This is a genomic window from Mesorhizobium sp. WSM4848, from assembly GCF_055811375.1.
In genome coordinates this window covers 1-57671 of the sequence record NZ_JBVVPX010000027.1, presented here as the reverse complement: position 1 = coordinate 57671, position 57671 = coordinate 1, and the positions used below count along the sequence as shown (strand labels likewise).

50 protein-coding genes and 6 pseudogenes (1 of these 56 running past the window's edge) are annotated in these 57671 nt (G+C 59.3%); 37 read left to right on the top strand and 19 right to left on the bottom strand.

From position 1 onward, the window contains the following. Positions 1 to 1023, bottom strand: partial view of a hypothetical protein gene (locus AC0L16_RS22660; protein ID WP_473623369.1) — the 5' portion only. It extends 393 nt beyond the left edge of the window; the window shows 1023 of its 1416 coding nt (coding positions 1-1023); it begins with the start codon at positions 1021 to 1023; the stop codon falls past the left edge of the window. Between the two features lie 389 nt (positions 1024 to 1412). Here AC0L16_RS22660 and AC0L16_RS22655 point away from each other — a divergent pair, with 389 nt between their 5' ends. The 3 genes from AC0L16_RS22655 (at position 1413) to AC0L16_RS22645 (ending at position 4977) form a co-directional block, all read left to right on the top strand. Continuing rightward, positions 1413 to 2927 carry a DUF2235 domain-containing protein gene (locus tag AC0L16_RS22655; RefSeq protein ID WP_473623368.1) on the top strand — a complete coding sequence of 505 codons (1515 nt, stop codon included), beginning with the start codon at positions 1413 to 1415 and terminating at the stop codon, positions 2925 to 2927. Between the two features lie 314 nt (positions 2928 to 3241). Next, positions 3242 to 4030 (top strand): competence protein CoiA, encoded by a 789-nt coding sequence (locus tag AC0L16_RS22650; protein WP_473623366.1) that lies wholly within the window; start codon positions 3242 to 3244, stop codon positions 4028 to 4030. A 443-nt stretch (positions 4031 to 4473) separates the two neighbouring features. Next, entirely contained in the window at positions 4474 to 4977 is a 504-nt protein-coding gene (locus AC0L16_RS22645) for a hypothetical protein (protein WP_473623365.1), read from the top strand. A gap of 344 nt (positions 4978 to 5321) precedes the next feature. Here AC0L16_RS22645 and AC0L16_RS22640 read toward each other — a convergent pair whose 3' ends face one another. Further along, the gene (locus AC0L16_RS22640) at positions 5322 to 5597 is read right to left on the bottom strand and encodes a hypothetical protein (RefSeq protein WP_473623363.1); all 276 of its coding nucleotides are present in this window, start codon (positions 5595 to 5597) and stop codon (positions 5322 to 5324) included. A 313-nt stretch (positions 5598 to 5910) separates the two neighbouring features. Here AC0L16_RS22640 and AC0L16_RS22635 point away from each other — a divergent pair, with 313 nt between their 5' ends. Next, a complete protein-coding gene (locus AC0L16_RS22635; protein ID WP_473623362.1) occupies positions 5911 to 6156 on the top strand; it encodes a DUF2285 domain-containing protein in 246 nt (81 codons plus the stop codon). A gap of 109 nt (positions 6157 to 6265) precedes the next feature. Here the strand turns inward: AC0L16_RS22635 and AC0L16_RS22630 are convergent. After that, a pseudogene (locus AC0L16_RS22630) lies at positions 6266 to 6728 on the bottom strand (Ros/MucR family transcriptional regulator). Between the two features lie 326 nt (positions 6729 to 7054). On the opposite strand from AC0L16_RS22630, the pseudogene AC0L16_RS22625 reads away from it, so the two are divergent. The 17 genes and pseudogenes from AC0L16_RS22625 to phnN form a co-directional block, all read left to right on the top strand. Next, a pseudogene (locus AC0L16_RS22625) lies at positions 7055 to 7403 on the top strand (MFS transporter); the annotation flags it as partial. Between the two features lie 980 nt (positions 7404 to 8383). Next, positions 8384 to 9295, top strand: coding sequence for an ABC transporter permease (locus AC0L16_RS22620; protein WP_473496412.1), 912 nt, complete (start codon positions 8384 to 8386; stop codon positions 9293 to 9295). A 2-nt stretch (positions 9296 to 9297) separates the two neighbouring features. After that, positions 9298 to 10203 carry an ABC transporter permease gene (locus AC0L16_RS22615; protein WP_473496413.1) on the top strand — a complete coding sequence of 302 codons (906 nt, stop codon included), beginning with the start codon at positions 9298 to 9300 and terminating at the stop codon, positions 10201 to 10203. 62 nt (positions 10204 to 10265) lie between these two features. After that, entirely contained in the window at positions 10266 to 11777 is a 1512-nt protein-coding gene (locus tag AC0L16_RS22610; protein WP_473623361.1) for an ABC transporter substrate-binding protein, read from the top strand. A gap of 37 nt (positions 11778 to 11814) precedes the next feature. After that, on the top strand, positions 11815 to 12831 hold the full coding sequence (locus AC0L16_RS22605) for an ABC transporter ATP-binding protein (protein ID WP_473623360.1): 1017 nt from the start codon (positions 11815 to 11817) through the stop codon (positions 12829 to 12831). Between the two features lie 110 nt (positions 12832 to 12941). Next, positions 12942 to 13877 carry an ABC transporter ATP-binding protein gene (locus tag AC0L16_RS22600; RefSeq protein WP_473496446.1) on the top strand — a complete coding sequence of 312 codons (936 nt, stop codon included), beginning with the start codon at positions 12942 to 12944 and terminating at the stop codon, positions 13875 to 13877. 7 nt (positions 13878 to 13884) lie between these two features. Beyond that, the gene (locus AC0L16_RS22595; RefSeq protein ID WP_473496416.1) at positions 13885 to 15114 is read left to right on the top strand and encodes an alkaline phosphatase family protein; all 1230 of its coding nucleotides are present in this window, start codon (positions 13885 to 13887) and stop codon (positions 15112 to 15114) included. 60 nt (positions 15115 to 15174) lie between these two features. Beyond that, the gene (gene phnF, locus AC0L16_RS22590) at positions 15175 to 15876 is read left to right on the top strand and encodes a phosphonate metabolism transcriptional regulator PhnF (protein ID WP_473496417.1); all 702 of its coding nucleotides are present in this window, start codon (positions 15175 to 15177) and stop codon (positions 15874 to 15876) included. Positions 15877 to 16080: 204 nt separating this feature from the next. Then, complete coding sequence (gene phnG, locus AC0L16_RS22585; protein WP_473496418.1) at positions 16081 to 16542, top strand: phosphonate C-P lyase system protein PhnG; 462 nt, start codon at positions 16081 to 16083, stop codon at positions 16540 to 16542. Then, positions 16539 to 17144, top strand: a complete 606-nt coding sequence (gene phnH, locus AC0L16_RS22580; RefSeq protein WP_473623358.1) for a phosphonate C-P lyase system protein PhnH — start codon at positions 16539 to 16541, stop codon at positions 17142 to 17144. Before phnG ends, phnH begins: the two co-directional genes overlap by 4 nt. Continuing rightward, a complete protein-coding gene (locus AC0L16_RS22575; protein WP_473623357.1) occupies positions 17145 to 18251 on the top strand; it encodes a carbon-phosphorus lyase complex subunit in 1107 nt (368 codons plus the stop codon). After that, entirely contained in the window at positions 18248 to 19195 is a 948-nt protein-coding gene (locus AC0L16_RS22570) for an alpha-D-ribose 1-methylphosphonate 5-phosphate C-P-lyase PhnJ (RefSeq protein ID WP_473496421.1), read from the top strand. The genes AC0L16_RS22575 and AC0L16_RS22570 overlap by 4 nt, the downstream gene beginning before the upstream one ends. Further along, positions 19192 to 19989 (top strand): phosphonate C-P lyase system protein PhnK, encoded by a 798-nt coding sequence (gene phnK / locus AC0L16_RS22565; RefSeq protein WP_473623356.1) that lies wholly within the window; start codon positions 19192 to 19194, stop codon positions 19987 to 19989. Before AC0L16_RS22570 ends, phnK begins: the two co-directional genes overlap by 4 nt. Then, the gene (gene phnM, locus AC0L16_RS22560) at positions 19990 to 21192 is read left to right on the top strand and encodes a phosphonate metabolism protein PhnM (protein ID WP_473623354.1); all 1203 of its coding nucleotides are present in this window, start codon (positions 19990 to 19992) and stop codon (positions 21190 to 21192) included. 53 nt (positions 21193 to 21245) lie between these two features. After that, positions 21246 to 21950, top strand: coding sequence for a phosphonate C-P lyase system protein PhnL (gene phnL / locus AC0L16_RS22555; RefSeq protein ID WP_473496424.1), 705 nt, complete (start codon positions 21246 to 21248; stop codon positions 21948 to 21950). 100 nt (positions 21951 to 22050) lie between these two features. Further along, complete coding sequence (locus AC0L16_RS22550) at positions 22051 to 22695, top strand: DUF1045 domain-containing protein (protein WP_473496447.1); 645 nt, start codon at positions 22051 to 22053, stop codon at positions 22693 to 22695. Then, a pseudogene (gene phnN, locus AC0L16_RS22545) lies at positions 22692 to 23263 on the top strand (phosphonate metabolism protein/1,5-bisphosphokinase (PRPP-forming) PhnN). Before AC0L16_RS22550 ends, phnN begins: the two are co-directional and overlap by 4 nt. A 426-nt stretch (positions 23264 to 23689) precedes the next feature. Here phnN and AC0L16_RS22540 read toward each other — a convergent pair. The 5 genes from AC0L16_RS22540 to AC0L16_RS22520 form a co-directional block, all read right to left on the bottom strand. After that, on the bottom strand, positions 23690 to 24124 hold the full coding sequence (locus AC0L16_RS22540) for a GNAT family N-acetyltransferase (RefSeq protein ID WP_473496425.1): 435 nt from the start codon (positions 24122 to 24124) through the stop codon (positions 23690 to 23692). Then, complete coding sequence (locus AC0L16_RS22535; protein WP_473496426.1) at positions 24121 to 24321, bottom strand: hypothetical protein; 201 nt, start codon at positions 24319 to 24321, stop codon at positions 24121 to 24123. Before AC0L16_RS22535 ends, AC0L16_RS22540 begins: the two co-directional genes overlap by 4 nt. A gap of 684 nt (positions 24322 to 25005) precedes the next feature. After that, the gene (asnB, locus tag AC0L16_RS22530; protein ID WP_473623353.1) at positions 25006 to 26886 is read right to left on the bottom strand and encodes an asparagine synthase (glutamine-hydrolyzing); all 1881 of its coding nucleotides are present in this window, start codon (positions 26884 to 26886) and stop codon (positions 25006 to 25008) included. Between the two features lie 193 nt (positions 26887 to 27079). Beyond that, on the bottom strand, positions 27080 to 27988 hold the full coding sequence (locus AC0L16_RS22525) for a class I SAM-dependent methyltransferase (protein ID WP_473496428.1): 909 nt from the start codon (positions 27986 to 27988) through the stop codon (positions 27080 to 27082). A gap of 21 nt (positions 27989 to 28009) precedes the next feature. After that, the gene (locus AC0L16_RS22520) at positions 28010 to 28621 is read right to left on the bottom strand and encodes a CDP-alcohol phosphatidyltransferase family protein (RefSeq protein WP_473623351.1); all 612 of its coding nucleotides are present in this window, start codon (positions 28619 to 28621) and stop codon (positions 28010 to 28012) included. 401 nt (positions 28622 to 29022) lie between these two features. Between AC0L16_RS22520 and AC0L16_RS22515 the strand changes: the two genes are divergently transcribed. Then, positions 29023 to 29175, top strand: coding sequence for a DUF6959 family protein (locus tag AC0L16_RS22515; RefSeq protein WP_473496448.1), 153 nt, complete (start codon positions 29023 to 29025; stop codon positions 29173 to 29175). An 81-nt stretch (positions 29176 to 29256) separates the two neighbouring features. On the opposite strand, the gene AC0L16_RS22510 is transcribed toward AC0L16_RS22515, so the two are convergent. From AC0L16_RS22510 to aepX, 4 genes are all read right to left on the bottom strand, one after another. After that, positions 29257 to 30045, bottom strand: coding sequence for a class I SAM-dependent DNA methyltransferase (locus AC0L16_RS22510; RefSeq protein WP_473496430.1), 789 nt, complete (start codon positions 30043 to 30045; stop codon positions 29257 to 29259). Between the two features lie 552 nt (positions 30046 to 30597). Further along, on the bottom strand, positions 30598 to 31416 hold the full coding sequence (locus AC0L16_RS22505; RefSeq protein WP_473496431.1) for a phosphocholine cytidylyltransferase family protein: 819 nt from the start codon (positions 31414 to 31416) through the stop codon (positions 30598 to 30600). A 29-nt stretch (positions 31417 to 31445) separates the two neighbouring features. Then, positions 31446 to 32654 carry a pyridoxal phosphate-dependent aminotransferase gene (locus AC0L16_RS22500; protein ID WP_473496432.1) on the bottom strand — a complete coding sequence of 403 codons (1209 nt, stop codon included), beginning with the start codon at positions 32652 to 32654 and terminating at the stop codon, positions 31446 to 31448. A gap of 16 nt (positions 32655 to 32670) precedes the next feature. Continuing rightward, positions 32671 to 33633 (bottom strand): phosphoenolpyruvate mutase, encoded by a 963-nt coding sequence (gene aepX / locus AC0L16_RS22495; protein WP_473623350.1) that lies wholly within the window; start codon positions 33631 to 33633, stop codon positions 32671 to 32673. A 1101-nt stretch (positions 33634 to 34734) separates the two neighbouring features. Between aepX and msuE the strand changes: the two genes are divergently transcribed. From msuE to AC0L16_RS22445, 10 genes are all read left to right on the top strand, one after another. Further along, positions 34735 to 35304, top strand: coding sequence for an FMN reductase (gene msuE, locus AC0L16_RS22490; RefSeq protein WP_473623349.1), 570 nt, complete (start codon positions 34735 to 34737; stop codon positions 35302 to 35304). 24 nt (positions 35305 to 35328) lie between these two features. Then, the gene (sfnG, locus tag AC0L16_RS22485) at positions 35329 to 36429 is read left to right on the top strand and encodes a dimethylsulfone monooxygenase SfnG (protein WP_473623347.1); all 1101 of its coding nucleotides are present in this window, start codon (positions 35329 to 35331) and stop codon (positions 36427 to 36429) included. A 54-nt stretch (positions 36430 to 36483) separates the two neighbouring features. Beyond that, positions 36484 to 37380, top strand: a complete 897-nt coding sequence (locus AC0L16_RS22480) for an ABC transporter ATP-binding protein (RefSeq protein WP_473623346.1) — start codon at positions 36484 to 36486, stop codon at positions 37378 to 37380. Continuing rightward, a complete protein-coding gene (locus AC0L16_RS22475) occupies positions 37377 to 38273 on the top strand; it encodes a branched-chain amino acid ABC transporter permease (protein ID WP_473623345.1) in 897 nt (298 codons plus the stop codon). Before AC0L16_RS22480 ends, AC0L16_RS22475 begins: the two co-directional genes overlap by 4 nt. A 3-nt stretch (positions 38274 to 38276) precedes the next feature. Then, the gene (locus AC0L16_RS22470) at positions 38277 to 39314 is read left to right on the top strand and encodes a branched-chain amino acid ABC transporter permease (protein WP_473623343.1); all 1038 of its coding nucleotides are present in this window, start codon (positions 38277 to 38279) and stop codon (positions 39312 to 39314) included. 49 nt (positions 39315 to 39363) lie between these two features. Beyond that, positions 39364 to 40695, top strand: a complete 1332-nt coding sequence (locus AC0L16_RS22465; RefSeq protein ID WP_473623341.1) for an ABC transporter substrate-binding protein — start codon at positions 39364 to 39366, stop codon at positions 40693 to 40695. Between the two features lie 69 nt (positions 40696 to 40764). Next, positions 40765 to 41556, top strand: coding sequence for an ABC transporter ATP-binding protein (locus tag AC0L16_RS22460; RefSeq protein WP_473623339.1), 792 nt, complete (start codon positions 40765 to 40767; stop codon positions 41554 to 41556). After that, positions 41553 to 42800: an SfnB family sulfur acquisition oxidoreductase gene (locus AC0L16_RS22455; protein ID WP_473623337.1), complete on the top strand. Its 1248-nt coding sequence runs from the start codon at positions 41553 to 41555 to the stop codon at positions 42798 to 42800. The genes AC0L16_RS22460 and AC0L16_RS22455 overlap by 4 nt, the downstream gene beginning before the upstream one ends. Before the next feature lie 33 nt (positions 42801 to 42833). Then, positions 42834 to 44009: an FMNH2-dependent alkanesulfonate monooxygenase gene (ssuD, locus tag AC0L16_RS22450; protein ID WP_473623335.1), complete on the top strand. Its 1176-nt coding sequence runs from the start codon at positions 42834 to 42836 to the stop codon at positions 44007 to 44009. Continuing rightward, positions 44006 to 45436, top strand: a complete 1431-nt coding sequence (locus tag AC0L16_RS22445) for an FAD/NAD(P)-binding protein (protein ID WP_473623333.1) — start codon at positions 44006 to 44008, stop codon at positions 45434 to 45436. The genes ssuD and AC0L16_RS22445 overlap by 4 nt, the downstream gene beginning before the upstream one ends. A gap of 610 nt (positions 45437 to 46046) precedes the next feature. On the opposite strand, the gene AC0L16_RS22440 is transcribed toward AC0L16_RS22445, so the two are convergent. Further along, positions 46047 to 47105 (bottom strand): class I SAM-dependent methyltransferase, encoded by a 1059-nt coding sequence (locus AC0L16_RS22440; protein WP_473498285.1) that lies wholly within the window; start codon positions 47103 to 47105, stop codon positions 46047 to 46049. 1597 nt (positions 47106 to 48702) lie between these two features. On the opposite strand from AC0L16_RS22440, the gene AC0L16_RS22435 reads away from it, so the two are divergent. Continuing rightward, complete coding sequence (locus AC0L16_RS22435; protein WP_473498287.1) at positions 48703 to 48894, top strand: hypothetical protein; 192 nt, start codon at positions 48703 to 48705, stop codon at positions 48892 to 48894. Positions 48895 to 49693: 799 nt separating this feature from the next. Here the strand turns inward: AC0L16_RS22435 and AC0L16_RS22430 are convergent. Together AC0L16_RS22430 and AC0L16_RS22425 are read right to left on the bottom strand one after the other, a co-directional pair. Further along, positions 49694 to 49858 carry a hypothetical protein gene (locus AC0L16_RS22430; protein ID WP_473498289.1) on the bottom strand — a complete coding sequence of 55 codons (165 nt, stop codon included), beginning with the start codon at positions 49856 to 49858 and terminating at the stop codon, positions 49694 to 49696. A gap of 33 nt (positions 49859 to 49891) precedes the next feature. Further along, complete coding sequence (locus AC0L16_RS22425; RefSeq protein ID WP_473489900.1) at positions 49892 to 50032, bottom strand: hypothetical protein; 141 nt, start codon at positions 50030 to 50032, stop codon at positions 49892 to 49894. Positions 50033 to 50595: 563 nt separating this feature from the next. Here AC0L16_RS22425 and AC0L16_RS22420 point away from each other — a divergent pair. Next, positions 50596 to 51075, top strand: a complete 480-nt coding sequence (locus AC0L16_RS22420) for a methyltransferase family protein (protein WP_473623415.1) — start codon at positions 50596 to 50598, stop codon at positions 51073 to 51075. A 45-nt stretch (positions 51076 to 51120) separates the two neighbouring features. On the opposite strand, the pseudogene AC0L16_RS22415 reads toward AC0L16_RS22420, so the two are convergent. Continuing rightward, a pseudogene (locus AC0L16_RS22415) lies at positions 51121 to 51312 on the bottom strand (EamA family transporter); the annotation flags it as partial. Between the two features lie 279 nt (positions 51313 to 51591). Continuing rightward, entirely contained in the window at positions 51592 to 53610 is a 2019-nt protein-coding gene (locus tag AC0L16_RS22410; RefSeq protein WP_473623331.1) for an LTA synthase family protein, read from the bottom strand. Between the two features lie 539 nt (positions 53611 to 54149). On the opposite strand from AC0L16_RS22410, the gene AC0L16_RS22405 reads away from it, so the two are divergent. The 3 genes and pseudogenes from AC0L16_RS22405 to AC0L16_RS22395 form a co-directional block, all read left to right on the top strand. Then, complete coding sequence (locus AC0L16_RS22405) at positions 54150 to 54398, top strand: DUF982 domain-containing protein (protein ID WP_127209495.1); 249 nt, start codon at positions 54150 to 54152, stop codon at positions 54396 to 54398. A 538-nt stretch (positions 54399 to 54936) separates the two neighbouring features. Further along, the gene (locus AC0L16_RS22400) at positions 54937 to 56022 is read left to right on the top strand and encodes an HPP family protein (RefSeq protein ID WP_473623329.1); all 1086 of its coding nucleotides are present in this window, start codon (positions 54937 to 54939) and stop codon (positions 56020 to 56022) included. 182 nt (positions 56023 to 56204) lie between these two features. Then, positions 56205 to 56303: pseudogene (locus tag AC0L16_RS22395) on the top strand (dimethylarginine dimethylaminohydrolase); the annotation flags it as partial. A 468-nt stretch (positions 56304 to 56771) separates the two neighbouring features. On the opposite strand, the gene AC0L16_RS22390 reads toward AC0L16_RS22395, so the two are convergent. Then, positions 56772 to 56993 (bottom strand): hypothetical protein, encoded by a 222-nt coding sequence (locus AC0L16_RS22390; protein WP_245485680.1) that lies wholly within the window; start codon positions 56991 to 56993, stop codon positions 56772 to 56774. Between the two features lie 381 nt (positions 56994 to 57374). Beyond that, positions 57375 to 57671: pseudogene (locus tag AC0L16_RS22385) on the bottom strand (alanine dehydrogenase); the annotation flags it as partial.

Genomic DNA, 57671 nt, shown 5'->3' with positions numbered 1-57671 from the left:
ATCGCCGCTACCCGAGCCAGGGCTTTGGCAGTATGGTCCGGAATAGAGCGACATCGACAGGCCGTTGTGACCGCGTCCGAAGTGCTCGCCGTAGAGATGGAGGAGCTCCTTGGTTTTCTGAGGCGAGCAAAGAAAATTCATCAGCTTCGCTGCGAGCTTTTCCTGGTTGCCGCCTCTGATCCTCAGTGCCTTTGTGACCACTCGCTGGAAGCGGGAACGAACGGCCTTGTCGACCGGATGCACATAGGGGAGCAGGATCCAGTCGCCGACCTGCCAATGTGCATATTCGTGATAGCGCCATTCTAGCCGTATGGATGAGCCCGCTCCCGCAAAAACGGCGCCTTCGCTGGCTTCCCGCCTCACTTCGTTCGCGGCTGTCAGACCTTCCGGGACTTGTCCTCTTGGCTTACGCAGGCGATGGGCAAGCCGGACGCCGGGGTTTTTCCTTTCCGGCAATGCCATCGGCTCCCGACGGTCGTCACCGCCGCCGTCGTCGATCGGACCATCGGGCTCCAACGGCGCACCCGGCCGCGGGGCATCACCATCATCAGCCTCGAGAAAGATGACGTACCTCGCACCGCGGTTCAGCCACCAGCCCGCCGGATTGGCGAAATACTCGCGCGCCGATGTTGAAACGGCGCCGGACTCCGTGTCCGCCAGAATGAAGATCAGACGCTCGATGACGTCGAGATACGGCACGACGACGGTCTCTGCTGGCGCGATGGCTTGCAAGCGTTCAATGCCATTGATGTGATCCGAGTGGAGGTGGGATACGAAGAGAATGTCCGTGCGTCCCTCCCAACTCAGGCGGTGCGCGTTCAATGCGCTCTTGAACGCATTGCCGTGCTCGGACCCGCAATCATAAACGTAGTGGAAGCTGTTGATCTCCGTGCAGCCGACCGGCTCTGCCCCAGTTCTTGGTGGCTCGAAGATCTGGATGCGTCCCGTGTGGAACCCACCATGTCCCACGGCATGTTGCACGCGACTCACGCAAGCTTGCAGCACGATGAAATTACCCCCCAAATAATTCCCTCACGAGGCTTATAGCAGCATTCCTCGCCATTTCTTCGCTAGCGATGCGAATAATGGCGCGAGTCCGGTCCAATCTGCATAGATTCTTCATGGTGAAAAGTCGCACATATAGGGGAAAATTGGGCAGAGTTCGCTCATGGGTTGAGTGCCAGGTACGGAGCAGTGTCGTGCGCTTGCCAGGCAGTGCTGGTAGCCGGCGCTCCCAGCGGCGAATCTCATCAGAATCGGGATCAAAACTGGGAATAAGGGGTACTGGCGAGGATCCAGGATGCGCACCGGGTCCCCGCTATGACTTCTACCAAGAATATTGTGGAACGAGCCGAGGCTCCGGAAGCACCGCGGGACGGGCGGATGTATTATCGTTGATAGAGGAGCGGCTCATGATAAAAAACATTGTCATATTTTCTGACGGCACCGGTCAGGAGGGCGGCATCCGGGTCGAGCAGCGCTTGAGCAACATCTACAAGATGTATCGCATTTGCAGGGTCAGCCCAGAAACAACCATCGATCCTCGCGAGCAGGTTGCGTTCTATGATCCTGGACTCGGAACCGAGACAACAGCGACGGGCTTCACCAGCGTAGTGCGCTGGGTGCAAAAGACGTTGGCTTCTGTGTCCGGCCGCGGGATAACCACCAACATCGTCGATTGCTACGAATTTCTGATCAATCACTACGAACCTGGCGACAGGATTTTCTTGTTAGGCTTCAGCAGGGGAGCCTACACGGTACGGAGCGTGGCGAACCTGCTGATGCTTTGCGGGATTCCCAGCCGCGATGGGGATCAACCATTACGCCGCTTCAGGAAGGCCGTCCGTGATATCGCGAGCAGTGCAGTTCACAACGTACTGGAGCACGGGGCAGGGCACCCGCGCGCCAAGTTTGAGGACGAAAGGCTGGAGCTCGCACGCAGGTTTCGTGCTCGATACGGCACCGATCATGAATCCGGTGAAACCCACCGCTCAAACGTGTCGCCATACTTTATCGGCGTGTTTGACACCGTAGCGGCTCTTGGCGTCAAAGGTCCGATGGCGATCGGCATCAAGATATTCTTGGCTGCCGGCGCTGCTCTGCTCGCAGCGGCACTCGCGTTTGTGCCTGCGCTTGTGGTGGCCGGAGTTCTTTCCCTTTTCGGCTTCGCATTCTGGTGCTCGGTGCTGGCATTGGTCGGGCTGGCAGCGGTCGCTGGCGGTGTTCTGATTACTTGGCAACAGCGCAGATCGATCAGAAAAGTCATCCGCGACTTCCCGAAGCCCGGCGACAAATCCTCTCATCTTGCCGAGTGGAAGGGGGAACATTTCGACCGCCTGCTCAGCCGATTTGTTGCATATGCGCGCTCCGCGAACGCCATCGATGAAACGAGAGAAGACTTCGCTCGCGTGGGTTGGGGCCCAACAAGGGAGATGCCGGAAGAGCGGAACGGCGTCCCTACGTTCAAACAGTTGTGGTTCGCCGGCAATCACTCCGATATTGGCGGTAGTTACCCGGAAAGTGAATCGCGACTCGCGGACATTGCCTTGCAATGGATGATCGAAGAGGCGCTGGAAGTGCCCGGCGGTCTTAAGAGCGGACCAGTGATTGTCGACGGCAAACGTCTGCCGCAGACTTCAGAGAACGGGACGCCCCTCCACCTCTTCCCGAGAGCCGACGGCCTACAGCATTGCGAGGTCGCGGGCATGCAGGATGCCCTGGAGGCTCGCATTCCCCGCTGGCTGCGCCGGTTCACCAGCGGCCTTGGATGGAAGACCAAGATCAGGGAAATCAATCCCGAGGCTCCCGTCCATCCTACCGGAGAAGAGCGATTCCAACTCATGCAAGTTCCGCAATGCGCTGGGTCCGGACCCTACCGCCCTGAGGCCTTGCGGAATCATGAGAAGTTTCGCGCCTACTATGAATAAAATATCCGAGGTGCATGGGAAATATTTCGCGTGCACGCCCACTGCGATAGCCACTTCTCGCGTCTAAACGCTGTTGCAGCGCGTCGATCTTGACTGGACGGGACCACGAGATATCTTCTCTGCGCTTCGAGAAAAAGCGACGCCGGGCACCTCGCTTAGCCGCACGATAACCGACGACCGGTCCGGCATGACACGTCGAAGGTAAAAAGAAACAGCACCAGCTCAAGCTGGCCGCGCTGCCCACATAGCTTCTCAACAAAAGACCGGCCACCGTCTGCGATGGCGTTCGGCCCTGAACACAGGTGGAGAAGACGATGCGGTTTGCATTGGTGAACAGCGTGCGCTCCGAAGCCTCGACAGGGACAATTGGTTACTGCCCTGGATGCTCGGAGCCGATGATTGCGAAGTGTGGGCCGCGAAAGGTCTGGCATTGGGCGCATCGCGGCAGGAGAACCTGCGATGCATGGTCGGAACCTGAGACCGTATGGCATCGTATGTGGAAGAGCCATTTTGCTTCGAGCTGGCAGGAAGCGGTTCAACGTGACGACGCAGGCGAGAAACACATCGCGGATGTGAGGACAGAGAGTGGCCTGGTTATCGAATTCCAGCACTCACATCTCCCTGAAAAGGAACGATCAGCGCGCGAGGCCTTTTATCAAAATATGGTTTGGGTTGTGGATGGAACGCGCCTGAAAAGAGATCATCCACGATTTCTCAGTGGACGGACGCTTCTTAGGCCGACGTGGTTGAAGGGCGTTTTGTTACTCAGAGTCTACAGGAGTGCTTCCCGGCTGGGTGGCTTAACTGCGCAATGCCGGTCTTTTTCGATTTTGAGACTATCGAACAGTCCGGCACAAAGCTCGCTACGCTTTGGTGCTTGCTGCCTGAGCGGGCCGAAGGACAGGCTGTCATCGCGGCAGTTTCGCGGACCGCCTTTCTTCGGGCAGCTCGGGAGCCGAACGATGGTGGAAACGATTGCTGCCGGCTTGAGGCGTGAACGACTGGTCGCTGAACTCAACGCCAGAGGGCGGTTCTACGGACTTCCTCTAGACCAGAATGGAAGGTCTCAACGCTTCCGCCACCGTCGGCGACCAAGGTATTAAACCGCAACTTTCGCCCGGTCGTTGGTCAAGATCGCGTAGGAGGGAGTGTACCGCGGCTGTTTTAGTTCCGTTCGCCATGCGTTCGTCCATGTCCAAAGTCGCATAAAAGGGCAGTGCGGAACTCAATGGCGACCTGTGCCGGGGTCGCTTCATCACAACGTCTGACCCTTTCACGACTCTTCTTTCACGGTCGCCCAACGGCAGACCGCGACTCTAGGCAGGTCTTGGCGCTACGCTCGGGGAATAGCAGCTTTGCGCAGCATTCCGGCCCTTTATCCAGGTTGCACGAGTTCTTAAAAGCGGACAGTCGGGTCAGTAGCCGAGACGTCAGCATTGGGTGCGGACGAGCGGACGCGGCTGCACCAACATCGCTCAAATGATAGCCTTCTTGCAATGGCTGAGCTCAGACCACAAAGTCGGTACGTATTATCTAGAGGTCTCTAATGAGTGCTCGCCTATCGACAGCCATCCGGATCGGCGAAGCCGCAAAGGCCATTTTACGAAAAACTCAGAGCTTTCCAACCAAGGGGTTCGGAGATCATGAAGACCTGAGCGAACGCGAACATATCGGTGTTGAGCCGATGCTCCTGGCACTTTCGATGGAGTTGGCACTCAAAGCGTGGTTCGTTTTCGACCACGACGATCCAAAAGCTACCAAATCGCACAACCTGATGAAGCTGTTTGACGACCTAAAGCCCGAAAGCCAGAAGAAACTTGACGCGGAGTTCAAGAGATCAGTGGCTCCCTACCACGGTCTCTACATCGACTACAGCATCCGTCACATTCTGTATCAGCACAAAGATGCCTTCATCGACTGGCGGTATCTCCATGAGGCCAATAAATCGATGATGTTCGATCAGGGTGCTTTTGAGGCAACGCTTGAAATGGTGCTCCGGGAGTTCGAGAAGAGATATCGCATTGAGCAAGTTATGCCGGTGTCGATTTGAGCGGACCTCGCAACGCGATCGCCGCAATCGCCGTCATGGATACGAAAACGCGGGTCGATCTCTCCCGAGTTAAGATCAATCAGCGCCCTTTTGCTGATCTCAGAGCAGAATGCTCTGATTGTGTATTCGCCGTTGTTGGCGGGGCAGATTCCGGTATCGAGCGCGGGCCACGCCTTCAATTCTTTTCAGCGCCATGCACGGCTACGAGATCGTCCAGCTCTGTGCCCTTTGGGACAAACCGGATGGCAGCCTCCGCCCATAACAACCTCGGCGACTGATCAACGGTGCGGCGTAGATGCCAATAAGGATACCGATCATCATCCCGAGCAGGAGGCTTCGACCGCTCACGGATCAATAGCCGTTGTCTCGGAGAAACGGTCGATGGCTGCCTTTATGATCACCGTCCTCTTGATGTCGTTGTCGAAGGCGGCCTTTTGCAGTCGCAGCTTCGTGTCGTAGTCCAGCGGGCAATTGACGGCTTCTCGCGCGTGCGCGCGTTTGAGGTCGCGCAAGCGATAGCGTCCCTCCTCCTGAGCCAGAGCACGTTCGATCGCCTTGCTATTGCGCTCTTCACCGCTCGGGTTTCGGCAGACTGCGCTGCGGCCGTTCTCTTGTCGCATCCGCTTCTGAAACCGGCGCCGCTGTTGGTTCCCTTGCAGCCGTTCCAGCCTCTGCCTTTTCCGACAAAGAGGCTGGTTTCATTGCGGCTTTGGATACCGTCTGCATTCGGGTCTGTACGGCCACGGTTGAACATCCTCCTTGGGTCGACATTGGCGCCTGAGACCCTGAGACGTCGCGCAGACCTTCGTCTAGGAACGATCGTATTGAGTCGGTATAGGTGGCGAACTGTCAGCGCACGTTCGAACCCATTGGCCCTTGAAGCTAATGGAATGGCACGCATGCTCCCGCCCTTACTTGACCTGGATGTCGCCGATGAAAGCACCATCCATGTCTAAACTGACCGGATACGACGAGGAGCGGCTGATCTTGTACATTCGGCTACTGGACGCCGCAGCAGAAGACGTGGATTGGCGCGATGTGGCCGAAATCGCGCTCAAAATTGATCCCGAAAAAGAGCCCGAGCGCGCGTACGGAGCGTGGGAAAGCCATCTGGCGCGCGCCCTATGGATGACGACGAACGGCTACAAGTACCTTTTTGCAGGTGGCGCACCCCATTGAGTGGACCTGCGCTGCACGCCTGCGAGGAGTCCGGGTAAACTGTTTGCTGCGAAAAGGCGGAGTTCTTCCGCCTTTCAAACGCCGCGTGCCAAAACGAAGGTGCGGACAATCAGGCCGCGGCCTTTTTGCGGCTCCTTTTTGCAGGTGCAGGCTGTTCGGGTTCGTTAGGCTTTCTACCGAGGCCAATAGTCTTGGCCAAAGCCGAACGCGCGGCGGCATAATTCGGGGCGACCATCGGATAGTCTGCCGGCAGGCCCCACTTGGCGCGGTATTCGTCGGGCGTCAGACTATGGTGGGTAGAGAGATGCCGCTTCAGAGACTTGAACTTTTTTCCGTCCTCCAGGCTGATGATGTAGTCGGGCGTGACCGACTTCTTGATGGGAACTGCAGGCTTGAGGGCTTCAGGCTTCTCTGGGGAGCCGCCGACTGTGCCCTTCAGCGCGGCATGCACCTGCCCCGATCAGGGCCGGAAGCTCGCCTAGCGGGACTGGATTCTTCAAGACATAGGCCGATACGATGTCAGCGGTGAGCTCGATGAGGGCATCAGTATTGTTCTCGGCTTCTTCCGTCACGGAATGCTCCTGATCGAATGAAAGCAGTGGGCGAAGTTCCGCTTCATAATCAAGGCAGTCCCGGAAAGCAATGAAAGTCACGGAAGTGCTCTCTCAACACCGCCTCAGACGTTCCGGCAGAACCATCGATTGGGCCGCTAACGCCGTCCGGCTAATAAATGAACAGCCATTTTTTAGCAGAAGGGTTTCGGTTTCGGCGCGGTAGGAGCATCGAAGAATAACTTCCGCTACGCACCTTTAATGCCCTTCCTGCCACTCTCCATAGGCAAGTGCGCCAAGGAGAAAACTTCAACGCGACCTGTACACGAAAAGAGAGGCTCGGCCCAATGAGCAGGGTGGCGCGCGCGGACGCGGCTTCAGTTTCGTCGGCGACGTTTGCTCCACTGGAGAACCCGACCTTTCGCGCGATCTGGGTTGCCGCACAGGTGTCCAGCTTGGGCTGGCTGATGCAGACCATTGCGATCAGTTGGCTGATGGCAACCATCTCGACTTCGGACGTGATGGTCGCCCTGGTGCAGACTTCCACGACGTTGCCGGTATTCATTCTGTCGATCTTCGCCGGCGCCATTTGCCGACAATTTCAGCCGCCGGACTGTGATGGCGCTCGGCTGGTGCGTGATAGCGTTGTCGTCGACGATGCTGACTGCTTTAGTGGGGCTGGGATTTTACAATCCATAGACGATCCTCGCATTCAGCTGTTTGGCCGGCTGCGGCGCTGCGTTTACTGATCCGTACTCGGATTGGTGCGACCAGCAGAGAGTTCCCTGAGACTCTGGGCGTTGACGTCCAAGAACGCCGAGCTGCGTGAGACGTCGAAGCCCAGAGCTGCCCTATCAAGGCCGGCCGGGACGGAGACCAGCACCCGGCAGCCGGGCAGCGCGCCAAAAGGACCCCGCGCGTCATATGAACTGGATCCCTCATAGTGCGTCGCAACATTTTGATGCTGCACTGCGGAACTTTGCGGTAAAGCGGGAGTTCTCTGTGCATCTAGCAAGCGAGGGCTCGATGAGGCGCTACAAGATTCTGCCGTCGGAATCAGGGCTGTGGTCTGTGATCGATAGCCTGACAGGGCTTCCCGCCGAGAGATACGGTCAGCCGCTCACCGGGCTGACCCAGTACGAGGCCGAAGAGGCTGCCTTTAACCTTAGCGAGAGCACTCCGCCATGGATGGCCTTGGTCAGACGGCGCAGACGTTAATCAAGGCTGCCGATTTTACGGATGGTCGGACGCGATGCGCCTCGCACTCCATCACACCCGTTCGCGTAACCTCTCACCTCTTCCTTCTGGATGCGTGCGTCATGGCAGGGGGCGCATGTGCTCTCCAGTTCGCCGTACCATAAGAGCCGGACCGTCGCGGTGCGCCAGATGGTTGGCGACCGTGGCCGGAACCGTCGCCCGTTCTCTTGCCGATGAAGTGCGGGGTGCCCGACACCGAAATGGGCTGAAATCGCGATTTGCGAGCGACGCAAATCTGAAATGACCAGCTGTTCGGTATATCTTCCCTGCGGGACTTCGTCGCAAATATTACAAATGTTGCGACATTATCTAACGCTTTTGTCGTCAATGTCATCAAAGCGTAACATGTACGAGATACCTAGACATCTAGAGCGCCTAGGAGCTGTTTCGGCTTCTTCCTTTCAGGCGGAGGAGAGTTGGTGTTTTTCATCTCGCGAACCTTGCGCAGCGCGTTCACCTTGTGGGCGATCCTCACCATCGTATTTTTTGCGACACGCACGACCGGAGATCCCACATCCTTCCTCATTCCACCCGACCTTCCCGAGGAGCAACGGATTGAGCTGCGAGAAAAGCTCGGACTGGATGATGATGTGGCCACGCAATATGTCCGGTACGGCACCGCTTTGCTGCGCGGAGATTTCGGGCAGAGTTTCTTCTCGAATCGGCCTGTGGTCGAGCTGTTTATGGAGCGCGTTCCCAATACGCTTCTCTTAACCATTCCGGCTTTCTTCCTGTCGGTCGTCATCGGCATGGCCGCCGGCCTCTGGGCCGCATTGCATCACAACATGGTCATTGATCGCTTCCTCACAACCGGAACTATCGTGGGGCAAGCCATCCCCAACTTCGTTGTCGGCATTGTCGCTATCTTGATTTTCAGCTTCTCCCTGAAGCTTCTGCCGAGCGGCGGAATGGGTAGCTGGAAACATCTTGTTCTGCCCGCAGTCACACTTGCTCTGGCGACCTCAGCCAACATTGCAAGGCTCGTTCGCAGCAGCATGTTGGAGGTCCTGTCCCAGGACTACATGCGCTATGCGCGCAGCAAAGGGCTTAGCCCATTCCGTGTGGTGGTGAAACATGGCCTCCGAAACGCGATCCTCCCGGTGTTGACCATTCTGGGCCTGCAACTAGGTGGCCTAATCGCCGGCGCCGTGGTGACGGAATCGGTGTTTGCCTGGCCTGGAGCAGGACGCCTAGTGATCGATGCAGTCATGCAACGCGATTTCGCCATGCTGCAATTCGGAATTCTCGTGTTTTCGGCGGCAATCATCGTCACCAATCTTCTTGTGGACGTTGGCTACGGCTTGCTGGATCCGCGGGTGCGTGGGAGGTGATGATGAGCATCGAGACCGGCGCGCCGGGATTGAGCCCTTCCCAAACCCAGGAGGGTATCGTCGCCACCGAGACCGCACGGCGTCGCCGATCCCCGGCGCTGGCGATCGTCTCGTGCCTGATCCTTGCGGTGATAGCATTGCTGGCCGCGATCGCGCCGGTGATTGCGCCGCACGATATTGCCGACCAGAGCCTCCTACACCGACTTCGCCCACCGGCGTTCGCCGGGGGAACGACCGAATACCTGCTTGGAACGGATCATCTTGGCCGAGATCTATTTTCCCGGCTACTGTTCGCAACCCAGACCACCTTGCTTATCGCTGGTGCCGGAGTTCTTGTTGGTGTTATCACCGGCACGCTCAGTGGACTGATCTCGGGAAGCATGGGAGGATGGATCGACCATTGCTTCATGGCTGGGGTCGATGCGCAAGCCTCGGTGCCGGTCACTTTGGTGGCATTGACTGCGGTCGCCGTCGTCGGACCTAGTCCGCTTGTCCTCATGCTTGTCGTCGGGTTCGCGGACTACTACAAATATGCTCGGGTGGTCCGGGGCCAGGTGCATGCCCTGCGCGGACGCAGCTTCGTAGAAGCGGCTCGATCCTCCGGCGCTTCCCCCTGGCGCATCGCGATGCGTCATGTGCTTCCCAACACGTTGTCGCCCGTCATCGTCTTGGCGAGCCTGAGCTTCGCCGAGATCGTCGTGCTGGAGTCGTCGCTCTCGTTCCTTGGAGTGGGTATTCAGCCGCCAAATGTTTCTCTTGGTTCGTTGCTAGGCGAGTCGAGGAACTACCTGATCACCACACCATGGCTGGCGGTATTTCCCTGTGTCGTGATCGTCGCAATCACGCTGGCAGCTTCGATGGTCGGCGATTGGTTGCGCGACAGGTTCGATCCCCGAAACCGCAGCTAAATTCGCGCCACTCCCAAATCTTCCCGCAGGAAAACCTCACAACGCCAACCTTAGGAGACACTATGCGAAACCTACTCATAGCGGTCGCTATGCTACTGCCGACCTTCGCGGTCGCGCAGGAAGATACGAGACCGGCCCTCACTGTCGGCGTCAATGCCGTCCGCGCTAACTTCGATCCCGCACTGGCTCTGGGGAATGTCGACTTCCCAATGACCTACAATATGTTCGACACGCTCGTTGCGCGAGACTTTTCCAAAAGCAAGGACCGGACAGCTTATGAACTTGTTCCCGGCCTTGCACAAAGCTGGAAGCGAATTGACGATCGCACAATGGAATTTTCGCTGCGACCAGGTGTGCGATTTCACAACGGTCAGCCTTTTACCAGTGCTGACGTAAAGTTTACCCTCGATCGGATCCTGGATCCCGCTTCTGACTATGTCAGCGCCAGAAACCTACTCAAGGTCATCGAACGCGTCGACATCGTCGATGATGTGACGGTTCGCATTACCACGACAGCCCCGAGCCCAATACTGCTACAGCTGCTTGCCTATCATTCGAGCGACATCGTGCCGAAAGCCTATTTCGAGTCGGTGGGAGAGAGCGGCTTCGGCCAAAAGCCGGTCGGGACGGGTCCGTTCGCTTTCGTCAAGCTCCAGCCCGACGAGAGCATGCAGCTGAAGGCCAACGACGCCTACTTTGGCGGTCGGCCGACGATTTCGATCTTGACCTTCAAGGCCATCCCGGAGGTCTCTGCGAGAATTACTGCGCTCGCGAACGGTGAGGTCGATATCATCAACAGCTTGCCGCCAGATCAAGTGGAAGCGGTAAAGAACCTGGGCTGCTGCGAAGTCCGCAGCGTCTTGATGAACCACCACTTCCTTCTCTACAACACCTTCAACCCAGTGATGGCAGACAAGAAACTGCGTCAGGCACTCAATCTCGCCATCGATCGCAAGTTGCTGGTGGACGCCCTGTGGGATGGCAAAGCCACGCTGCCGCACTCGGCTCAATATGAGGCCTGGGGACGGGAACTCTACAATCCCAATCGGCCAACGCCTGCCTTCGATCCTGACCGCGCGCGTCAGCTCCTCACTGAATCTTCCTACAAGGGACAGCCGATTTATTACATGACGCACCCCGTCTACTACACGAATGGCGTTGCTGTCGCCGAAGCTGTCGTTCAGATGTGGAAAGCGATCGGCATCAACGCCAGCGTCCGTGTCGACGAGGGCTGGACCAAGCTCAAAAAGGAGGATCCTGCCCTCACCGTAAGAAACGGTTCTGACTGGGTGGTACCGACCGACCCTGCGGTCACGCTTTACATGACTTGGGCGAAGCGGTTTTGGAAAGACGAGCAACGCTTCGACGAACTCGCCAACGAAGGCGAAACCACACTCGACGGCAACCGTCGCTACGACATCTATCAAAAGATGATCGATATTTTCGAAGACGAAGCGCCCGGTACTTATTTGTATCGTGCGCCGGAGTTCTACGGGGTCCGCACCAACATCCAGTGGCTTCCGAACACCGATTACACCATGGATTTCAGGCCGGATAACATTCACTTCAAGTGAATGCCACTGTTTCGCCCAGCTACCAGGACGGTTTATGATGAACCATGCCGAACTCCTGCGCGTCGAGAATTTGCGCACGTATTTCTATGCCCGCGATCGCACTGTCAGAGCAGTCGAAGGGGTCTCGTTCTCGGTTCGACACGGGAGCACGGTCTGCCTTGTCGGAGAATCCGGCTCAGGCAAATCGGCAACCGCGTTTTCCATCCTGAACCTCATTCCGAAGTCGCAGGGGCGGATCGTTGCTGGGAAGGTCCTCTATCAAGGGGAGGACCTTCTCCATATCCCCGCACGTCGACTGCGCCGCATTCTTGGCAACGACATTGCCATGATTTTTCAGGATCCTGCGGCGGCGCTCAATCCGGTCTACACGATCGGCAACCAATTGATGGAGGTTCTGCGGACCCATCAACGATGCAGCCTTCGGGAAGCCCGACGCCAGGCCAGAGAGCTGCTCGATCGCGTTGGTATCGCCGATGCCGAGCGGCGCCTCGATGACTATCCTCATCAGCTTTCCGGCGGTATGCGCCAGCGAGCAATGATCGCGATCGCGCTGTCATGTCGGCCGAAATTGCTTATCGCCGACGAGCCGACGACGGCTCTCGATGCCACGGTTCAATCGCAAATCCTCGCTCTTCTTCACGAACTACAGCAGGAAGCCGGCATGGCCATGCTGTTCATCACGCATGATCTTAGTGTCGTTGCCGAAATCGCTGACCGGGTCGTTGTGATGTACGCCGGCCGGGTTGTCGAGGAGGGCGATGTCATGCAGATCTTCGACACGCCACGGATGCCTTATACACGCGGGCTGCTGAAGGCCCGACCACAATTACAGCCCGGCCATGCATTTCCCCGGCGGCTTTCTGCCATTCCGGGCAGCCCTCCAGAACTTGCTCATCTGGCAACCGGCTGTTCCTTTCGTCCGCGCTGCAGCCATGCGGCGGCGGACTGCGCACTCCACATGCCGAAACTCGACATGGCCGACGGACACAGCGTTCGGTGTTGGCGTTGGCGTGAAGTCACCGCCGCGGATGCGCAGCCGGAGGCTGTAGCATGAATGCGTCCTTTGCCCATTTCGACACGCCCGACGGCGGTGCGATCCCGGCGTTCAGCGCTCCGTCTTTGCTCGAGGTCGAGGATCTTCGCGTCCATCTGCCACTCCGCACCATGTCGCGATTCCGTTCCAAGAGGTTCATCAAAGCCGTCGACGGGGCATCGTTTTCGATATTTCCTGGTGAGATCGTCGCTCTTGTCGGCGAATCCGGTTCAGGCAAGACAACATTGGGACGCAGCTTGCTGCGGCTGACCCAGCCGAGTTCCGGTCGGGTTCGCTTCAAAGGAGTCGATCTGACGACCCTGACGCCAAAGGAAATGCGTTCCTTTCGGCGACATATGCAGATGGTGTTCCAGGATCCCTATAGCAGCCTCAACCCACGCATGAGCGTCGGGGAAATCGTCGGTGAACCGCTGTCGATCCATCATGCTCATCTGACGCCGCGAGCACGGATCGAGCGCGTGGCCGAACTCCTGTCCCAGGTCGGAATATCCCGGACGCATGGCCCCCGTTATCCGCACAGCTTCAGCGGCGGCCAGCGCCAGCGCATTGCCATCGCCAGGGCATTGTCGACCGAGCCGGACTTCATCGTCGCCGATGAGCCTATTTCGGCTCTCGATGTTTCGGTTCAGGCGCAGATCGTTAATCTGCTCCTGGATCTGAAGGACAAGTTGTCCCTGACGATGCTTTTCATCTCGCATGATCTGCGCACGGTCAGCCACATCGCTGACCGGGTGATCGTCATGTATCTCGGTCGGATCATAGAGATCGCCCCTTCGGCAATGTTCTGGGATGCGCCTGCGCATCCGTATACCGAAGCCTTGCTGGCCGCACTGCCGGCCGAACATCCAAGCCTTCGACGACGAAACCGGGTGGTCCTGAAAGGTGAAGTGCCGAGTGCCTTTTCACCGCCATCCGGCTGCGTCTTTAGAACCAGGTGCCCGATGGCAAGCCCGGAGTGTGCGACGGTTTCACCGCAATTACGGCAGGTTGTGCCCGGTCACTGGACGGCCTGCATCAAACAAAAACCTTTCGAATTGAAAGGATGACAGTGAAATGAAGCGTCGTAAACTCCTGTTGATCATGATCGACGGCGTGAGTTCGGACTATCTTGAGAACCATCGGGTGCGTCTCCCAACTTTGTCTTTGCTCGCCGACAGCGGATACCGCGTTCGCCGAATGCGTTCGGCTGTGCCGGGGACCTCCATGCCCGGTCGGGCTTCGATCCTCACAGGCGTCGAAGCAGACAGGCACGGGGTTTTTGGCAATCGCGTTCTGAGCGACGGAGCATTCATCGCGGCCGAGGTGGAGCATCTTCTTGTGCCGACAATTGCAACCCTTGCTTCACGCGCGGGTTTGGACGTGGCCTGCATCGGGCATGCTCTCGTTGATCCGGAAGATACCTCCGTCTACGTTCCGCCTAGTTGGATGCGCGGGCCCGGCTTCACCAAGGTTCCGAGCGACGGCAGTGCCCCCTATCTTCTGACAGTGAAGGATCCACGCGGTCGCCTGGCGAGGGTTCCCCTGCCCTCCTTCGTTCAGCAATCCGCAAAACCGGATAGCATCTCTCGGGTCACAACGACGCTCATCGACGACCAATTGACCATCTCCGCCACCGCAAGGCTGATCGGCTCACAAGAGCCGCCGGATCTGGTCATCACCGAGATTAATGTCACAGACATTTTCCAGCACGAGTTCGGTTACGAGAGCGAAGAGGCCCATTTCTCAGTCGCTTTTGCCGACTCTCTCGTCGGTTTTTGCCTGGAAACCTTGCGGCGGTCCGAGCGGCTTGACGAATATGTGATTGCAATTGCCAGCGATCACGGCCACGGCAATATCGACACCTCGATCCTGCCCGATCTGGTTATTCCCGGAAAGACATGGAGCTCCGAAGGCGCCACGTTGCATGTCCTGGTCGAGAACGCCGCCGATCGTGCGGAGGTTACGCAAAGGCTGGCCACCGTCGGGGCGGAACCTTGGAGCGATGCACATTTGCCGGTAGGGCTGCGCGAGCGCGTCGCGACCTTCGTGGCTCCGCCGCTGCATGATTTCGAAGAAGTGCCAGCGGGGCATCCTACAGACCAACCGTTCGGTCGCCCGAAATACAAATCCACCCATGGATTTCGACCAGGTATGAGTGCGGACGACCGTATCTGCATCATCTCCGGGGCCGGCCTGCCAAGTGCCGTGGCGGAAGAGGCTGAAGCAACACGCCTCGCGCCGACGCTTGCATCCATCCTTGGGCTACCCACTGAGACATTTCCCGATCTGCCGCTTTTCGAGTAAACAGGTTTTGTGCCCATTTGGGGAATGCAATGGCCGTATCGACAGTTGAAGTGGTGCTTAATGAAACGTTGGGAAGTGGTTCGCTCCGGTATACTCAATGACATCCACGCGGGAGCCTTCGAGAATGGTCGTCTGCCCGGCGATTTTGTCCTGGCGGAACGATTTGGCGTCAATCGACATACCGTGCGCAATGCAATCAAGGCCCTGGAGTCTGAAGGGGCTCTGCGGGTGCAACACGGTGTCGGTACGTTCGTTGCCGACGACTTCATTTCGCATACCTTGGACAGTGATCCGAGATTCACGTTCAAGCTTCTTGGCCAGAACAAGTCGGTGAAGCGGGAGATATTGTCGATCAACGAGATCTCTGTCGAACCGGAATTTGCATCGCATTTGAAGATCGCGCCCTCAGCGCTCGTTATTGCCGTAAGGTCGAGTTCGTTCATCAACGATTGGCCCTTGGCGACCGGAACCGCATATTATCCCGTCGAGCGCGTTCCTGGTCTCGCCACCGCGTTCGAGGGGCTGAACTCTCCGACAGCGGCCCTGAAGCGTTGTGGCATCCCGCAATACAAGCGAAAATGGACGCGGATAACGGCCAGAAGGCCTACCCAACAGGAAGCCCTTTTGTTGCGAATATCTTCGTCCAGTCCAGTGCTGTTTGAAACCAATGTCGATGTGACACCAGACGGATTGCCGATCAAATACGCCTTCAGCGTTATCCGAGCCGACAGATATGAATATCTGATAGAAGGCGACGGCTAAACCGAGATTGCCGGCGAATGGAAAGGGAGCTTGTGAGTGGCTTCAACCTTCCAAACGACGGTATCTTCCCTCCTCGGATCAACACTTTTTTACCAGAACAGCGTCTTGTCATTAAAGTGTTGCAAAGTGCTTCTAACTAGATACCTAGATATCTATGTATCAACTTAGGTCTGGTCCGTTATCCACGCCTCAATCGAGCGGCGAATGCAAGTGCGCAATCAAATGGAAAAAAGGCAGCGATGGATGGCGGTTCTGGCGCGAACCATGTGCGAAGACCTTGAGCGCGCATGGAGCGATCTGCCCACCGCACCACAATATGAATGGCTGCGTCGGCCCGAGACCGGCCTCGTCCTGTTGCGTGGACGGGCAGGCGGTACCGGCAGCCCCTTTAACCTCGGTGAGGCCACGATGACCCGATGTGCGCTGAGGCTAGCCGACGGCACGACGGGGTTCGCCTTCGTGCTCGGACGCGACCAACGCCAGGCGGAACTGGCGGCAGTCTTCGATGCGCTTCTTCAAAGGGCGGATGAAGTCGCGGCCGAGAGTCATGAATTGGTCGCTCGATTCGAAGCAATACAAGCGAGCCGCCGTGAGCTGAAGAGCCGCAAGGCGGCTTCCACAAAGGTCGATTTTTTTGCAATGGCGCGAGGCACGAGTCCGGAATGAGCAGCATTATGGACACTTCCGGGATCGAGCCCGGATTCACGCATCCCGTCTTCGATAGCCAAGACACGTTCCGCCGTATCCTGGATGCCTATGCATATGTGGGCCGTCCGCAAACGCTCGGCTCTGAAACTACGGCAGTTGGACCGCTCGCACCGGCGACCGTCTCCGCTTGCCTCACATTGGCAGACTTCGAAACACCGATCTGGCTCGATTACCGATCCAGCGGCGACGAGGTCCGCAATTACCTTCGGTTTCACTGCGCTACACCGTTCGTGGTTGGCGCGGAAGAAGCGGCATTTGCCATCGTGACGGATCCGGTGACGATGCCACGCCTGGCAGAGTTTCATCTCGGAACCGAGTTGGAGCCGCAGACTTCGACAACCATTATTGTCCAGGTCCCCTCCTTTACTGCCGGTTCACCGGTTCGGTGGCGTGGGCCTGGGATCCAGCACGAGGCCTCGGTCGCCATTGAGGGGCTTCCGTCGTGGTTCTGGGGAGAGTGGCAGCTCAATCAGGAGCTTTATCCAATCGGGGTGGATGTCCTCTTTACCTCCGGAAACGCAATCATTGCTCTTCCTCGCAGCATATCGGTGGAGATCTAAATGGCATATGTGGCTGTTAAAGGGGGCGAGCAGGCTATTCTCAACTCGCACCGCTTGATCGCAGAGGATAGGCGCGGCGATCCTGAAGTCCCCGAACTTGCGGTTACTCAGATTGCCGAGCAACTCGGTCTCGCTGTCGATCGGGTGATGTGCGAGGGCTCGGTCTACGACAGAGAGCTTGCAGCGCTCGCATTGAAGCAGGCTCAGGGCGACGCAGTCGAGGCGATCTTCCTACTCCGGGCTTTCCGGACGACCCTGCCGCGCTTTGCGGTGTCGAAAGCGATCAATACGGATCGGATGGCCATCCTGCGACGGATCTCTGCCACCTTCAAGGACGTTCCGGGAGGCCAGGTCCTCGGTTCGACCTACGAATACACGCATCGGCTGCTTGATTTCGACCTCGTCGACAACGCTGAAGTCGAGGAGCTGAAAGCGGAACTTGGTGAGACCCCGCTTGACGCCAATTGTCCGCGTGCTTTCGACAGCATCTCGGATGAAGGCCTGATCGAAGCCGAAGTGCCTGCGCCAGATGAAGCCTCGGTGTTCGATCTAACGCGAGAGCCTCTGGCGCTACCGGCCGGTCGCGATCAGCGTTTGCAGAACCTTGCACGTGGCGATGAAGGATTTGTCGTGGGATTGGCCTATTCCGCCCTGCGCGGCTATGGCGCAGCCCATCCCTATGTCGGCGAAACCCGGGTCGGAGACGTCGCGATCGAGCTCATTCCCGAGGAACTGGGCTTTCCCGTTTCGATAGGAGACATCACCGTCACGGAATGCCAGACGTTGGACTTGTTTGCGGGCTCGGACGACGAACCAGCACGCTTCACGCGGGGATATGGTCTCTCCTTTGGAAAGAGTGAGCGCAAGGCGATGGGAATGGCGATCGTCGATCGGTCGTTGCGGTCGCGCGAATATGGCGAGGATGTGAAATACCCCGCACAGGACGAGGAATTTGTGCTTTCTCATACCGACAATCTCGAGGCAGCCGGGTTCGTCTCACATTTGACCTTGCCTCACTACGTCGATTTTCAGGGTGACCTGCAGTTCATTCGACAGCTGCGCGAGGCGCAAGTCGGCAGCCGTTCAACCAAGGAGGCGGCGGAATGACTGGCATTCGTGAAGATGCGGCCAAGCGTAGCCGCCAGACGTACAACTTTGCCTATCTCGACGAGCAGTCCAAACGGATGATCCGTCGGTGCATCTTGAAGGCGATGGCCGTTCCCGGCCTGCAGGTTCCATTTGGCAGTCGCGAGATGCCGCTAGCCTACGGATGGGGTACTGGTGGCATACAAGTGACAGCCAGTGTCATCGGCCCCAACGACACGCTCAAGGTGATTGACCAAGGTGCGGATGACGCCACGAACGCGGTCTCGATCCGCCGATTTTTCAAGAGCGTGGCTGGAATCGAGACGAGCGAACAAACCGCTGCGGCCACAATCATTCAGACACGCCATCGCGTGCCCGAAACGCCTCTCAGAGAGGGTCAAGTCATCGTCTACCAGGTTCCCTCGCCAGAACCGTTGCGCAGTCTGGAACCGCGGGAATCTGAGACGCGGAAAATGCATGCCTATGCAGAATACGGCTTGATGAGCGTCAAGCTCTACGAAGACATTGCGCGCTTCGGCCATATTGCCACGGCTCACAGCTACCCGGTCATGACCAACGGGCGATATCTGATGTCACCGTCGCCTGTTCCCAAATTCGACAACCCGAAGATAGCGAACAGTCCGGCGATCCAGCTTTACGGTGCTGGTCGCGAGAAGCGAATCTATGCGGTCCCGCCTTACACGCAAGTGCACAATCTTGACTTCGAAGACCATCCGTTCCGAGTGCAAAAATGGAGGCAATGCTGCGCGCTTTGTGGAGCGACCGACAGTTACCTCGACGAGATTGTCGTGAATAACAGCGGGCATCGAATGTTCGTTTGCTCCGACACCGACTACTGCGCAACCCGTCGAGACCATGGTCACGTTGGACCGGAGGGTCAAGGCAGGGCTCCATTTGAATCGTTCCCGACTTCTAAAATCAAAAAGGGATCGCAATTACGATGAGAACGGCAATTCAGGTCCAACCCAAGCGCCGACAATCACTGCTCTCCGTGCAAAATCTTACGAAGGGCTATGGAAAGACGATCGGCTGCCAGAACATTTCCTTCAACCTCTTCCCAGGGGAGATCATCGCCATTGTTGGCGAATCCGGATCCGGCAAGTCGACCTTGCTCAACTGCCTTTCGGGTCGGTTGATGCCAGATACCGGGTCCGTAGTTTACGACCTCCATGACAAGGGGCCAACGGATATTCTGACATTGTCAGAGCCGGAGCGCCGCAAGCTGATGCGTACCGATTGGGGACTTGTGCACCAGAACCCGCGCGATGGCCTCAGAATGGAAGTCAGCGCAGGAGGCAACATAGGCGAGCGGCCGATGGCCACCGGTGCCCGACACTATGGCCACATACGGCAAGAGGCTCAGAAGTGGCTCGCCCGGGTCGAGATTGATCTGCGGCGCACGGATCATCACCCGAGAACCTTTTCCGGCGGCATGCAGCAACGCCTGCAGATCGCCAGAATTCTCGTCACCAAGCCGCGCCTCGTCTTCATGGATGAGCCGACCGGCGGGCTCGATGTCTCGGTCCAAGCTCGGCTGCTGGATCTGTTGCGACAGTTGGTCCTGGATTTCGGTATCTCGGCGGTGATCGTGACCCATGATCTTTCCGTCGCCCGGCTGTTGGCGGACCGCATCATAGTGATGTGGCGGGGCAACCTTGTGGAGACCGGTCTGGCGGATCAGGTCCTGGATGATCCGCATCACGCCTACACGCAACTTCTCGTATCATCGGTGCTCTAAATGCTCGGAAATGACGTTTCATCGCGCGTGGCGGTCAAACGCTCCGTCAACAACGAACTGAGTTTGACCGGCGCAAGACTCGTCTTGCCGGACGAGGTTTATGAAGGAACCGTCCATGTCGTTGACGGCTGCATCAATGACATCGCTCCTGGAAGGAGCAAGGCGCCCGGCGCGATCGATCTCGGAGGAGGCTATCTTATACCGGGTCTCATCGACCTTCATACAGACAATCTCGAGAAGCATGCTCTACCCCGGGCCGGAGTGCTTTGGAACCCGCTTTCCGCTGTCGTAGCGCATGATGCATTGGTCACCGCAGCCGGCATCACAACAGTTTTCGATTCCCTTTGCATCGGGTCAACGACCCGCGATCACAGAAAGCAAGACGATCGGGCTCGCATTCTGCCCATCCTCGTCGATGGCATCCATGAAGCCCAGGACTGTGGCGTGCTTCGAGCGGACCATCTTCTGCATCTGCGCTGTGAGGTCACGGACGAGGAAGTCCTGTCCAGATTCGCGCCGTTGGTGGACGATCCGCTCGTGAAGCTTGTCTCGGTTATGGATCACGCCCCCGGCCATCGTCAGTCGCCGCAACTCGACCGTTTCCGTCAGATGCAGATCACACAGTATGGCTGGTCGGAAGAGGATGCCGATCGCCATATTGAAGCATGGATGGACGCCTCCCGAACGATCGGACCTCAAAATCAGGCCCGTATCGTTGCGCTTGCCCGTGCTCGGCAACTGCCGATCGCCAGCCACGATGATGAAACAGCCGAGCATGTTCGAGAGGCAAAATCTGCCGGCGTGCTGATCTCCGAATTTCCGACGACGCGGGCTGCAGCGGAAACGGCGCATTCGCTCGGCGTTCGTGTGCTGATGGGCGCGCCCAACGTCGTTCGCGGCAACTCGCATTCAGGAAACATAAGCGCCCGGGATTTGGCGACAACCGGACATCTCGATATCCTCGCCTCGGATTACGTTCCGGCAAGCCTGCTGCATGGTGCTTTTCAGCTGACCAGGGACCCGGTCGGGATGAGCTTGCCGCGGGCGATCTCTACCGTCAGTTCAGCTCCTGCCTCGGCTACCGGCCTAGCCGACAGGGGCGCGATCAAGATCGGCAGCCGAGCCGATCTCTGCCACGTCATTGAGATCAACGACATTCCACTTGTACGCAAAGTCTGGAAAGAAGGCGGGCAGGTCTTTTGACAAAACGCAGATCACAAGACGTCTCCTTCGATCAGACCGGGAGAACCGTTCCAATGAAATCCGTAACGAACGCTGCGCTCCGCGCCATTAGCCTTTCCAAAAGCTTTACGCTCCATACCCAGGGCGGCATCGTCCTACCCGTTTTCGACAACATCGAGCTGACGGTGGAGTCCGGCGAATGCGTCTGCCTGCGCGGGCCGTCTGGCGCCGGCAAGTCAACCCTGCTGCGTTCGCTCTATGCCAACTACAAGCCGGACGAAGGCCAGATCCTAGTCGAGCATATGGGCGAAACCGTCGATCTTCTCGCCGCTGAACCCTGGGAAGTCGTGGAGATCCGCCGCTCGACCATCGGGTATGTCAGCCAATTCCTGCGCGTCATTCCACGCGTCGGGGCTCTCGATGTCGTCGCCGAGCCGGCGATCGCCAACGGCATGCCGGCCGATGGAGCCAAGGCCCTTGCCAAGAACCTGCTGACCCGGCTTCGCATTCCCGAGCGTCTTTGGTCGCTGGCTCCGGCCACCTTCTCCGGTGGCGAGCAGCAGCGCGTCAACATCGCCCGCGGCTTCCTCGTGGATTACCCCGTCTTACTGCTTGACGAACCGACCGCCTCGCTTGACGCCGCCAACCGTGTGACCGTCGTTGACCTGATCAACGAGGCGAAATCTCGCGGCGCCGCGATCGTTGGCATCTTCCACGACGAGGAGGTTTGGGAAGCCGTTGCCGACCGGTTGTTCGAGATCGACAATCAATCGCCATAGCGGTGCCGGCCGCGACCCTGACGAAGGCATGCGCCTGATGCCGGAACCATCCAGTCCCCGCTACGCCATTTACTAAACTCCGGCTCGCGAACATCCGCACATCCTAGCGGCGTGTGCATGGCTTGGCCGCGATGCGTTCGCACCTGATGCTGGTAACAGGGCGGTCCGAGGGCCCTCGAATTCACGTCGGAACCGCGCCCCATACGGCTTTCACGCGACGCTAAAAGCGCCGTTCCGGTTGACAGAAGGCACTTCGGTCGAGGATCTGGAGCAGGTGCTGAGCAAGTTTGCTGCATCGCGGCCCCTCTTGCCCGATCGGGCCATTGAAGATCGATCTTCTCGGTGGTTTCTTCGCCCTCATGCCCGTTCACCCCATCCCGCCTTGCGCGGTTTTGCTGCGCAGATCGTCGAAGAATTCGGTCGATTCCGGGCGCTGATGGACGGAGACGACCTCAAGCGGCGCATCAGTCGGGAGCTCGATGAAGTCGAGACGACCAATTTAGTCACCTGGGGCTACCCTTACGTCTCAGGCCGGTTCCGCTTCCATATGACCTTGACCAACCGCCTCCCGGAACAGCGCGCCGGAATGCCTGCCCGTCTGGAAATGATCTTCGAGCCGTATCTGTCCGAAGACTATCATATCGACGCCCCGTCGCTCTTTGTGCAGGAACTCCGAAATGCCGATCTCGTCGTCCGCTCTCAGTTCGCGCTGAAGACCGGCGCGGCTCTCCAGACGGCGGTCTGAAGGCCATGGCGTCGCATGGCCGTCTTGCCCTTGTCGTCGGTCCCAGCGGTGCCGGAAAGGACACGCTGATCGACTATGCGCGCGACCGCCTTCAGGCCGATCCACGCTTTCATTTCGTGCGCCGGATCATCAGCCGGCCGGCAGGGCCCGGCGAGGACCACCGGCCCGTCGACCGGGACGATTTCGACCGTCGTGTTCTCGAAGGTCCTTTCGCCCTTCACTGGCAGGCGCATGGCCTCTCCTATGGCATTCCGTCCGAGATCGATGGCTGGACGGAACGCGGCGATGTCGTGGTGGCCAATGGCTCGCGCGCCGCCCTTCCGGATGCGCGGCGGCGCTACCCGCAACTGTTTGTGATCAATGTCAACGCGCCAATGGAGGTATTGGCGAGGCGCCTGGCCGAACGGGACGCGAAAACCCGGAAAGTGTGAGGCAGCGTTTGATTCGAGGCGACCAGCATCCGGTCGAAGGTGCTGACGTTGTGCATATTGACAATTCGGGTTCGGTTGAGGTGTCTGGCGAACGCCTTCTCGCCACGTTTGTTGCACACGTTGGCTGGGGGAAGTGAGCGATGCATGCGGCAACGCACGCTGATCGCCGTGCGGCAGTTGTCTCGATTGATTTAATTGCATATGGCCGAAAGCTGTACGAGACATTCGCGTATCTATCTACACTGTCTACACTGTCGGTCGATCGCGGTCCGTACCATGTTGAAGCTCCTCCGTCGCAACTTGCGCCGCTGTTAACGCGAACTGCGCGGCCGCTGCGCTCGAAGAGACCTGGGATCTCGCCTTGCCGTTGCCACGGAGATTCCAAAGAACGCATGAGGTCTCGCGGACCTCTCCTTGCGTCTCTGTCATCCGAAGAATTTTTTGTGTCGAGGATAGCTGAATGACATCTGGCTTCTGATTTCTGACGTTTGAAGGCCCATCTCATCATATCTGTTGTCGACGGCGAATCCTGTCGTTTGCAGGGCTCGCCGAATTCGGAACGGCTAGATGAAAGCCCTTACGGTCCATTCGAGACTGGAGCCTCTTCTTAACGATGGGCCAATCATCCCCCAAGCAGCTGGCGACAACCAAGTCACAAACCTCGCCGCCACGCAATCGGAACCGACTTCTGAGAACTCCTTCTTGCACAAAGCCGATCCGATCCAGAAAGCTAAAGCATCTTTACATTTCCGGTATGAACAAAATATTCGCAGCGATTGACCCTCAGGTCTTCGTAGAGCTGCTTCAGCAGCTAAAAAAGTCGCTTCCGCGTTCACGTGGGTACCCCAAGCGTGCGGCGACAGCCAGTTGCTGCCAACCGTCACTCGCTCTTCGAAGACATCTATATCCTTGAAACCGAATGCTCCGGCAATTTTGCCGGCGCCAACAGTCCCAAGCACATAGACCTGCCGTTGCCTGCTCACCGTTTCTGCGATCATCCTGACAACCAATCCCGGAACCCTGAAGCGGTTGCGCCATTTGCGCCGAGAAATTGCCAGATTCTCTCATCGGCCGCGGCGCTCCGGAGCTCTTCCTCGTGTCCCTCATTCAGCGGCTCCAGCACGACGGTGTCACCCCGGATTAGGCTCGGAGCCCTGAGGAAGGGATCAATCATTTCGAAGACCGCTGCTTTCATTGCCCATCCTCCTCTTCAGGTCTATCCAATTAGAATCGGCAGGCCCCGGTCGGCGCCGTGGTCCGAACGCGATGATTGGCCGACCGAACGGAGAAGGTCAGGCCGAACGAGACTCTGAGGAACAAAATGGCGATCGCGCTTCTCGTCGAAGGGACGTTGCCGAGGAAGACGAGACCCCGAGTGACCTTCCATACCAGATAAAGGTAATCCGGGGCCGCAATGATCAACATCGGAATGCGCCGCCACGCAGCGACCACCGCCGATTTGGCCCCGCCCGAACCTCCCAATACGCCGGAGCCGCACAGTAGACGATGTCACCCGTCCGATCGCTTTCTACCCAAATCATGCTGTCGACAGAGAAAAAAGCACGGTCCCGAAGAGAAAGTGGAAGACGATTGAAGCAGGTTGTCCCGAGAGAATACGCAGCCGAAGAGCAGGGGGAGGGAGGTTCAAACATAGCACGCCGGAGAGGGAACAAGAACCGTTGGGTCCAAGGGCGATTTCTCCTCTTAGGGCGTGGTAGATCAGCACGGCGCTGACGGCATTGACTGATTGGAAAATGCTATCTGAATGGAAATCTCCTGCGATGCAGCCCTGACGAAGAGTGCCATGATGGCAACACCACCGTTGCGAAACCGCTATGTCCGCGTTGCAAGCCGTGTCCGACGGCACGGCGCAAAAACGCTAATGTTGCCGCAGGAAGATTTCGAGATTGCTGATGAGCCAAAATTGCCTCCCAAACGCATCGGATGCGTGAGCAGCCTGCGCGTCGTACCAGCCTTTGAGCGCCCCGACATCGATGAAGTCGGCGATGGCAGGGGTGCTCTTGAATAACATGTCCCGGAACGGACGCGATCCCTTGCCGGCTGCCCATTGACCCAACGGCAACGGAAAGCCGAGCTTTTTCCGTGTCATGACGGACGACGGCAGCACTTGGGTGTAGGAGTTCCGCAACGGCACTTTCGAGACGTCCAAACGCTCGCTGAACGAGTTGATCGGCGTTGCGCAAGCCTTTATCGCGGCCCACCTGCTGCGCCAGCGCAGACGCTCTGCCGGCCTCATCGATAGCGCCCGCTCCACGATCCGATGATCGGTGAAGGGAACGCGAGCCTCGACGCCCGCTGCCATCGTCGTGTTGTCGACCATCTCCAGTAGGGCGGTCAGATGATGCTCGACGAAGAAGCCGGCTATGCGTGCGGCTGGACTGTCACCTGCCGAAAGGTATGCCTCTTCCATCCACTCGATCAGAGTGTGGTCGTCGTTGATCGCACGCCTCCACGCTTCCGTGGCCAACGATAGTTTTTCGCCAATCGGGAAATACGCGTATTGATTTATGAACAGCTCGAATTCCGAGCACCGCTCGTTTGGCAGGCCGACATGTCGCCGTATTGGACGGCCAAAACGAGCCGGAATCCACGCAAGCCAGCTGTCTCGCATCAAATCGAAGGGCAGCCGATATATCCGACTGTAACCGGCAAAGAGTTCGTCGGCGCCTTCACCAGTTAGCACCACTTTGTAGTCCGCTCCAACTCGTTGCGCGAGGAGGTACATAGCCGTTTCATTGTGCATGCCAAGCGGATGACAACGCAGCGCAATAAGTCTCGTCACGGTCTCGATGTCAGTCGCCGACGGCAGAGGAACCAGGCGGTGAGGCGCACCGATCATTGCCGCGACCTCAGCGGCAAACGGACTTTCGTCATAGCCGTCACCTCCGACAACCCCGGTGAAACAGGTGGGTTTTATCGATGAGCAATTTGTGATCTCGTAAGCAACTATGCTGGAATCTAACCCCCCGGACAGGAGCATCGCCACCGGCGTGTCTGCAACCAGATGTTCCTCAACAGCGGCGCCGATCATCTGCTGAATGGGGGCGTCTTCCATCTTGTCGGGCGTCCGCGACCACCACCGCTCATGCCGCCGCTCGCCTCCTTGCAAGCGCATCCAGGTGCCGGGAGGCATCTTCTTGATGTTGGTAAACAGCGAACGCTCGCCAAAGACGGCACGGAACGAAAGGAAGTTCGACACTCCGATCGGATCAATGGACCCATTGACACCGGGCCAACGAAGAATTGCTGAGGGCTGCGAAGAGAAAGCAAGGCCGGTCGGCGTATCAGCATAGTAGAGAGGCTTTATTCCCAGACGATCGCGAACCAAGAATGTGGCCTGAGAGCTCGGATCATAGAGCGCAAAGGCGAACATTCCTCGAAACAGGTGTAGGCAGTCGATGCCCCAGGTAGCGAAAGCCTTGCAGATCACCTCGGTATCCGACGTGGTGCGAAATATCGCTCCCTCCTTCTCTAACGCGACGCGAAGTTCCCTGAAGTTGTAGATTTCGCCATTGTAGGTGATGACGATCCCGGTATCCGCTTCAACGAACGGCTGATTGGAACGAGGGTCGAGATCGATAATCGAAAGCCGGCGATGGGCAAATCCAAAATTCCGGCCAATGTAGCAGCCGCCGGCATCTGGTCCGCGATGGGCAATCTCTTCTGCGCAGCGCTCCAGCACGTCTCTAGAAAGGGAGATATCACGCGCATGGGCAATGAAACCAAAAATGCCGCACAATGTGGCCTCTCCTTCGCATGGCTACATGGCCGATCGAGATGCCTCGAGGGCAGTCGGTTTGGTTGGAGTCGTCGGCCAAGCAGACGCGCAACAATTCACTGCAACGCTGGTTGCAATCTCGGATTTGAAACCTAGGTCGAGCCTCTGTTCTGGGCGCCAGCACGGTTATCGCACGAAGTCCGACAGGCTTTCCTTAGCCTTTGACTGCGATCATCTGTATGCAGCCGTCACCAAACCAAAACCTGGCGAGCGGGTGGTGGTAGTGCAGATACATCGGAGCCAGAAACCGGCGAACGTTTTTGAAGCCTTTCGTGTATCTTGAGACCCGTCGCACCGCGCCAAAACCGTTCTCGCGATACCAGTCACGCATTTGTTGTTCGGTAAAGGCGAACTCGTGATACGTGGGGGCCTGGAAGCGATCACGCACCGTGACGAACAGGTCATCATCGAACAGGCTTCGAAAGAAACCATCCTCTCCTTCAAGAACGGGAGATTCGTTTTGACCCTTAACGGCCAACAACCAGTCAATCGCTTCTTTGGCCGTGCGGCCATCAAGATCGTTGATTGTCTGCCGGAATTGAGCGTCGGAAGCATACAGTTCACGAAGATGGTTGATGCAGCGATAGAGAACCCCGTTTCCGGTCCCCATAATGGTCAGAAAGAAATGTCCGCCCGGCCGCGTCACCCTTGCCAGTTCGTCAAACCCTTTGCGCGGATTCGCTGTATGAGGCAGGACCCCCGCGCAGTGTACGAAGTCAAAGGTTCCATCGGCGAACGGCAAATTCAGAACACTCCCATCGACTAGTACCGATCTCGCGCCGAATTTCGAAAGGCGTCGAGCGGCACAATCCATCCACTCCTCCCCAAGTTCAAGCGAAGTGACTTTGGCGGCACCTTTCTCCAGGAAGGCATAGGATGCATTCGCGTTTGATCCACAACCGGCGTCTAGGAAATTAAGTCCAGCGAAGCCTCCGGAGTTAAAGCCGAAGTATTCTTCATCAATTAACGAAACCAATCGGGTGAATATATGCTCGTTATTCTCTTGCTGTCGCTGATAGCGATCGAAGACCGTGCGCGTCTCACTTTCGAAAGATCCGTCCATGGCTTCTTCTCCTCCGATGCATCAGGATGCGAATTCAGGCGTTAACAAAGCGATTGATCCGATTGCCGCAAGTACGAGGTTGGTCAGCCGTAGCGCATTGCCCGTGCCCGGAAATCTGAAATGCGAGAGATGCAGAACTGACAGAAGAAACGCTGCTCCAATCAAAAGCGTGCCAAGGTTCTGGACCGGCACGACCCGATTGGCGGCGAATAGAAGTGCCAATACGAAGAGGTCATTATTCAGCGGCAGGCCTCTACCGAAGCCGTCAGCATCGAGCCCGAACGTTGAAAAGTAGCTGAGGCGGAGAGCTCCAGACACGACAAGGCAGACCGCAGCTAACAATGCGGGAACAGAGAACGCATTAAAAGATAAAATTAGAACCGCCGGAAAGACAGCCGCGTATACCAGATCCGCTAACCCATCGAAGGCACTTCCAACCTGTGCCGTCAATGCTGATCGCTTGATGGAACTCTTGGCCACCATGCCGTCGGCGTCATCCGCTAAAAGAGCCCATAACCCAAAACAGATGCCAACTTCGAAGCGTCCGACCAGCGCAAAATAGATTGCCGACGTGGCGAAGATAAGTCCGAGAGCCGTAATGGCGTTCGCAGGATCAAACAGATAACGGATCATCATCCTACTCCCCAACGGCGGCCCGTGGTAGGACTGCTGTCATCTCTGCGGCTCAAGCATAAAATGCACGCCTAACTCTTTTCACTCGATCCTCGCAGGCTTCGACCGCTTGCTGCAGACCACCTTTTACCGATCAGGCGGACAAGGATTCCTGAGTGAACGTCGCAGTTTATTCAGCAAGAGCAATCCAACTTAAAAAGCGTTTTTGTTGTCAGCATCTTGGACGTGCGCGCGTCCGTTCTGTCTGTTGCTTCGACGCAATTTTGTCAGGCATTCGACAATGGAGAAGCCAAGTAAATCCGGCGAGAGCCTCGCGGATTCGGGGTTGCGGGTGAGCGAGCTCGTGCTCTGACGGTGCGGCAAGCCGATCCGCGAGCCACTGATGCAGAGCGAGAACGTCTATACTATGGGACAAGACCAATGCCGCTGACATGCGGCATCCTGGTCGTGCCTTCCCGGGCGTTCTTGTCCAAGGTGACAGCCTTTATGTGCTGTGTCAGCGAGCGGATCTGGCCTGCATGGAAGTCGGGCGAGGTTCGCCGCGAACTGAATGATCTTCGCAGCGCTCTGTGGTCATACCTCAACCATGTTATTATGGCTACATTGCTAGAAGCGACTGACATAGCGCTTCCCTCTCAACGGCGCTCGCATGTTGCCTTGCGGAACACCGACATGTATCGCGAAGATTTATTGTCAAATGGGCGCCGCTGCCAGTCTCCGTGGCGCTCAAGAAGCACAAGTCCGCTTATCCTTGCGAGCAAGTCGAGTTCAGTTGGATAGACATATCGCATCTTAAGCGGCATCGTCCGGCCCCCTGCCGGTGTAATCCAGAAGTCCAGAGAAATTAAATGCTGCTGATTGCGGTCGTGTCTGGCAAAACGAATCATCGCGCGCTGCTCATCTACATGTATAACTGTTGTTCTTTGGTCACGATACATACCTTCACCGGAGAAGTCACCAGTATATGGATAGTTCAAATCGACTACAAGGCAGCCATTCGATTTTAGAGCCTTTGCAGATGATGTCAAACAACTGATCTGTTGCTCGACTGTAGTCATAAGCGAGAAGGTGTTACCAACGCAGTACACGAGATCGTATTGGGTGCCGAGGTCGAACTCTGCCATGTCGCCTACGTGTGCTGTGACAGACTGTGCACCTTTCTTTGCGCAAAGCGAGGCAAGCATCTTCTCCGAGTTATCCAGACCGTGAACCGAAGCTCCTGTTTTCGAAAGGGGTAAGGCGAAGTGGCCGTTTCCGACGCCCAATTCGAGTGCGGTTCCGTTCTTTGCGAAGGGCGCGAGAAATCGGACTGCCCGCTCGATCTCGATCGACTTGTTGAGCGCTTCCCCATATTCATCGTATATATCACTCCATATTTCGCCATAGGCGGTATATGCATCTTTTTCTTTCCCAGGATCGTTCATGACGTTTCCTCGCTTGCTGACTTGATCAATAGGTCGAGTCGGCCCTCTCCGACTTGCCATGAGAGTTGCATCGACCGGTTCTGTGCTGCCTCAATCCTGCTGGACAGCTCTTTGCGAACAGAACCCAGACCCTCGACCGCTACCTGGCCGCCGACATTGAGAAAATGGTACCGCGGCAACGGCGAACGACAATCAGGGCGTCGCTGACAAGCGGGCCCACTCAAATCCTCACGCTCTCTGATGTACCCCCAGCACAAGAATCAAACTCGCTATCAAGGACCGGGCGCTCCCCCAGCCGATGAGAATTATCACGGCCGCGGGAACACCACGCCGGCGAACTCGTCGAAGCTCTTAGAATTCCCTCCAATCCCGATGAAGGTGCTCGTCTCGCACGCAACGTGCCCGTCCCGATGGTCCAGAAACCAGGTCCAGAGCATGGCTGCGACACCGAGCTCAATCCTTCCTTTGAGCGAGGTACAGCCCCACGACCGCGAACAAGTATGCGAGCACAGTGATGGCAGATGGCATTCGCGTAATCACGCAGGTAGCCGATCATCTCCTTGCTCCTGCCGCGAGTGAGACTGAAGATGCACCGGGTAATGCAAGTGCCGGTGGCAGCGCGAAAATCTCCTCCGCCAACTGGAGATCGGCCTCGCTGTCGATCTCGAACCAGCGGGTGTCGCTGCAGTCAGCCGCAGAAAGCGGCAGCTCGCGGTTTTCCACCAGAAGGGCCAGAATCTGTTCGACATAGGCGGTCCGATGCCCGCTTTCGACTGCGCGATGTAGCGCCGGCACTAGCCGATCGTGCAGTGCCGCCGCAGAGAGATGGGTCAGGTTGATCGTCTTGAAGAGACTCCTTGCCTGCGCCTGGGCCGGCGTCTGGTTCATCACGAACGTGGAGACGGAGTGATCTCCGGCCAATTCGACCGCCGACCCGCTCATTGCTTCGGTGAATGCGGCTACCGCTGCGACGTTCTTTTTCGTCGGGGAGACAGTCCGAAGCGTCCGTTCCAGCACCTCGCGCTCAAAGAACACATCGCCTTCGAGCAAGACAGTGTCGCCGGCAAGCATTGTGTTCCGCGCCAGCCAGAGAGAATAGGCGCTGCCGGTCCGGTCAAATATCGGATTGTAGACATACTCGATTTCCACACCCTCTGAGCGCCGGCCGCACGACTTCTCGATGGCTTCCTTGCGGTAGCCCACGACAATGGTCGCTTCGCATATCCCGAGCTCGGAGAGCTGATGCAGCGCGTTGTGCAGCATAGGGGTGCCGTTTACCTTCACCAGAGGTTTCGGAACGGCATCCGTGTGAGGGCGCAGTCTCGATCCCACGCCTGCGGCGAGGATGACCGCCCGAGTACGGTTGGTCATATCAATGTCACGTCCTTCTGATGAGAGGCTCAGGCAGCCACATGTCTGGTCTTGAGGCTGTTCAACGTTTCGACGACCCTCTGCAGTCCCTGCTCCAGCTGGCCTGGGGGCGCCCCGAAGGACAGTCGCAGACCATTCGGATCACCAAACGTGCCACCGGCGACGGAGCCCACCCCGGTTTCCTCGAGAAGCAACCGGCCAATGTCGTCTGTGGTGCGTACGTGCCCCCCCTGCGGCAGCGAAGCGACCAACGTGCTCAGGTCGAGATAGAAGAAAAACGAACCCTCGGCGCGCGGTGCATCGATATCGCGTAGGCCGGACAGAATGTGCAGCCCCACGGTACGAGCATCCGTCAATTGCCGGTGCATCTCCCGTTCGAAACGGCCGTCACCAAACTGTAGGTGATGCAGAATGGCGTGTTGCGCGATCACGTTGGGGTTAGAGGTCGTGTGACTCTGCAGTTTCTTGGCCGCGGAAACGATCTCCTGCGGCGCAGCAAAATAGCCCAGCCGCCATCCGGTGATCGCCAGCTCTTTTGAGAAGGCATTTACCAGGATTGTCCGCGACCGAACCCCGGGATGGGCCATGACAATGGACTCATGGCGCCCACCCGTGAAGACAAAGCTGGAATAACATTCGTCGGAAACGATCCAGAGCTGGTACTTGATTGCGATGTCGCCAATGGCCTGAAGCGTTGTTCGATCGTAGACAGCGCCTGTGGGATTGTTAGGCGAGTTGATGATGATAGCTTTCGTGCGCCGTGTGACGGCGGCGCGGATTGCGCCAATGTCGGGAACATAGGTTGGCGGCCGGACATCGACGAATACGGGTTTTGCGCCGGCAAGAAGAACTTGGGACGGGAATGTCGGCCAGCACGGGCGAAAGATGATGACCTCGTCGCCTGGGTCGAGCACAGCCAGAGCAGCGTCGAGCAATCCTTGTTTTGCGCCCGCGGTGATGACGATATCGTCGGTGTTCCAGCCAACGCCTGTTTCGATCGTCAGTTTTTTCGCGACGGCTTCCCGGAGCGGTGCCAGACCGATTGAATCCGTGTAGCGGTTCATGCCGGCATTGATTGCGGCGATAGCTCCATTGCGAACTGACGTAGGCGGCTCGATGATCACCTCGCCGGCCGCCAGATCGATGATCTGACGGCCGGCCGCGGCAGCGACCTTGGCTGCCTCGCGGGCGGCGGCAGTGCCCGGACCTGAAAGCAAGGACATCCGCTGCGCAAGCATGTGCGCCTCTCCTGAGCTAATTGTCGAATTTTTGAACTTGGTCCGAGTCGCTCGGACGTCGCTCTGCTGTCCGCTTCGGCAGATACTGTTCTTCCGCCTGAGCCAGTTCGTGATAGCCGATCAGGCTGAACAGCTCGTCGAGGCCGGCAACCTGGTCCTCTATCCCGGCGATGCTTTCTTCCGACCAGATGCGGCCGCAGATGTCACGCATGCCAGCGATCGCCGCCCGCATCGAATGGTTGGCCCAGATTACCGTCGAAATGCCGGCATCACGAAAAACCGAAGCCGGCGTTTTGTAGTATTTGGTGGGGACGATGACGATCGGCAGCTTGTTGTTCCATTCCTGGGCGAAGGTCAGGATCTCGTCTGCGACGGCCTTGCCGGAGTGTATGAGGATCGCGTCGGGGCCGGCTTCTGCATAAGCCTCGGCCCGGACCAGCGCCTCATCGAGACCGTGACCGGCGATCAGCGCCTCGATCCGCGCGACGACGACGAAATCCGGTCCCGTCGTGTCTTTCACGGCTTTGAGCCGGCCGCAGAATTCGTCGATGTCAGCAAGCGGATGCCGATCCCCGACAAAGGAGTTCAACTTCGGAAAGCCCTTGTCTTCAAGGCACATGCCGCTGGCCCCGCGTTGCTCAAGCTTCCGCGCGACCAAGCGAGCATTGTTGAAATTTCCGAAGCCGCTGTCACCATCGACAAGAACAGGGATGTCCGTCGCATCGACTATGCGCTCGACGACGTCGACGACTTGGGTCCAACTCGCTTCGTTGGCGTCGCGATAGCCGAGCGCCGAGGCGATGGAAAGACCAGAGGCCCAGAGCCCGCGAAAGCCGACACGCTCGGCGATCGCTGCCGAAAGCCCATCATGCGCTTCCATCAAAAATGTGAGGTCGTTGGAAAAAATGAGCTCGCGAAGGGTCGTCGATGACGCCGTCACCGGCAAGACTTCCGCCCCGAACGAAATCGCCTTGCTCATTGTATGACCTCCTCCATAACTCAGGTCCAATTGAACTCGGTGAACGGGACGATTACTTATCGTCGCCCTGACCTCGCTAACGAAAAGTCCTTTGGCCTACATATGCGCAATGATCGTGAGATCCGCTGGAAGCGGCTCTGTGCCGGAGCGCACGTTACAGCTCAAGCAGCAAGAGCCATGCCAGCTAAAAAGCCGTTGTTATTGCAAGGTTGGCTTTGCGCGGCTGGTTTCGTTTGTTAGCGACGAAACCATTCTGTCGCGATTGCGACAGTGGACAAGCTATATCACGGTGCGAGGTTGGCAGGTCGCCCCGTAATTATGATGTCCTTGGCCACGCTAGAGCACGTCCTGTTAATCCGGTTCATATCTAGCGGCTTTGCTATGTCCTTTGCACCCTTGATTGCCCCAGAGATCTACGCGCCGCGCTCGGATTTTCATCTGCTGGGTATCGTCGCGCACAACGCGAAGTTGGCGCGCTGCAGGCACAGCAGCTCATTGACACAATCGCTTTGCTAGAAACCCTCGAGGCGCAGAACCTCTTCGACGAGTTGGCGCTGTGCGGATGGAAATAACTGTCGGCCGAACGGGCCAATCATGTGTGATCTCGCGCTCTTTGATCTTTTCGCCAGCCAGTGTGCCGATATTCCTTCCGTCGCGTAGGACCGTCACCCTATCGGCAAGCGTCAGCACTTCCTTTCCACTCTTGTGTGAAATTTACACGATGCCCACGCCATCGATTTCTTCAGGCGCGTGATCGTTACGAAAAGCGCCTCGGCCTCTTGGTTCGTTAGTGCCCCGTCGGTTCGTCAAAACTGACGAGCAGTTAAACGCTGTAGCTCTTTGCCATCTCGACCGTCTGCTGGCGTGCAAGCGACAGTTCCCACGATGGCACCCTGATCGAGATGGCAGCCACAATCCTCGAAGCGCCCAGCATCGCGGTAGAGCGATGCCTAACCGTCGACCCCCTTTTCAAACAGCCCGATTTTCCCATCGGCGCGAAAAATCGGAACAAAATTCCTTATCTCTATAGATTTTATAGAATATGGTTTGACCTAATGTGGGCTGGCCTCAAGCGCAGGCAAGATGTGGGAGAGTGGTGACTTGGCAGGGCTATCGGTTCTCGGAATATCGGGCGGCGTAAACACACCATCCCGCACCACCGCGGTGGTGAACGCGCTTGTCAAGGCGGTCGCGTTGCGCGTGCCGGCCGACACCGGTCTGATCGAGATCACCGAGGCGGCACCCTCGCTTTTCGCCGGGCTATCCCGCGACGCACTTGGTGCATCCGGAGAAGCGATCATCCAGCGTGTCGAGAAGGCCGACCTGCTCGTGGTCGGAACGCCTGTCTATCGAGCATCCTACACCGGTGCCCTCAAACACCTGTTCGATCTCGTCGATTATCGTGCGCTGACCGGCAAGACCGTGCTGCTCGCGGCGACCGGTGGCAGCCCATACCATGGCCTGGTGCTCGAACATCAGCTCCGGCCATTGTTCGGCTTTTTCGGTGCCGTCACCGTTCCGACTGGCGTCTACGGCGAGCCCGACGATTTCATAAGCGCCGAAATCGTCGGCGCAGCAGTCATCGAGCGCATTTCGAGGGCCGCTACTGAAGCGGTCTCCTTGCTCAATTCCAGTCATGCAGACGCTGCCGTCGCCACGCGCGTCGGCTGAGCCAATCAAAGGGGAAACGACGACATGACCTCGCATTCCGACAGCCTCAAATTCGCCTACTGGGTTCCGAATGTCTCGGGCGGACTGGTCATCTCCAACATCGAGCAGCGGACCGGCTGGGATATCGATTACAACCGCAAGCTTGCCCAAATCGCCGAGGCCAACGGCTTCGATTTCGCGCTGAGCCAGATACGCTTCACCGCCGGCTACGGCGCCGACAACCAGCACGAATCGGTGTCGTTCAGCCATGCCTTGCTTGCCGCCACCACAACGCTGAAGGTCATCGCGGCGATCCTGCCCGGCCCATGGAATCCTGCGCTGGCAGCCAAGCAGATCGCTACCATCAACCACCTGACCAACGGCCGCGTCGCCGTCAATGTCGTCAGCGGCTGGTTCCGCGGCGAGTTCGCCGCCATTGGCGAGCTCTGGCTCGACCATGACGAGCGCTACCGGCGTTCTGAGGAATTCATCCGGGCGCTGCGTGGTATCTGGACCGAGGACAGCTTCACGCTGAAGGGCGATTTCTACCGCTTCACCAACTATTCGATGAAGCCCAAGCCGATCGAGCCCTTGCCCGAGATCTTCCAGGGCGGCTCGTCGCGCGCCGCGCGCGACATGGCGTCTCGTGTCTCCGACTGGTATTTCACCAACGGCAACACGCCGGAGGAGATCCGGAAGCAGGTCGACGACATCCGCGCCAAGGCGAAAGCCAATGGCCACAACGTCAAGATCGGCGTCAATGCCTTCGCCATCGCTCGCGAGACCGAGGCAGAGGCGCGCGCAGTGCTCGACGAGATCATCGCCAAGGCCAATCCCGAGGCAGTCCAGGGTTTTGCCGATCAGGTCAAGAATGCCGGCAAGGCCTCGCCGGAAGGCGAAGGCAATTGGGCGAAATCCTCCTTCGAGGATCTCGTGCAATACAATGACGGCTTCCGCAGCAATCTCATCGGCACGCCGGAGCAGATCGCTGAACGCATCCTCAAGCTCAAGGACGCCGGCGCCGACCTGATCCTGCTCGGCTTCCTGCATTTCCAGGAAGAGGTCGAGTTCTTCGGCAAGCGCGTCATCCCGCTGGTGCGCGAACTGGAAGAGGCTCGCGACAGGGAACTTGTCGCCGCGGAATAGGTCAGGCGCGGCCCTCGGGCCGCGGCCGGTTCTCCTTCAAATCAGGGACGTTTCATGATTGGTGCTTCGCTGGGAGTCGCCGCATACGAGCGCGCGCCCGAAATTTCAGGCATTCTTGCTGGTGCTGGTCCCGTGAAGGGCACGCGCCCGGCGCGCCTGTCGGCAAAGGCTGATGCGATGCTGGCCCTGAGCGGGATCGGCATTTCCTTTGGCGGCGTCAAGGCGCTGAGCGACATTGATCTCGAGGTCAAAGCCGGTGAGATCCGCGCGGTGATCGGCCCCAACGGCGCTGGCAAATCTTCGCTGATCAACATAATCAGCGGCCTCTATCACGCCGACCACGGCACGATTGCAATCGACGGCCAGTCCTTCTCCCGGGTGCCGGCGAGTCGTCTGACGCGACTGGGCGTTGCACGAACCTTCCAGAACCTGGCACTGTTCGGCGGTCTCTCCGTGCGCGACAACGTCGCGTCCGGCCGCGTCTACACCAGGCGCGCCAGTTTTGTTGAACACATTGCCAGTCTGCCACGCGCCCGGCGTGAAGATGCGGGAATCGCCGAAAAGGTCGATCAGACAATCGCCTTCCTGCATCTCGGGGCCGTCGCCGACCGCCTGGTCGCCACCTTGCCCTACGGCCTGCAGAAGCGGGTCGAACTGGCCCGCGCCCTGGTCGCCGAGCCGAAGATCCTGCTGCTCGACGAACCGATGGCCGGCATGACGGCGACCGAGAAAGCCGAGATGGCCGGGTTCGTGCGCGCCGCGCGCGACCGACACGGCGTCACCATCATTCTGATCGAGCACGATATCGGCGTGGTCATGGGACTCTCCGACCGGGTCGCCGTGCTCGACTACGGCCGCAAGATCGCAGACGGGACGCCGGCCGAGGTCAGGACCGATCCGGCAGTGATCCGGGCCTATATCGGCACCGCCGATGGCGAGGACATCCGATGAGCCACTATGATTTCCTCTTCGTCATCGAAGTGCTGGTCGGCGGCCTGCTCTCTGGCGTCATGTATTCGCTTGTCGCCATCGGTTTCGTGCTGATCTACAAGACGTCGGGCGTGCTGAACTTCGCGCAGGGGTCGATGGTGCTGTTCGCAGCGCTCACCTTTGTCAGCCTCGTCGAACGCGGCATCCCCTTCGCGCTTTCGCTGCTCATCACCTTCGCGGTCATGGTCGCGCTGGGCTTCACCATCGAGCGGATTGTGCTCAGGCCGCTGGTCAATCGCTCGCCGATGACCCTGTTCATGGCCACACTCGGCCTGTCCTACATCATCGAGGGCGCTGCCCAGCTGATGTGGGGCACCCAGGTGCACGGGCTCGATCTCGGCATAGACGACACGCCCTTTGAGGTCGGCGGCATCCTGATCTCGTCGTTTGACCTTCTCGCCGCAGGCGTTGCCGCGGCGATGGTGGCGGGCTTGAGCGCATTTTTCTATTGGACCCGGATCGGGCTGGCGTTTCGCGCCGTCGCCGACGACCAGTTCGCGGCGCTCGCCGTCGGGCTGCGGCTGCCCCGGATATGGGGAACGGTGTGGACGGCCGCGGGGTTCGTGGCGCTGGTCGCGGGACTGCTTTGGGGCGCGCGTCTCGGTGTCCAGTTCTCGCTGTCGCTGATCGTTTTGAAGGCGCTGCCGGTGCTGGTGCTTGGCGGCTTCGATTCCATCCTCGGCGCCATCGTCGGCGGCCTCATCATCGGCGCCAGCGAAAAACTCGCCGAGGTCTATCTCGGCCCCTTTGTCGGCGGCGGCATCGAAGGCTGGTTCGCCTATGCGCTGGCGCTGGTGGTCCTGCTGGTGCGCCCATCCGGCCTGTTTGGCCAGAAAACCGTCGAAAGGGTCTGACCGATGGCCGTGCAAGCGCTCGATGCCGCAAGGGTTCCAATCGACTGGCAGAGATTAGCTCTGCCGGCCGTGCTGGTCGTCGTCGCCTATGGCCTGATCCCCGCCTACGCGTCGAGCTATCTCGTCGAGGCAATCCTGCTGCCGTTTCTGGCGCTCAGCCTGGCGGCGGTCGGCCTTAACCTGCTGACCGGCTATTGCGGCCAGCTTTCGCTTGGCTCTTCCGCCTTCATGGCGGTCGGCGCTTTCGCCGCCTACAATTTCAACCTGCGGGTCGACGGGCTGCCGCTGGCGGCGACCATGATCCTGGCCGGGATTTCGGCCGCCGGCATCGGCGTCGTGTTCGGCCTGCCCAGTCTCAGGCTGCGCGGCTTCTATCTCGCCGTGTCGACGCTCGCCGCCCAGTTCTTCGTGCAATGGGCGTTGACCAAGTTCGGCTGGTTCTCCAACTACAATCCGTCCGGCGTGATTTCGGCGCCGCATCTCATCGTCGCTGGGTTCCCGCTCGACGGCGCCACCGGCCGCTACCTGCTTTCGGTAACCACGGTCATCGTGCTCACCGCTCTCGTCTGGCGGCTGGTCAACAGCGCTACCGGCCGCAACTTCATTGCCGTGCGCGACAATGAAACGGCGGCGCGCGTCATCGGCGTGCCGGTGCTGCGAACCAAGCTGCTGGCCTTCGCCATCTCGTCCTTCATTATCGGCGTCGCCGGTGTGCTGTGGGCCTTCACCTATCTGCGCACCGTAGAGCCGGCCGGCTTCAACCTCGACCGCTCCTTCCAGATACTGTTCATCGTCATCATCGGCGGGCTGGCTTCGATGCGCGGTGCGTTTCTGGGCGCGGCCTTCATCGTCGTCTTCCCGCTTCTTCTGTCCCGCATCGGCGCCTTCGCGTTTGGCGGCCTGTTCGATTCGGGCGTGCTCGACATGAGCCAGCGCATCGTGCTCGGCGCCCTCATCATCATCTTCCTCATCGCGGAACCGAGCGGGCTGTCGGCCCTCTTCGACCGCCTGAAACGACGGATCGGCTCAAGGTCCAGCTGAGCGCCGCTCGACATCCTCTCACGGACCCACACCTCAGGAGACGCAACTCATGACCTTCTTCAGTCATCTCAAGAAAGCGGCGATCGCCACGGCCTTCGTGCTCGGCGCGACGGCTGTCCACGCCGACGAACAGTATTTCCCCCTGCAGAGCTATCGCGTCGGCCCCTATGCCGCCGGCGGCACCGGCTTCTTCGGCGGCTTCATCGACTACCTCAACCTGATCAACATCCGCGACGGTGGCGTCAACGGCGTCAAGCTGACCTGGAGCGAAGGCGAGACGCAATACGAGGTCGAGAAGGGCGTCGAGGTCTACGAACGATTGAAGAGCAATCCGGGTATCGCCGCCTGGAACCCGCTTTCGGTCGGCATCGCCTACGCCATGATCGACCGCATCACCGACGACAAGGTGCCGCTGATCACCATCAACCACGGTCGCACCGACACCACGGACGGGCGCGTGTTCCCTTACGTCTTCCCGCTGCTGCTCAATCCCTACAGCGAGACTTCCGGAATCGTGAACTACATTGCCTCCAAGGAAGGCAGCCTGGACAAGCTCAAAGGCAAGAAGATCGTGGTGCTCTATCACGGCTCGCCCTACGGCAAGGAGACGATCCCGATCTACGAGCTTCTGGCGCAGAAGTACGGCTTCGAACTGTCGCAGATCGAGGTTCCGCATCCGGGCAACGAGCAGCAGGCACAATGGCTGACGATCCGTCGCGAGCGTCCCGACTATGTGGTGCTGCGCGGCTGGGGCGTGATGAATCCGGTTGCGCTTAAGACCGCGCAGAAGACCGGCTTCCCGGCCGATCACATTGTCGGCAATGTCTGGTCGAATTCGGAAGAGGACGTCATCCCCGCGGGCGATGCCGCCAAGGGCTATACGGCCATCACCACCCAGGCCTCGGGTGAACAGTATCCGGTGGTCCAGGAGATCGTGAAAACGGTCTACAGCGACGGCAAAGGCAATCTCGAGGACAAAAGCCGCATCGGCTCGGTCTACCACAATCTCGGCATCGTCAATGGCATCCTCAATGTCGAGGCGGTCCGCATCGCACAGGCCAAGTTCGGCAACCGCACGCTGACCGGCGACGAAGTGCGCTGGGGCTTCGAGCATCTCAAGCTCGATCCGGCACGTGTCGAGGCGCTCGGCGCCAAGGACCTGTTCCACTCGATCAATGTCTCCTGGGACAATCACGAGGGTGACGGCTACGTGACCTTCCAGCAGTGGGACGGCAAAAAGTGGAACGTCGTGTCCGACTGGATCGCGCCCGACTGGAAGCTGCTGCGCCCGATCATCGAGAAGTCGTCCGAGGCCTACGCCAAGGAAAAGGGCATCAAGATCCGCACGGCCGAAGACGCCGAAGCGGTGGTCAGCAACTGAGTTTGAGTTTGCATGGCGCGGCCGACAAACTGGCCGGCCGCGCCATCCAGCTTCCCAGCGGAGTCATCGATGTCCAGCCCGGAAAACCCGATCCTGTCAGTCAGCAGCGTGGAAGCCGTCTACAACGGCGCCATCGCGGCCCTGCACGGCGTCGACCTGTCGGTCGGCAAAGGCGAGATCGTAGCCTTGCTCGGCTCCAACGGCGCCGGCAAGACGACGCTGCTGCGCGCGGTCTCCAATCTCCTCCCGGCCGAGCGCGGCACTGTTACCGCCGGTCGGATCATCTTCGATGGGGAGGATGTTTCAAGGACAAGCCCCTCGCAACTCGTCCGCAGCGGCCTCGTCCAGGTCCTCGAGGGCCGGCATTGCTTCCGCTCGCTGACCGTTGAAGAGAACCTCCTGACCGGCGCGCTCGGACGCTCGTCCTCTCGCACGGGCGTCAAGGCCGACCTCGATCGTGTCTATTCACTTTTCCCAAGGCTCGCCGAGAAGCGGCGAACCCGGTCCGGCCTCACTTCCGGGGGCGAGCAGCAGATGACGGCAATCGGCCGGGGCATGATGTCGCGGCCGAAACTCTTTGTTCTGGACGAGCCGTCGATGGGGCTCGCGCCGCTGATCGTCGACGAGATCTTTAGCGCCCTGCAACGGCTCAACCCCGACGAAGCCCTTTCGATCCTCGTTGCCGAACAGAATTCGGCGGTCGCACTGAAATACGCCGACCGCGCCACCGTGCTCGAGAACGGCGTCAGCGTCCTCGAAGGATCGGCTGCCGACCTGCGCCAGCGCGCCGATATCAAGACCTACTATCTCGGCGACTCGCCGCTTCCATCCGACCATTTCCCCAAGGAGACCGCAGCATGACCATCCAATCGAAGCAGCCGTCCGATATCCGCAGCGCCGTGCCACCGGTCGAGCGTCCGTCAGCCAAGGCGCATGTTATCAGGACCGACGCCGAGGCGATCGCTGTCGCCGAAAAACTGGCCGCCGAATTCGCCAAGGATGCCTCCAGGCGGGACCGTGAACGCCTCTGGCCGACGGAAGAGCTCGATGCGTTTTCGCAGAGCGGCCTGTGGTCGATCAACGTGCCGAAAGCCTATGGCGGGCCGGAGCTCTCCTATGTGACGCTGTCGAAAGTGATCACCATCATCTCGGCGGCCGATCCGTCGCTGGGCCAGATTCCGCAGAACCATCTCGGCGTCGTCGCCGCCATCCGCACCGTCTCCGACGAGGCCCAGAAGAAGCTGCTTTTCGCCGAGGTGTTGTCCGGCACGCGCTTCGGCAACGCGTTCTCCGAATTCGGCTCCAAGCGAGCGGCCGACTTCGAAACCAAGTTCGTCGACGCCGGTGACCATGTCGTCGTCAACGGCCAGAAATTCTATTCGAGCGGCGCGTTACTCGCGCATCTGGTGCCGATCGTGGCCCTCGATGACGAGGGGCGCGCCTGGTATGCCATCGCCGATCGCGGCGCGCCCGGACTGACGGTCATCGACGACTGGTCGAGCTTCGGCCAGAAGACGACGTTGTCCGGCACGGTCTTGCTCGACAATGTGAAGGTGCCGAAGACGCATCTGGTTCCCGGCTATAAGGGCTACGACAGGCCGACGGCCGACGGAGCCATCTTCCAGATCATCCAGGCCGCGGTCGATCTCGGCATCGCCAAGGCGGCGATCGACGAGACAGTCGATTTCGTGCGCACCAAGTCGCGCGCCTGGATAGACAGTGGCGTCGATCATGCCTGGCAGGATCCTTACACGATCCAGGCGATCGGCGACCTTCGTCTGCGCGCCAATGCGGCAGAGGCGGTTCTGGAAAAGGCCGGGCTTGCGGTCGATCGCGCCGTCGCCGACCCGAACGAGAAGACCGTCGCGGAAGCGCAGATCGCTGTGGCGGAATCCAAGATCCTCACCACCGAGATCGCCATCAATGCCACCAACAAGCTGTTCGAGCTCGCCGGCACACGCTCGACGCTGGCCGAGCACAATCTCGACCGGCATTGGCGCAACGCTCGCACCCATACGCTGCACGATCCGGTGCGCTGGAAATACGCGATCCTCGGCAACTACTACCTCAACGACGTCAATCCGCCGTTCCATGCCTGGAGCTGACCGCGGGCATCGTCAAGGCACAGAGGACCATTCATGAGCATTGCCACTCCCGACAGGATCAAGGTCCTGTGGTTTCTTCCGACCCATGGCGACAGTCGCTATCTCGGCACCTCCGAGGGGGGCAGGGCGGTCGACTTGCCCTACCTCACCCAGGTCGCCAAAGCTGCCGATGCCATCGGCTACTATGGCGCGCTGCTGCCGACCGGACGCAGTTGCGAGGACAGCTGGGTCGTGGCGTCGGCTCTGGCGCCGCTGACGCAGCGGCTTCGCTTTCTTGTCGCCGTCCGGCCGGGCCTGCAATCGCCGACGCTCGCCGCCCGCATGACCTCGACGCTCGACCGCATTTCCGGCGGGCGACTGCTGATCAATGTGGTCACCGGCGGCGACCCGGTCGAGAACAAGGGCGACGGCATCTTCCTCAGCCATGACGAGCGCTATGAGGTGACGCGGGAATTCCTCGACATCTACAAGGCCGTGCTGCGTGGCGAGACTGTTACCTTCGAAGGCAACCACTTCCGTATCGAGGATGGCCGGCTGCTGTTTCCGCCCGTGCAGACGCCACATCCGCCGCTCTATTTCGGCGGCTCGTCAGAGGCGGCCAACGCGGTCGCCGCCGAACAGATCGACAAATATCTGACCTGGGGCGAACCACCGGGAGATGTCGCCGCCAAGCTCGACCATGTGCGCGGCCTTGCCGAGAAGGCGGGACGAGCGGTGAGTTTTGGAATCCGATTGCATGTCATCGTCCGCGAAACCAATGACGAGGCATGGGCCGATGCCGACCGCTTGATCAGCCGCCTCGACGACAAGACGATAGCCGAGGCGCAGAAGGTTTTCGCGCGCATGGATTCCGTCGGCCAGTCGCGCATGAGTAGCCTGCATGGCGGTCGTCGCGACAAGCTCGAAATCAGTCCGAACCTGTGGGCGGGCGTCGGCCTGGTTCGCGGCGGCGCCGGCACCGCCCTGGTCGGCGATGCGGCCACGGTGGCGGAACGGATCGACGAATACCGGCGTATCGGCATCGATACCTTCATCCTCTCCGGTTATCCGCATCTGGAGGAGGCCTATCGCTTCGGCGAACTGGTGTTGCCGTTGTTGCCGCTCGATCATGAAATCTCGACGCGACCGACGGCCGTGAACATGGGACCTTTTGGCGAAACGGTGGCCGGCGATCATCGGCCATCGGCGCTCCGCGCGAGTCAGTCTTGAGCACCAGAGAATCGGGCAGGGGACCCGTCGTGGTCATCATCGGCGGCGGCTTCTCCGGTGCGGCGACTGCGTTTCATCTTGCGCGGCTTCTGCCCGCCGGAGCTGCCGATATCGTCGTCGTCGAGCCCCGAGAGGGGCTCGGCTATGGCCTGGCCTATTCGACGCCCGATCCTTCACACCGCATCAATGTGCCGGCGTCGAGGATGACGCTGATCTCCGGCCAGGACAGCCACTTTGTCGACTGGTTGGAGCAAACCGGCGCCATTGCGGACGATGCCGAGGCCATTGCCGCCAATGGGGCGCTCTACCCGCAGCGTCGCGTTTTCGGGCGCTACGTGCAATCCCATCTTCAGCCCTTTCTGTTCGGCAAAACGATCCGCCATGTCAGATCCGCGGTCGCGTCAGCCGAGCTCAGTGGCGAGGGCTACCACCTGATCCTCGCTGATGGAGGAACGCTCGCAGCGGACGCCCTGGTGATTGCGACGACGCATCCGCCACCGACTTTGCCATTGCCCCTGCAGTCCGTGGCTGGTGCAGCCGGGCTGGTAGCCAATCCCTATGATCTCGAAAGGCTGGAAGCGATAGGACGCTACCACCATGTGCTTGTCGTCGGCACTGGACTGACGTCGGCCGATGTCATCGCAACGCTCGACCGCAATGGCCATCGCGGTCGCATCACAGCACTTTCGCGCCATGGCTACCGATCGCGAGGCCATGCGGCTATGCATGCCGATCCGATCGGCGACTTCACCGGCCTGCCTTCACGCAGCGCCACCGTGCTGCTCAGGCGTATCCGGTCGACCATCGCAACCGCCGCGCAGCAGGGCGAAGGCTGGCACCCGGTGCTCGACGCAGTCCGGCGACAGGGGCAAATCATCTGGCAGGCCTTGCCGCTCGCTGAGCAACGCCGCGTCGTGCGCCATTTGCGCGCGCTGTGGGATGTGCATCGCTTCCGCATAGCGCCACAGATCGCGGCCCTGCTCGATCGCCGGCTTGCCGAAGGCACGCTCGCCTATCGCGCAGCATCGATTGCCGGCGCCGAGCGGGTCGACGGGCGCATTGGCGTCACGCTGCGGCCAAGGCGCCAACAGACCCAGACCACCGAGACGTTCAATAAAGTGGTCGTCACGACAGGGCCGGCGCATGCCGATATTTTCCGGACCAACGCGGCGATTGCGGCGCTCGCACGGATGGGATTGGTGCGGCTCGACCCGATTGGCCTTGGCCTGGAAACTGACAGCCAAGGCCGTGCAATCGGGACATCCGGGCGGCCGACTGGCAGCATTTTCGTCAGCGGGCCATTGGCGCGCGGCAGCGTTGGCGAACTGATGGGAATTCCCGAAGTCACCGCGCATGCCGAGCGCATCGCCGCCGAAATTCACCATTGGCTTGGATACGAGACGGCGTTGCGTCGCAAGGCGTCGTGAGCTGCAAGCGGTGAGGCTATCCAGATGACACTGACGGAACGCATTACGAAGGTGGAAGCGCATTCGAGTTGACAAATAGGCCACTGGTCGCGTGCCGCTCCTGGCGCTTTCTGCATTGTCGCCTGGTACGACGAGCTTTACGTTTGTGACGGCTGCGGCGGGTCAGCTTAAAACTCCGTCCAAATCCTCTCGACCTTTGAGGTGCCGATATCCACCAGACTTCGCCCCGGCTGTCCGCCTTGACGCCAGCCGCAATGATGACAGCGACCCGAGACGATCAGCCCGCGCGGCGGAGCTTCAGGTAAGTGGGTCGAGAAAAAATTGGGCGGGAATACGCCTACAACGAGGCTGCTGGCCTTGTGCCGCAGGAGGTAAAGAATCTGCCGCCGCAGCCCGGTGCGGGTCGTCGGACGTCGGATAATCTGAGAGCACCCTTAGGCGGCGAGCTTGGCTGCGCGTGCCTTCACTACTGTCGGCGTTTATCAACTCCAATCTGATCTCAGGGTGAGTGACGCGCTTGAAAATTTGCCCAATAAGCCTGCGTCCGGAATTTTGGCGATGATCCTCACCAAATGCGATGAGCTGCAATTTCTAGCTAGCAACGGCCGCCCTAGGGGCGGGCCTCCAGCACCAAGTTGAACGGCGTCTCCGCGGCGCGACGGAATCGCTTGAAGCCGCCGGCGGTCACCACCCTGCGCAACCTCGCCTCGCCGGCCTGGGCGCCAAGCCCAAGTCCGACTTCCTGCGACAGCGAAGCGGGCGTGCACACGAATGTGGAAGCGGCATAATAGACGCGTCCGACGGGATTGAGATTCGCCGCTAGATGGTCATGCGCCAACGGCTCGACGATCATCCAGGTGCCATCCGGCTTGAGCGACCCGCGGACATGGGCGGCGGCGCCCTCTGGATCGCCCATGTCGTGAAGGCAATCAAAGAAAGCGACGAGGTCATACGTGCCGCGATAGGTCTTGGCGGCCGCGACCTCGAAGCGCGTGTTGGCGCCAACGCCGGCTTCGTCGGCGGCCTTTCGGGCACGCTCGATCGAAGCGGAGTGATAATCGAAGCCGACGAAGCGCGAATTGGGGAAAGCACGCGCCATGAGCACGGTCGATGCGCCGTGACCGCATCCGACATCCCCGACCTCCGCGCCGCGTTCGAGCTTCTCGACTACGCCCTCCAGCGCCGGTAGCCAGGAGTCGATCAGATTGGCATTGTAACCTGGACGGAAGAACCGCTCCGTGCCGCGAAACAGACACGCGCTATGATCGTGCCACGCGACGCCCTTGCCGGACTGGAATGCCTGCCTCACTTTTTCTTCATCGAGCCACAGCGCGGACAGGAACTCGAATGCGCCAGCCATGAAGGCCGGGCTATCTTCATCGGCGAACACCGACTCCTGCTCGGCGTTTAGATAAAACTCGTCGTTGGATTCATCGTAGTTGACGTAGCCCGCCGCCGCTTGCCCGGAAAGCCATTCCCTTACAAGGCGTTCCTGGGTGCCGGTGCGTGTCGAAAGTTCGGCCGCCGTCGTCTTGCCGCCTTCACGCAATGCCTTGAACAGGCCGAGTCTGTCGCCCAGCAAGACCCCCGCGCCCGTAGCGATCGCACCGAGATCGCCGACCATTTTCCTCAAGAATGCGTCCAACTTTTCCTGACTGGCTTCAGACATCGGAATCTCCTTGTGGGCGCGATGTTGCCGACCTTGCACCCCACCCTATGGGCGACGATCGGCTCAGGTGATGGGGGATGACGACCACCTCCATGCCGTCGTCAGCAGGAAATCCGTTACTTTTTCTCGTCGGTAACAGCCGGAGCGGTCGTAGGGCAAGCGCGGTCGCAGCAGGTATCCTGGGCAGCCCGTAAGACATCGATGGCTCGGGTTGTGGTGACGGGCGATAAGCAAGTTCGCGGCGAAGTGATTTGTTCCGCGGCGGCTGTATGTTTTGGTGAGGTGATCATGCGATTTCTTGTTGGTCGGTCGTGCTTGCGGATGACGTGCATGTACTGTGCCGAATGAGAAAACGATTTAAACGCAATCCAGTAGATCTGACTTTGTATCCGACATTGTCGGAAATTGGACACCGCCGAACGCGAAGCGCTCGGGGCTTGTTACGATACTCGCGCGTGCTGCTTCGGAGGAGGATATAATGCGCCTCGAACCGGCCGCGAGGCCTTCCTGCCATTTAAGGCGCCAGATCAATTGAACGCCCATACCAGTCAGCCGTCCCGTCGCTTAGTCCAACACGTTTTTAGCTTAGCGTCGCGGTCCACCTCACCGCGCTGACGCCATTCACCTTCTGCGCGCCCCAAGCTAAACACGCTCTGCGATGATTAGGATACCGAATACACCTGGTCCCGGCCGGTCTTGCTGCCCGCGAAACTTGAGGCGTTCGTCGATCGGATAGAGGCTTCGATTCAGGAGACCTGCTTCGTAATGCGGCCATGATAGGCCGGTCCCTCACCGACTGCCGCGCGCTCGGAAGAGATCGTCAGCATCGCCGGCTGGTTGGTGGCGTATGATCGGAGGGCGACCGGTGTCCCTACCTTTCGGCGCGGCTCCAGCTTGCGAGCAGTCGCTCGAGATTCGAGAAACTACCCGTGTAGCCGCGCTGTTTGATACCGTGGAACAGCTTGCTCTAGCACTGGCTGAGAAACCCCTCGAAATGTAAGGTGACGTCGTGTTCAACGCCGTCCTGCGTCGGTCGGGTGGCGTGTCGAAAATCAGCCATTTAGGATGCTTCGCCAACCATAGCCGGTATGACCGGCGTCGGCACAGGACAAGCCCATCCTTCCGCAGGGCATGAACATTTCGAACACCATCTACCGCGATTGTCGATAGCGAGGCGCACCTGACGTCTGTGCCTTACCTCAATATGCGGACCATCCTGAAAACAGATTGACTTGCGACGAATGTTACCAAACGATTTGGCGGGGAAGAGCTGGCGTCATCCAGTCGCCAGGACCGACTTCTGCCGCCAGGCTATTACCGCCATCTGCACCGTCCGCAGGCTTTTGTTCGTGAACCGTGTCTGATCGACCGCGCATGAAAACGTGCGAACTTTCATGGTGGCGCACCACGAAACGCTATTGCAGAGCCAACAGAGCCCGGCCGGCGACGTCAGCAAGGGACTCTCCTATAAGACAAGCCGGGGTCCGGATTTCTCCCAGATCATCTACGATTTAAATCAAATTTGTCTGTGGATATTGACGATTGCGCGACCCTCACCTCGTAGATGGCCAGCGCGGGCGGCAACTGAGAGGGTCATATGACAAGCGATTTTTCCGCCGCGCGAGTGCATCTAGATCGAGCGTATCATTACCTCGGAGGCGATGACCCGATGAGCCGGAGGGGGCGCGAAGCCTTGGATTTGCTGATCGAGGCGGTTGCTGTCGAAGAGTTCAAGCAGCCGCGCCAAAACGCGGAGGTGCTAACGTTTCCGATTGAGCGCCGCTTCTGAGGCGATCTCCATTGTGGCAACCATCAACATGGTGTGCAAACACCCTCAGAACACTGCCCGTCCGGCTGGAGCCGAGCCTGTCCTCACAACCATCCGAATTGAGCTGCCGTTAGTGTAGGTTCCATCATCGATGTCGGCGGCAGCTATTCCGGAATGGCCGCCGCCCTGCAGTTCCGCCGCGCCCGGGCCAGGTTCTAGTGATCGACGCCGGGCTGCGGCGGACGCTTTTTGACAGTCATTCGCCTGCTTCCTGCCCCAGGACGACGTCGATCCGGCCAAAATCGCGAAGGGTCGCCTGAGCAGCTTTCGCGCTGCGAGACGCTCGCCTGGTACACGGAACGGCCGAACGGGTGAGCGGAGCCGCGACTCTTTCGGCTCCCGACTCGCCGAGGGGCTCTCGGCTGGGGGCCGTTGTAATGGACGCCCATGTTTGCAAGCTGCAAAGGCTGCAGAGAACTCTGCCCTGGAGCAGGCGGACCCTTCGCGGACTGTCCCGGCGCGGCGCTGCATTCCATAAGCTTTGTTCGTTGGTGGCGACACGCTGGTTGGCCTTGAGCCGCTCCAGTCGATATAAGCCGGATGCAGGTCGGCATGACTAACCGCCACTCGGCCATATTAATCACTTTGATCTCCGAGACGCCGCCGCCCGGCCGGGGCCGACCACGCGTTCGACCGTAGAAGAAGGCGCCGCCATATCTCGGCTATGCAGGACCTGGAGGGCCGTGCTGTTGCGGCGCCCACATGCGTTCGCTGCGGTTCCTGCGCAGTCGTCGCGGGAACAGGATGCCGTTGTCGAGTGTCACCTGCCGCTGACGACCCTCTCGCCGCTCGGTGTCACCCAGCACTCCCAGCGATAGCGCATCACCCCGGCCGACAAAACCAGATCGCGCACCGGGATCGTCTTGTATCCCTTGAAGCGTGAGCCCGCAGGAGCGCTCTCCGCAACCGTCACCTCGCGGCTCACGCGACCGCCGTCGCGCTTGGCGCCGCGACGGCGTCACTTTCCCTCCGGCTGCGTTGCCCATTCCGACGGCTTGGTCGGCTTGTCCGGAGGGCGATCCTTGAGGGTCTGGATCTCGGCGCGCAGCGCCTGGTTCTCGATCTCAAGGCTCTCGACCCGGCCTTGAAGACCGCGCACTAAGCGCGCTCGCCGCAAACCCCCTCCGCCGAAAAATCGGATCCGGTTACGGCTCTCGACGTGACCCAGAGAGCTGGGAGAAGCCTCTGCGAGACTACAAGTGTAACACCATATTGGTTTAGCAGATCAAGCTTCGCTGGTAACCTACATGGGGTAGAGAAACGACTTTGGAAGCTGAGCAATGGATCGCGATAGCAAACAGACACGTGCAGCTGGAAGTTTACCCCGCAACGGGTGGGAGGGCTGGCCGAGGAACGCCGTAACCACCTTGACCTTCCAGACGGGCCATTGACCAATGTTACAGAACGGTTAGTAACCGCTAACCCGCGCGATACAGCACGCGATCTTGAGAGCTTCAAACCCGCGGAGAGGACTGCTTGGCGCGAGCCCCCGAAAAAGCCTTTGTCGAAGGAACCATAATGTCCGCTTGCATTGCCCCGCAACCATTTAATCAGCGGAAGAGACTTGTGGTCGTCCGGGCCTTGAGCATAGCGGCGATAGGCTCGCTGCTATTCTCTCGCCCCGGTTGGGATGAAGCATCTAGTCTTCACGAGGTCGTCGAGATGATCGGTTTTTTTCTGATCCTCGTCTGCATATTCGGGAGGTTGTGGAGCATCCTCTATATCGGGGGGCGGAAGAACAGCGAGTTGGCAGTCAGCGGGCCGTACTCGATCACTCGCAATCCCCTATATCTGTTTTCGACGATCGGAGCATTCGGCATCGGCCTCATGTTCGGATCGCTCATCGTTGCATCCGCTCTGGGGGGGTGCACCTATGCGGTTTTCGGGATGACTGCCCGAAAGGAAGAGACGTTTCTTCGTGACAAATTTGGTTCGGAGTTCGAAGCATATGTGGCAAGGACGCCACGGTTCTGGCCCAAGCCGTGGCTGCATCAGGACAAGCATCAGCACACGTTCTCCACGAGCGCATTAAGAAGCACATTCTTCGATGCCCTCTATTTTCTGGCGATCTTTCCAGCCACCGAAGGCATGGAATACCTCCAGGTAGCTGGCTACCTGCCCACCTTTTTTTGGCTGTTCTGATCCTAAAGACGGAGCAATAAGCCGCCGCGAATAGCCCTCCTGTTTGCCTTTGTAGCGTACCAGAACCGCGCCTGTTGCGATCAAGGCAACCCCTGCCCAGTTCGACAATGACAAGTGTTCCTTGAGGAATGTCACTCCGAACACCGCCACAAGCACCAGGCTCAGTTGTCGACAGGGGCAACGCGTGCCGCGCCTCCCAAACTGGAGCGCGCGAAAGTAGCAGATCCACGATTCACCCCGTTGCCTCCACGGATTGTCCTGCGTCACGTAATCGTCCAGGCACTCGGGAAGCAGTGCCGCTTGCCGGCGATCCTCGCCCTCGACAAACCGCTTCAGCCTGACCCACCTCGCTGATCGGGAATCACGTTATCACATCAATCACGTTCCAAGACAGGCTGGACCCGTTCCGGCCATTGCCGTTGCGAGCCACGAACTTGATTGTTAAGGTCCTCACACCTCTTGGCGATCACCGGAGCAGACCTGGCATTCCTAAGACGTTGTGGCACGGTGGCTTTGTTAGGGCACCGGTATGGTGGGTGTGGTCCTGGACGGAGGCGCGCGTCGCTTCGGGTTTGGCAGGCGATGCACACCGGACCGGCCGAGTGCCCGCGTGCCGTTGTCAAGAACACTTGGAATGCGGCGTGAAATATCGCGCCAGTGCGAGGCATATTGATAGACGGCTACGGCATCTTCGACCGCGTTGTGGTCGACGGCCCTTTCAGGTTGCACCTCCTCACCCTTGATCTGGACGATTTGCTTCTTGGGCTCAAGGATCGTCGTGCGGCCATGCAGGATCATGGCCACCTTCTGGTAGTTGGAGATGTAGACCGGCCGCTCCGGTTCGTCCGCTTCGATCAGGTCGTCGCCGAAAAAGCGGCTGCGATAGCTAGCCTGCAGCAGGGCAAGCAGCGACGGCGCAATATCCACCTGGCTCGCCAGCCGGTTGATCCGGCGGGGCTCGACAAAGCCCTGCGACCAGATGATGCACGGTATGTGGTATTTGTTCATGTCGAGCTCCACCTTGCCTGCGACGCTCGCCGTATGATCGGCGACAAAGACAAAAACGGTATCCCTGAACCACGGTTTCGCCGATGCCTTCTTGACCAGTTCCCCGATCGCGTAGTCGGAATATTTGACCGCCCCGTCGCGCCCGCCCGGCGATGGGATGTCTATGGCGCCAGCTGGATAGGTAAAGGGCCGGTGGTTTGACGTGTTCATGACGAAGCTGAAGAAGTTCTTGCCGGCTTTCGCCGAGGCGTCGGCTTGGCGGATCACCTCGTCATAGAGATCCTCATCGCTAACGCCCCACGCATTGGCGAAATGCACATTGCCTGCCGCCATCGTAGCGCGGTCGACGATACCGAAGCCATTACCGGAAAAGAACGCGTTCATGTTGTCGAAATAGCCGTAGCCGCCATAGAGGAAGCGCGTATCGTAGCCCGAATCCTGGAACACCGAGCCAATGGTGAAGAGATTGTCGTTGCCGGGGCGACGCAGGATCGATTGCCCCGGGGTCGGCCGGACTGAAAGCGCGATCGCTTCAAGCCCGCGCACGGTGCGCGTGCCGGTCGCCCGCATTTCCGTGAAAAGCAGGCCTTCAGACGCCAGCCGGTCAAGGTTCGGTGTCAGTCTTTTCGGATTGCCGAATGTGCCCATGAACTCCGCACTCATGCTTTCCATGCCGACCAGGATGACGTTCTTGCGCAGCATCGGCCCCTCGGCTCGAATGTCACGCGTGATGTCGTTTAAATCGGTGCTTTCGAACGGCTCGTGATCTTCCGCTAAAAGGTCGCGTGTCCGTTCGGCCGCCTGTTTCTCGGGTATGGTCCGATAGAAATTCGCGAAATCGATCTCATTCGAGAAGAAGGCGCTAACCAAACCATAGAGTCCGTTGCCCCCGAGTTCGCGGGCGATCGCGCTCGGCATCGGCCGTGTGATCGAATCGGGCGTCACCAACACGCCGGCGGCGGCCATCCCCGTTATCGTCGCAAAGACCGCCAGCCGCTTCATGAACGGCGGATGCGGCGCGAAGCCTGCCTTCACCTGGCGGCGGAGCAGATAGGCCCCGCCGACCGCCAACAGGCCGATGCCGGCAAGCAGCGGCACGACCGGATAGCTCTCCATAATGTTCTGGATCACTTCCTGCGTGTACACGAGGTAGTCGACCGCGATGAAATTGAAGCGCGTCGTGAATTCGTCCCAGAAGAAATACTCGCTGACTCCCTGCACGACCATCAGAAACAGGAAGATTGCGAAGCCCGAGAGCCCAACTGCGCGGTCAAACCGCTTTCCGGCCCACGAAACTGGCAGGAGCAGCGGGAAGAGGAGAAAGACCACGAGGATTGGAAGCAGCGTGACGATATCGAACCAGAAGCCAGTGAAGAAAGGAACCAGCCAGTCGGCCGGATGGAAAGACAGGTCTTTGGCCGAAACCAGCGACAGCGCCAGCCTGACCAGGAACTGAGTCAACAGGAAAAGCAGGATGAATGGCTTCAGCCGACGAAAGAACGCACCGACCGATTGAGCAAAAGTCATAGCAAGCCTCCGAAGCAGCTGGATGTCTGGGCAATTATGCCTCGTTTTCAATTTTGGCAACCGTCGGGACGAGATCGATCGCATGGTCTGCGATGCCGATCCCCCGATTCGGCCCGCGCGAGTCCGAAACTTCATCGACGGTGGTGGTGGCGAGACAATGTGAAAGGTTCGCGGCGAAGGTGATTGTTCCTCACTTTGAAGGCGCTGCATCCCCGTCTCCCCTGTGGGAGAAGGTGGATGGGCACGAAACGCCGAGCCGAATGAGCGACCGTCCTCATGTTGCCGGGCCTCACTCGAGCATCACCCGAGGATGCAGCCGGGAGACCCGCGGCGGCGGCAGCTTTCGGCGAGATCATGGAACGATTTCTCAATAGTCCGTGACGTGTCTGCAGAGCGAGCCTAGGCGGCGACGCATGCGAGGCTGGCGCGGGGCTGGTCAAGAGGGCATTGTCGACATTCAGGGCAGCGGAACCGGCTCGGCTCGGCAGAGAAGCGAACTGGGCCTCTTGACACATGATCGCCTTTGGGGGGGCGGAGAGATGACCGCCTTGCGGAGATTTGAGAGGCCGGTTGTTGTCCGGGTTGGCCGCCACAGCACCGAGCGTATCGTGTTCGACGTCAATGAGGCGGCCAATATCCTGCTGCGTGATCTACATCGTCAGACCGAGAGACGGAGGGTGGCGATGGACGCCTGTCTGCAGGTATTGCGTGGTGAGGCTCATCCACCAGCTGCTCGAAGAGCTTTTGTGGCAGCCGCGCTCGAACCAAAGATCCTGCGCAGCGATTAAATGCTGGGACGATGGCACAAGGATTTGTTCATCTTCGCGTCGGGACAGCTCTCGCGCAAACGATGGGCACGGTGTGGTTCACCCTGTTGCCGTGTTCCTTCAGGACTGGGCGCTTGTTTTCATGGACAGGCGAGCGCGCCCCAATTGGTTTCGCTACCGAGCGAAAGTGCAGGGACAAAATCCGGTTGATGAGTTCATCCCGCCAATGCTGATCTTGATAATCTTCGTCCGCGCATCTGGCCGTTACTGAGCAAAAATCCAATGCTCACGCGAATTCTTTCACCAGAATGATCAGCGGTAAGCGAGAACGTTCCGCCATGCCAGGAGGAATTCGATACTATCCATTTGCGGTAGAAGTATCTCCGCGCCCAGCTCTGACGCGATTTGAAAAGCACCAGCCGTTGGCGGCGACCGCACGAACCGGTGCGCGCAATAATATTCCCACTGGCCGCGAACATTCGGATTTGTTTGACTTTCAAATCCGTGGCTTCGGCGGCATTGCGGACAGCGCAGACTTCCACTCGTTCCAAGGCTTAGCATGAGGTTTCGCCTCTTCGTCCCAATCCTCGCCGGTGCGACGCTACGCGAGCGGCTGCTCGCCTGCATCGGCGCCACTATTAGCATCGCGCTGACCGGCGTGATCAGCGGGCTCGCCATGGGCGGCGGCCCGCATGTGGCGCTGCTGGTGGCCCCGATGGGCGCCTCCGCCGTGCTGCTCTTCGCCGTGCCGTCGAGCCCGCTTGCGCAGCCCTGGTCGATTATCGGCGGCAATTCGATCTCTGCACTGGTCGGCGTGACAGTGGCGCATTTCGTGCCCGATCCGGTGATCGCGTCGGGCCTCGCTGTGGCGCTGGCGATCGCCACTATGTCGTTCACGCGCTGCTTGCATCCGCCGGGCGGTGCCGCGGCGCTGACTGCCGTGCTCGGCGGACCGGCCGTGGTCAGCGCCGGCTTCCTGTTCCCCGTCGTGCCGGTGGCGCTGAATTCGGCCGTACTGGTGGCGCTCGGCTTTATTTTCCACCTTCTGTCACGGCGCAACTATCCGCATTTCCATGCACCCGCCGTCAACAGCCACGGCACCGCCGATCCGCCGGCGGCAAAGCGCGTCGGCTTCCGACCCGAGGATGTCGATGCGGCGCTCGCCGCTTTGGATGAAACCTTCGACATTGGCCGCGACGACCTCGAAAGGCTGCTGCACCAGGTCGAGTTGCAGGCGATGGTGCGCTCGCACCGAACGCTGCTTTGCCGGGACATCATGTCCTGCGACGTGATCTCGGTGCCGGAAAGTGCCACCGCCGCCGAGGCGCGAAAGCAGCTTCTCGACCACAACATCCGCGCCTTGCCGGTGGTCGATGCCGAGGCAAAGCTGGTCGGCGCCGTCGGTCTGCGCGAGCTGACGCGAGCGACCGATACGGTCAAGGGCGTGACGTCGAAGACGGGCACCGCCTCGCCCGACACACCGGCGATAAGTCTCCTTCCTGTACTTACCGACGGTCGGAGCCATGCCGTCGTCATCGTCGATGCCGAGCAGCGCATCCTCGGCCTGATCACCCAGACCGACCTGCTGGCGGCGGCGGCGCGCCTGCAAACGGCAGACGAGCCGCCGCTCAAAGCAGTGGCATAGCGGCCATCCAAACATCGCAGGTTCAGGAACTTTTTGCCGACAGGCACATCCAATCCACTGGCGAACCCTGTTTGTAGAGATCGGGTCGCGATGAGAAAACCCGCAATTCCTACCGTCGCGCTTACAACGGCCGATGACGCCATGGCCGTTGAAATGGCGCTGGTGCGCGGCGCTTTTGAGGGTTTGCGCAGATCGTCGTCCCAGAAGGAGAAGAACCGGCAGCGAACGTGCTGCGGGCCAGCGACGTCGTGTTCGCCAGCGCCTGTTACCCGCGCACTCTCTAAATGCTCGACAAGGAGGGCTACAAGGTTGTGCTGTTGAATACGGCCGAGACGGATCCCGCACCTTGGCCGTGCGTGTCTTCCGGCCTCGATCATCGGTTTCTTCGACCGGGCATCTCCCGCCACATCTTGAGCAGATGCAGCACGCGCCGATCAACGATCCGGCGCGCCACCGACCTTAATAGCTCGGCATGGGGAATACTTCCGAAGTAAGATCGACGCGGGGCATGCGAAGATGCTCGACGCCGGGCTCTTGCCGGAGGCCGACCATAGTCTTGGGCGCTGGCTCGCGGACGCGGTGCTGGCTCAAAAATTCGCTGGCCAGTCCCGTAGCGTCCTTCGGCGCACATCTTTTTGCCACCAGGCTAGCGGCCGCAAGGGAACGTAGCTGTTTGGTGCGCTCGGATTTGCCAACAATCAGTCGGCGCCTTCTTCCTGGTGCGACCTCTCTCTGACCGGGACGTCAGACTACGGCGCCAACAAAAGGCTGATCTTGGTCAATCTCATACGCGCCAATCGCCGCGCCGGATTGTGGAACCTCTCGCGGGTGGTTTCTACGACAAACACCAGGGTCATCAGATCAAGCAGGAAGTCATCGATAGCTTGGGCGAGTGTTTCTGACCTACCATCGAACTGATCCAGCAAAACGCGCGCCTTATCGATCGCATCCACGCTGGCCTCATCGATCAACGTCTCGATCCTCTGGAGACAATGCAATTTCGAAACTCCCTCAAAGCGCTTGCCAGTGTAGTTTTGCAACGAAGGTGGGCGATTTGGATTTACCCCGACAATGGCGGTGAGGATGGTTTCTCCACATTTCCGCTGTCGAACGCGCGGGGAGGGGCCCTGGTGATCGTCGCATCAGAAAAGCCGGGGATTTCGGCTGGCGATGTCCAGGTTCGGATCGCGCGTTCAGCTTCCTCGTCGACCAGCGTTTCGCCCCGACGGGCTGCACCGCAAGATTGACGCAAAGGGGAGGGGGAAGACGCCTCTTGCCAGTCATCGCCAAGAAAAAACCGCCGGCAGGGAACCGGCGGGCGAGGCAGGAGGAAACTTTTCGGGCCTGGAATATCAGGCGGCTAGGGTCGTTTTGGGCTCCGCCATTTCGTAGCCGAGCGCTTCGGCGACGGCGCGGTTGGTGATCTTGCCCTTGTGGACGTTGAGGCCGTTGCGCAAATGATGATCGTCGAGGATCGCCTTCAGGCCCTTGTCGGCGAGCTGCAGACCGTAATGCAGCGTCGCGTTGTTCAACGCCTGGGCCGAGGTGACCGGCACCGCGCCCGGCATGTTAGCGACGCAATAGTGAACGACGCCGTCGACCTCATAGGTCGGGTCGGCATGAGTTGTGGCGTGCGAGGTCTCGAAGCA

Bases quoted from the DNA above. Each gene is read 5' to 3' on its own strand.
- AC0L16_RS22655 (WP_473623368.1), top strand. From the start codon at position 1,413: ATGATAAAAAACATTGTCATATTTTCTGACGGCACCGGTCAGGAGGGC.
- AC0L16_RS22650 (WP_473623366.1), top strand. From the start codon at position 3,242: ATGCGGTTTGCATTGGTGAACAGCGTGCGCTCCGAAGCCTCGACAGGG.
- AC0L16_RS22645 (WP_473623365.1), top strand. From the start codon at position 4,474: ATGAGTGCTCGCCTATCGACAGCCATCCGGATCGGCGAAGCCGCAAAG.
- AC0L16_RS22640 (WP_473623363.1), bottom strand. From the start codon at position 5,597: ATGCGACAAGAGAACGGCCGCAGCGCAGTCTGCCGAAACCCGAGCGGT.
- AC0L16_RS22635 (WP_473623362.1), top strand. From the start codon at position 5,911: ATGAAAGCACCATCCATGTCTAAACTGACCGGATACGACGAGGAGCGG.
- AC0L16_RS22615 (WP_473496413.1), top strand. From the start codon at position 9,298: ATGAGCATCGAGACCGGCGCGCCGGGATTGAGCCCTTCCCAAACCCAG.
- AC0L16_RS22610 (WP_473623361.1), top strand. From the start codon at position 10,266: ATGCGAAACCTACTCATAGCGGTCGCTATGCTACTGCCGACCTTCGCG.
- AC0L16_RS22605 (WP_473623360.1), top strand. From the start codon at position 11,815: ATGAACCATGCCGAACTCCTGCGCGTCGAGAATTTGCGCACGTATTTC.
- AC0L16_RS22600 (WP_473496446.1), top strand. From the start codon at position 12,942: ATGTCGCGATTCCGTTCCAAGAGGTTCATCAAAGCCGTCGACGGGGCA.
- AC0L16_RS22595 (WP_473496416.1), top strand. From the start codon at position 13,885: ATGAAGCGTCGTAAACTCCTGTTGATCATGATCGACGGCGTGAGTTCG.
- phnF (WP_473496417.1), top strand. From the start codon at position 15,175: ATGAAACGTTGGGAAGTGGTTCGCTCCGGTATACTCAATGACATCCAC.
- phnG (WP_473496418.1), top strand. From the start codon at position 16,081: ATGCAAGTGCGCAATCAAATGGAAAAAAGGCAGCGATGGATGGCGGTT.
- phnH (WP_473623358.1), top strand. From the start codon at position 16,539: ATGAGCAGCATTATGGACACTTCCGGGATCGAGCCCGGATTCACGCAT.
- AC0L16_RS22575 (WP_473623357.1), top strand. From the start codon at position 17,145: ATGGCATATGTGGCTGTTAAAGGGGGCGAGCAGGCTATTCTCAACTCG.
- AC0L16_RS22570 (WP_473496421.1), top strand. From the start codon at position 18,248: ATGACTGGCATTCGTGAAGATGCGGCCAAGCGTAGCCGCCAGACGTAC.
- phnK (WP_473623356.1), top strand. From the start codon at position 19,192: ATGAGAACGGCAATTCAGGTCCAACCCAAGCGCCGACAATCACTGCTC.
- phnM (WP_473623354.1), top strand. From the start codon at position 19,990: ATGCTCGGAAATGACGTTTCATCGCGCGTGGCGGTCAAACGCTCCGTC.
- phnL (WP_473496424.1), top strand. From the start codon at position 21,246: ATGAAATCCGTAACGAACGCTGCGCTCCGCGCCATTAGCCTTTCCAAA.
- AC0L16_RS22540 (WP_473496425.1), bottom strand. From the start codon at position 24,124: ATGATCGCAGAAACGGTGAGCAGGCAACGGCAGGTCTATGTGCTTGGG.
- AC0L16_RS22535 (WP_473496426.1), bottom strand. From the start codon at position 24,321: ATGAAAGCAGCGGTCTTCGAAATGATTGATCCCTTCCTCAGGGCTCCG.
- AC0L16_RS22525 (WP_473496428.1), bottom strand. From the start codon at position 27,988: ATGGACGGATCTTTCGAAAGTGAGACGCGCACGGTCTTCGATCGCTAT.
- AC0L16_RS22520 (WP_473623351.1), bottom strand. From the start codon at position 28,621: ATGATCCGTTATCTGTTTGATCCTGCGAACGCCATTACGGCTCTCGGA.
- AC0L16_RS22510 (WP_473496430.1), bottom strand. From the start codon at position 30,045: ATGAACGATCCTGGGAAAGAAAAAGATGCATATACCGCCTATGGCGAA.
- AC0L16_RS22505 (WP_473496431.1), bottom strand. From the start codon at position 31,416: ATGACCAACCGTACTCGGGCGGTCATCCTCGCCGCAGGCGTGGGATCG.
- AC0L16_RS22500 (WP_473496432.1), bottom strand. From the start codon at position 32,654: ATGCTTGCGCAGCGGATGTCCTTGCTTTCAGGTCCGGGCACTGCCGCC.
- aepX (WP_473623350.1), bottom strand. From the start codon at position 33,633: ATGAGCAAGGCGATTTCGTTCGGGGCGGAAGTCTTGCCGGTGACGGCG.
- sfnG (WP_473623347.1), top strand. From the start codon at position 35,329: ATGACCTCGCATTCCGACAGCCTCAAATTCGCCTACTGGGTTCCGAAT.
- AC0L16_RS22480 (WP_473623346.1), top strand. From the start codon at position 36,484: ATGATTGGTGCTTCGCTGGGAGTCGCCGCATACGAGCGCGCGCCCGAA.
- AC0L16_RS22475 (WP_473623345.1), top strand. From the start codon at position 37,377: ATGAGCCACTATGATTTCCTCTTCGTCATCGAAGTGCTGGTCGGCGGC.
- AC0L16_RS22470 (WP_473623343.1), top strand. From the start codon at position 38,277: ATGGCCGTGCAAGCGCTCGATGCCGCAAGGGTTCCAATCGACTGGCAG.
- AC0L16_RS22465 (WP_473623341.1), top strand. From the start codon at position 39,364: ATGACCTTCTTCAGTCATCTCAAGAAAGCGGCGATCGCCACGGCCTTC.
- AC0L16_RS22460 (WP_473623339.1), top strand. From the start codon at position 40,765: ATGTCCAGCCCGGAAAACCCGATCCTGTCAGTCAGCAGCGTGGAAGCC.
- AC0L16_RS22455 (WP_473623337.1), top strand. From the start codon at position 41,553: ATGACCATCCAATCGAAGCAGCCGTCCGATATCCGCAGCGCCGTGCCA.
- ssuD (WP_473623335.1), top strand. From the start codon at position 42,834: ATGAGCATTGCCACTCCCGACAGGATCAAGGTCCTGTGGTTTCTTCCG.
- AC0L16_RS22440 (WP_473498285.1), bottom strand. From the start codon at position 47,105: ATGTCTGAAGCCAGTCAGGAAAAGTTGGACGCATTCTTGAGGAAAATG.
- AC0L16_RS22435 (WP_473498287.1), top strand. From the start codon at position 48,703: ATGACAAGCGATTTTTCCGCCGCGCGAGTGCATCTAGATCGAGCGTAT.
- AC0L16_RS22420 (WP_473623415.1), top strand. From the start codon at position 50,596: ATGATCGGTTTTTTTCTGATCCTCGTCTGCATATTCGGGAGGTTGTGG.
- AC0L16_RS22410 (WP_473623331.1), bottom strand. From the start codon at position 53,610: ATGACTTTTGCTCAATCGGTCGGTGCGTTCTTTCGTCGGCTGAAGCCA.
- AC0L16_RS22405 (WP_127209495.1), top strand. From the start codon at position 54,150: ATGACCGCCTTGCGGAGATTTGAGAGGCCGGTTGTTGTCCGGGTTGGC.
- AC0L16_RS22400 (WP_473623329.1), top strand. From the start codon at position 54,937: ATGAGGTTTCGCCTCTTCGTCCCAATCCTCGCCGGTGCGACGCTACGC.